The organism is Streptomyces sp. CA-142005 (assembly GCF_050942335.1).
GTDB lineage: Bacteria > Actinomycetota > Actinomycetes > Streptomycetales > Streptomycetaceae > Streptomyces.
Window position 1 is genome coordinate 6,781,128 of the sequence record NZ_CP192078.1, and the last position, 57,671, is coordinate 6,838,798.

The 57,671-nt window shown below is 71.4% G+C and carries 46 protein-coding genes and 1 pseudogene (2 of these 47 cut by a window edge); 38 read left to right on the forward strand and 9 right to left on the reverse strand.

All coding sequences use genetic code 11. The features are described from left to right. Together ligA and ACQPXS_RS31740 are read left to right on the forward strand one after the other, a co-directional pair. Window positions 1-900: the final stretch of an NAD-dependent DNA ligase LigA gene (gene ligA / locus ACQPXS_RS31735; RefSeq protein WP_351810300.1), read on the forward strand. Its footprint begins 1,293 nt before the window's first position; 900 of the gene's 2,193 nt are visible here — the last part of the coding sequence; its start codon lies beyond the left edge, outside the window; the stop codon is at window positions 898-900. Window positions 901-1,162: 262 nt separating this feature from the next. Beyond that, window positions 1,163-3,403 (forward strand): putative bifunctional diguanylate cyclase/phosphodiesterase, encoded by a 2,241-nt coding sequence (locus ACQPXS_RS31740; RefSeq protein WP_433452716.1) that lies wholly within the window; start codon window positions 1,163-1,165, stop codon window positions 3,401-3,403. Window positions 3,404-3,499: 96 nt separating this feature from the next. On the opposite strand, the gene ACQPXS_RS31745 is transcribed toward ACQPXS_RS31740, so the two are convergent. Then, the gene (locus tag ACQPXS_RS31745; protein WP_433452718.1) at window positions 3,500-4,078 is read right to left on the reverse strand and encodes a TetR/AcrR family transcriptional regulator; all 579 of its coding nucleotides are present in this window, start codon (window positions 4,076-4,078) and stop codon (window positions 3,500-3,502) included. Between the two features lie 88 nt (window positions 4,079-4,166). Between ACQPXS_RS31745 and ACQPXS_RS31750 the strand changes: the two genes are divergently transcribed. The 12 genes and pseudogenes from ACQPXS_RS31750 (at window position 4,167) to ACQPXS_RS31805 (ending at window position 16,419) form a co-directional block, all read left to right on the forward strand. Continuing rightward, complete coding sequence (locus ACQPXS_RS31750) at window positions 4,167-4,538, forward strand: DUF4267 domain-containing protein (RefSeq protein ID WP_351810291.1); 372 nt, start codon at window positions 4,167-4,169, stop codon at window positions 4,536-4,538. Window positions 4,539-4,564: 26 nt separating this feature from the next. Next, entirely contained in the window at window positions 4,565-5,059 is a 495-nt protein-coding gene (locus tag ACQPXS_RS31755) for a cupin domain-containing protein (RefSeq protein WP_433452720.1), read from the forward strand. 94 nt (window positions 5,060-5,153) lie between these two features. Beyond that, a complete protein-coding gene (gatC, locus tag ACQPXS_RS31760) occupies window positions 5,154-5,450 on the forward strand; it encodes an Asp-tRNA(Asn)/Glu-tRNA(Gln) amidotransferase subunit GatC (RefSeq protein WP_006130840.1) in 297 nt (98 codons plus the stop codon). A gap of 5 nt (window positions 5,451-5,455) precedes the next feature. Beyond that, window positions 5,456-6,955 carry an Asp-tRNA(Asn)/Glu-tRNA(Gln) amidotransferase subunit GatA gene (gene gatA / locus ACQPXS_RS31765; protein ID WP_433452721.1) on the forward strand — a complete coding sequence of 500 codons (1,500 nt, stop codon included), beginning with the start codon at window positions 5,456-5,458 and terminating at the stop codon, window positions 6,953-6,955. Next, the gene (locus tag ACQPXS_RS31770) at window positions 6,952-7,194 is read left to right on the forward strand and encodes a hypothetical protein (RefSeq protein ID WP_351810280.1); all 243 of its coding nucleotides are present in this window, start codon (window positions 6,952-6,954) and stop codon (window positions 7,192-7,194) included. Before gatA ends, ACQPXS_RS31770 begins: the two co-directional genes overlap by 4 nt. Before the next feature lie 16 nt (window positions 7,195-7,210). Further along, entirely contained in the window at window positions 7,211-8,725 is a 1,515-nt protein-coding gene (gene gatB, locus ACQPXS_RS31775) for an Asp-tRNA(Asn)/Glu-tRNA(Gln) amidotransferase subunit GatB (protein ID WP_433452723.1), read from the forward strand. A gap of 290 nt (window positions 8,726-9,015) precedes the next feature. Then, complete coding sequence (locus ACQPXS_RS31780) at window positions 9,016-11,247, forward strand: MMPL family transporter (protein ID WP_433452724.1); 2,232 nt, start codon at window positions 9,016-9,018, stop codon at window positions 11,245-11,247. Next, window positions 11,225-11,796 (forward strand): annotated as a pseudogene (locus ACQPXS_RS31785) (GNAT family N-acetyltransferase). Before ACQPXS_RS31780 ends, ACQPXS_RS31785 begins: the two are co-directional and overlap by 23 nt. Window positions 11,797-11,831: 35 nt before the next feature. Next, window positions 11,832-12,470 (forward strand): hypothetical protein, encoded by a 639-nt coding sequence (locus ACQPXS_RS31790; protein WP_433452725.1) that lies wholly within the window; start codon window positions 11,832-11,834, stop codon window positions 12,468-12,470. A 196-nt stretch (window positions 12,471-12,666) separates the two neighbouring features. Next, window positions 12,667-12,858 (forward strand): hypothetical protein, encoded by a 192-nt coding sequence (locus ACQPXS_RS31795; protein ID WP_433452726.1) that lies wholly within the window; start codon window positions 12,667-12,669, stop codon window positions 12,856-12,858. A gap of 203 nt (window positions 12,859-13,061) precedes the next feature. Further along, on the forward strand, window positions 13,062-16,142 hold the full coding sequence (locus ACQPXS_RS31800; RefSeq protein ID WP_433452729.1) for a helix-turn-helix transcriptional regulator: 3,081 nt from the start codon (window positions 13,062-13,064) through the stop codon (window positions 16,140-16,142). Window positions 16,143-16,191: 49 nt separating this feature from the next. Beyond that, a complete protein-coding gene (locus tag ACQPXS_RS31805) occupies window positions 16,192-16,419 on the forward strand; it encodes a DUF6191 domain-containing protein (RefSeq protein ID WP_433452731.1) in 228 nt (75 codons plus the stop codon). A gap of 15 nt (window positions 16,420-16,434) precedes the next feature. Here ACQPXS_RS31805 and ACQPXS_RS31810 read toward each other — a convergent pair whose 3' ends face one another. Beyond that, the gene (locus ACQPXS_RS31810) at window positions 16,435-17,604 is read right to left on the reverse strand and encodes a PQQ-dependent sugar dehydrogenase (RefSeq protein ID WP_433452733.1); all 1,170 of its coding nucleotides are present in this window, start codon (window positions 17,602-17,604) and stop codon (window positions 16,435-16,437) included. Window positions 17,605-17,690: 86 nt separating this feature from the next. Next, entirely contained in the window at window positions 17,691-18,689 is a 999-nt protein-coding gene (locus ACQPXS_RS31815; protein WP_433452734.1) for an aldo/keto reductase, read from the reverse strand. A gap of 76 nt (window positions 18,690-18,765) precedes the next feature. Here ACQPXS_RS31815 and ACQPXS_RS31820 point away from each other — a divergent pair, with 76 nt between their 5' ends. The 6 genes from ACQPXS_RS31820 (at window position 18,766) to serA (ending at window position 28,725) form a co-directional block, all read left to right on the forward strand. After that, entirely contained in the window at window positions 18,766-19,707 is a 942-nt protein-coding gene (locus ACQPXS_RS31820; RefSeq protein WP_433452736.1) for a 2-hydroxyacid dehydrogenase, read from the forward strand. 199 nt (window positions 19,708-19,906) lie between these two features. Next, window positions 19,907-23,122, forward strand: coding sequence for an EAL domain-containing protein (locus ACQPXS_RS31825; protein WP_433452737.1), 3,216 nt, complete (start codon window positions 19,907-19,909; stop codon window positions 23,120-23,122). 243 nt (window positions 23,123-23,365) lie between these two features. Beyond that, entirely contained in the window at window positions 23,366-25,213 is a 1,848-nt protein-coding gene (locus ACQPXS_RS31830; protein WP_433452739.1) for an acetolactate synthase large subunit, read from the forward strand. 22 nt (window positions 25,214-25,235) lie between these two features. Further along, entirely contained in the window at window positions 25,236-25,760 is a 525-nt protein-coding gene (gene ilvN / locus ACQPXS_RS31835; protein ID WP_055708145.1) for an acetolactate synthase small subunit, read from the forward strand. Between the two features lie 131 nt (window positions 25,761-25,891). Then, a complete protein-coding gene (gene ilvC / locus ACQPXS_RS31840) occupies window positions 25,892-26,890 on the forward strand; it encodes a ketol-acid reductoisomerase (protein WP_390683205.1) in 999 nt (332 codons plus the stop codon). Between the two features lie 245 nt (window positions 26,891-27,135). Then, window positions 27,136-28,725 (forward strand): phosphoglycerate dehydrogenase, encoded by a 1,590-nt coding sequence (gene serA, locus ACQPXS_RS31845; protein WP_433452742.1) that lies wholly within the window; start codon window positions 27,136-27,138, stop codon window positions 28,723-28,725. A gap of 59 nt (window positions 28,726-28,784) precedes the next feature. Here the strand turns inward: serA and ACQPXS_RS31850 are convergent, their stop codons facing one another. After that, the gene (locus ACQPXS_RS31850; protein ID WP_433452743.1) at window positions 28,785-30,338 is read right to left on the reverse strand and encodes an MFS transporter; all 1,554 of its coding nucleotides are present in this window, start codon (window positions 30,336-30,338) and stop codon (window positions 28,785-28,787) included. 97 nt (window positions 30,339-30,435) lie between these two features. Here ACQPXS_RS31850 and ACQPXS_RS31855 point away from each other — a divergent pair, with 97 nt between their 5' ends. Continuing rightward, window positions 30,436-31,029 carry a TetR/AcrR family transcriptional regulator gene (locus ACQPXS_RS31855; RefSeq protein ID WP_433452744.1) on the forward strand — a complete coding sequence of 198 codons (594 nt, stop codon included), beginning with the start codon at window positions 30,436-30,438 and terminating at the stop codon, window positions 31,027-31,029. Between the two features lie 23 nt (window positions 31,030-31,052). Here the strand turns inward: ACQPXS_RS31855 and ACQPXS_RS31860 are convergent, their stop codons facing one another. Continuing rightward, window positions 31,053-32,372 carry a PucR family transcriptional regulator gene (locus ACQPXS_RS31860; RefSeq protein WP_433452746.1) on the reverse strand — a complete coding sequence of 440 codons (1,320 nt, stop codon included), beginning with the start codon at window positions 32,370-32,372 and terminating at the stop codon, window positions 31,053-31,055. 164 nt (window positions 32,373-32,536) lie between these two features. Between ACQPXS_RS31860 and ACQPXS_RS31865 the strand changes: the two genes are divergently transcribed. The 3 genes from ACQPXS_RS31865 to ACQPXS_RS31875 all read left to right on the forward strand — a co-directional run bounded on the left by ACQPXS_RS31865 (window position 32,537) and on the right by ACQPXS_RS31875 (window position 35,786). Continuing rightward, complete coding sequence (locus ACQPXS_RS31865; protein WP_433452748.1) at window positions 32,537-33,463, forward strand: proline dehydrogenase family protein; 927 nt, start codon at window positions 32,537-32,539, stop codon at window positions 33,461-33,463. 39 nt (window positions 33,464-33,502) lie between these two features. Further along, on the forward strand, window positions 33,503-35,134 hold the full coding sequence (gene pruA / locus ACQPXS_RS31870) for an L-glutamate gamma-semialdehyde dehydrogenase (RefSeq protein ID WP_399175025.1): 1,632 nt from the start codon (window positions 33,503-33,505) through the stop codon (window positions 35,132-35,134). A 112-nt stretch (window positions 35,135-35,246) separates the two neighbouring features. Continuing rightward, complete coding sequence (locus tag ACQPXS_RS31875) at window positions 35,247-35,786, forward strand: GNAT family N-acetyltransferase (RefSeq protein WP_433452749.1); 540 nt, start codon at window positions 35,247-35,249, stop codon at window positions 35,784-35,786. Window positions 35,787-35,793: 7 nt separating this feature from the next. On the opposite strand, the gene ACQPXS_RS31880 is transcribed toward ACQPXS_RS31875, so the two are convergent. Then, window positions 35,794-36,786 carry a zinc-binding dehydrogenase gene (locus ACQPXS_RS31880; protein WP_433452750.1) on the reverse strand — a complete coding sequence of 331 codons (993 nt, stop codon included), beginning with the start codon at window positions 36,784-36,786 and terminating at the stop codon, window positions 35,794-35,796. A gap of 103 nt (window positions 36,787-36,889) precedes the next feature. Between ACQPXS_RS31880 and ACQPXS_RS31885 the strand changes: the two genes are divergently transcribed. The 6 genes from ACQPXS_RS31885 to ACQPXS_RS31910 all read left to right on the forward strand — a co-directional run bounded on the left by ACQPXS_RS31885 (window position 36,890) and on the right by ACQPXS_RS31910 (window position 43,194). Then, window positions 36,890-37,798 (forward strand): LysR family transcriptional regulator, encoded by a 909-nt coding sequence (locus ACQPXS_RS31885; RefSeq protein ID WP_433452752.1) that lies wholly within the window; start codon window positions 36,890-36,892, stop codon window positions 37,796-37,798. A 222-nt stretch (window positions 37,799-38,020) separates the two neighbouring features. Then, window positions 38,021-38,152 (forward strand): hypothetical protein, encoded by a 132-nt coding sequence (locus ACQPXS_RS31890; protein ID WP_107100810.1) that lies wholly within the window; start codon window positions 38,021-38,023, stop codon window positions 38,150-38,152. An 89-nt stretch (window positions 38,153-38,241) separates the two neighbouring features. Further along, a complete protein-coding gene (locus ACQPXS_RS31895; RefSeq protein ID WP_356317606.1) occupies window positions 38,242-39,285 on the forward strand; it encodes a 3-isopropylmalate dehydrogenase in 1,044 nt (347 codons plus the stop codon). Between the two features lie 246 nt (window positions 39,286-39,531). Then, the gene (locus tag ACQPXS_RS31900; protein WP_351812520.1) at window positions 39,532-40,620 is read left to right on the forward strand and encodes a branched-chain amino acid aminotransferase; all 1,089 of its coding nucleotides are present in this window, start codon (window positions 39,532-39,534) and stop codon (window positions 40,618-40,620) included. 150 nt (window positions 40,621-40,770) lie between these two features. Then, complete coding sequence (locus ACQPXS_RS31905; RefSeq protein WP_433452754.1) at window positions 40,771-41,841, forward strand: hypothetical protein; 1,071 nt, start codon at window positions 40,771-40,773, stop codon at window positions 41,839-41,841. 33 nt (window positions 41,842-41,874) lie between these two features. Further along, the gene (locus tag ACQPXS_RS31910; protein WP_433452756.1) at window positions 41,875-43,194 is read left to right on the forward strand and encodes a KamA family radical SAM protein; all 1,320 of its coding nucleotides are present in this window, start codon (window positions 41,875-41,877) and stop codon (window positions 43,192-43,194) included. Window positions 43,195-43,233: 39 nt separating this feature from the next. On the opposite strand, the gene ACQPXS_RS31915 is transcribed toward ACQPXS_RS31910, so the two are convergent. Next, window positions 43,234-44,670, reverse strand: coding sequence for a cytosine permease (locus ACQPXS_RS31915; RefSeq protein WP_433452758.1), 1,437 nt, complete (start codon window positions 44,668-44,670; stop codon window positions 43,234-43,236). A gap of 146 nt (window positions 44,671-44,816) precedes the next feature. Here ACQPXS_RS31915 and ureA point away from each other — a divergent pair, with 146 nt between their 5' ends. From ureA to cimA, 7 genes are all read left to right on the forward strand, one after another. Beyond that, a complete protein-coding gene (ureA, locus tag ACQPXS_RS31920) occupies window positions 44,817-45,527 on the forward strand; it encodes an urease subunit gamma (protein ID WP_433452759.1) in 711 nt (236 codons plus the stop codon). Further along, window positions 45,524-47,248 carry an urease subunit alpha gene (locus tag ACQPXS_RS31925; RefSeq protein ID WP_433452762.1) on the forward strand — a complete coding sequence of 575 codons (1,725 nt, stop codon included), beginning with the start codon at window positions 45,524-45,526 and terminating at the stop codon, window positions 47,246-47,248. Before ureA ends, ACQPXS_RS31925 begins: the two co-directional genes overlap by 4 nt. A 17-nt stretch (window positions 47,249-47,265) precedes the next feature. Beyond that, window positions 47,266-48,306, forward strand: coding sequence for an agmatine deiminase family protein (locus ACQPXS_RS31930; RefSeq protein ID WP_433452763.1), 1,041 nt, complete (start codon window positions 47,266-47,268; stop codon window positions 48,304-48,306). Between the two features lie 26 nt (window positions 48,307-48,332). Then, the gene (locus ACQPXS_RS31935) at window positions 48,333-48,722 is read left to right on the forward strand and encodes a hypothetical protein (protein ID WP_433452764.1); all 390 of its coding nucleotides are present in this window, start codon (window positions 48,333-48,335) and stop codon (window positions 48,720-48,722) included. Then, window positions 48,719-49,336 (forward strand): TetR/AcrR family transcriptional regulator, encoded by a 618-nt coding sequence (locus tag ACQPXS_RS31940; RefSeq protein ID WP_433452765.1) that lies wholly within the window; start codon window positions 48,719-48,721, stop codon window positions 49,334-49,336. The genes ACQPXS_RS31935 and ACQPXS_RS31940 overlap by 4 nt, the downstream gene beginning before the upstream one ends. 38 nt (window positions 49,337-49,374) lie before the next feature. Next, window positions 49,375-50,676: an MFS transporter gene (locus ACQPXS_RS31945; RefSeq protein ID WP_433452767.1), complete on the forward strand. Its 1,302-nt coding sequence runs from the start codon at window positions 49,375-49,377 to the stop codon at window positions 50,674-50,676. Window positions 50,677-50,961: 285 nt separating this feature from the next. Next, window positions 50,962-52,572 carry a citramalate synthase gene (gene cimA, locus ACQPXS_RS31950; protein WP_433452770.1) on the forward strand — a complete coding sequence of 537 codons (1,611 nt, stop codon included), beginning with the start codon at window positions 50,962-50,964 and terminating at the stop codon, window positions 52,570-52,572. 48 nt (window positions 52,573-52,620) lie between these two features. Here the strand turns inward: cimA and ACQPXS_RS31955 are convergent, their stop codons facing one another. Continuing rightward, window positions 52,621-53,220: a GOLPH3/VPS74 family protein gene (locus ACQPXS_RS31955; protein ID WP_433452772.1), complete on the reverse strand. Its 600-nt coding sequence runs from the start codon at window positions 53,218-53,220 to the stop codon at window positions 52,621-52,623. A 78-nt stretch (window positions 53,221-53,298) separates the two neighbouring features. Continuing rightward, a complete protein-coding gene (locus tag ACQPXS_RS31960) occupies window positions 53,299-55,164 on the reverse strand; it encodes a ricin-type beta-trefoil lectin domain protein (RefSeq protein ID WP_433452774.1) in 1,866 nt (621 codons plus the stop codon). Between the two features lie 139 nt (window positions 55,165-55,303). Here ACQPXS_RS31960 and ACQPXS_RS31965 point away from each other — a divergent pair, with 139 nt between their 5' ends. Further along, on the forward strand, window positions 55,304-57,671 hold the 5' portion of the coding sequence (locus tag ACQPXS_RS31965; protein WP_433452777.1) for a glycoside hydrolase family 3 protein. The gene runs 647 nt beyond the window's last position; only the first 2,368 of its 3,015 coding nucleotides appear in the window; its start codon is at window positions 55,304-55,306; its stop codon lies beyond the right edge, outside the window.

Sequence of the window (57,671 nt, forward strand, 5' to 3'; positions counted from 1 at the left end):
GGCGACATCGACCTCCGCTGCCCCAACGCCCGTACCTGCCCGGCCCAGTTGCGCGAGCGCGTCTCCTACCTCGCCGGCCGCGAGTGCCTGGACATCGAGCACTTCGGCGCGGTGGCCGCCGCCGCGCTCACCCGCCCGCTGGAGCCGGCCGACCCGCCGCTGGTGGACGAGGGCGACCTGTTCGACCTGACGGTGGAGAAGCTGCTGCCCATCAAGGCCTATGTCCTCGACCCCGACAGCGGTCTGCCCAAGCGGGACCCCAAGACGGGCGAGGAGAAGGTCGTCACGGTCTTCGCCAACCAGAAGGGCGAGCCGAAGAAGAACACCCTCGCCCTGCTGGAGAACATCGAGGCCGCCAAGGCCCGCCCGCTCGCGCGCTTCCTGAACGGACTGTCCATCCGGCACGTCGGACCGGTCGCCGCACAGGCCCTCGCCCGCGAGTTCCGCTCCATCGACCGCATCGAACAGGCCACCGAGGAAGAGCTCGCGACCACCGACGGCGTCGGCCCGATCATCGCCGCCGCGCTCAAGGAGTGGTTCGCCGAGGACTGGCACCGCGAGATCGTCCGCAAGTGGAAGGCCGCCGGAGTCCCGCTGGAGGACGCCTCGACCGGCGAGGACGAGGGCCCGCGCCCGCTGGAGGGGCTCACGGTCGTCGTCACCGGCACGCTGGAGAACTTCACGCGTGACGGCGCGAAGGAGGCACTGCAGAGCCGGGGCGCGAAGGTGACCGGATCGGTCTCGAAGAAGACCTCGTTCGTCGTTGTGGGCGACAACCCGGGATCAAAGTACGACAAAGCCATGCAATTGAAGGTTCCGGTCCTGAACGAGGACGGTTTCGGCGTCCTTTTGGAGCAGGGCCCCGAAGCGGCGGCCGAAGTCGCGCTTCCGGCCGAGTAGTAGCGGTTGAAGGCCACCCGTTCGGCGCATATCAGTTGCATACGGGTGGCTCGGGCGCATTCGGGCAACCGTCGACGACCGGTGCCCGTGGAAGCCTTCCGCGGCCTACTGTTGAGATGTGCACCTGCCGTGCCCAGCTGCGGTTGGGGCATCCCCGTGCGCTTCCGGCGTGCGAGGAAGGTTTCTTCAACGCGGAGCTGCTGATGGCTGTCGGACATCGGGCCGCGTGGCGTGGGCACCGCCGGCTGTGAGAGGGACGGGAATGGAACCGACCGAGAGCGTCGCCCCGGACTCACGGCTGCGGCTGCGCCGGCGCGTGTGCACCTGGCGGGCGACCCGCTGGACGGGGCGGGGCCACGGGCGCACGGGCGGCCGGGCCCGCGCGGCCGGACCGCGCACCGCCACCGACGCCCGCCCGCCGATACCCCTGGCCATCGAGCCCACCCCCGCACTGACCGGCGCCGAACCCGAACGGCACCTGTCCTGGCCCACCTTGCCCGCGGCCGTCGTGGCCGCCGCCGCGTTCGTCCTCGGCGCCGGCTTCTTCCGCGCCTTCTCCGGCCACCACGCCCTCTTCCCGAGCGGCACGGTCGGCTGGGCGCTGGCCCTGCTCACCGGTGTCATCGTCGGCCACCTCGTCATGCTGGGCCGCGCCCGCTGGTGGCGCGGAACCGGCTCCGGCGCCGCGCTCACCCTCGCCGTACTGCTGCTCTACGGCTGGGTGCCGGCCGGCATGGTCAGCCTCACCGTGGTCGTCCTGGTCGGCATCGCCCGGCGCCACCACTGGCAGCAGGGCGTGCTGCACGGCGCGGTGGACATCCTCGGCATCGGCGCCGGCGCACTGCTGCTCGGCCTGTTCGGCCGCGTCCCCAGCGTCGAGACGCCCTGGCGGCCGGACACCTGGAGCTTCGCCACCGCGCCCGAGGTGGTCCTCGCCGCCGTCGCCTACCTGGGCGTCAGCCGCGGCCTGCAGTGGTACCTGTACGCGCCGCGCGGCGGCGGAGTGCCCACCGTGGCCCGTACCGCCCTGGTGAGACAGGGCCTGGTCGCCGTCGCGCTGCTCGGCATCGCGCCGCTGCTGTGCGTCGTCGCCGAGGCCCAGCCGGTCCTGCTCCCGCTGTTCGCCATCCCGCTCATCGCGCTGGACTCCACCCTGTGGATGGCACGCGCGCGTGCCGAGGAGCAGCTGCGCGACCCGCTCACCGGGCTGCCCAACCGGCAGTGGCTGCTGGAGCGGATCTGGACGGCCCTCGACGACGCCGAACGCATCGGCGCCCGTTCCGCCCTCATGCTGATCGACCTCGACCGTTTCCGGTCGGTGAACGACACCCTGGGGCATCTCGCCGGTGACCGGCTGCTGCTCCAGATAGCCGACCGGCTGCGGCTCGCCCTGCCGCGCGGGGCGGAGGCCGCGCGGCTCGGCGGCGACGAGTTCGCCGTTTTACTGCCCGTCGCCGACTCCACGACCTCGGCCACCCGTGTCGCCCGCGGCCTCGTCGCGGCGCTCAGCTCCCCGCTGGACCTCGACGGGCTCACCCTCGTCCTGGAGGCCAGCGCCGGGGTGGCCGTCTTCCCCGACCACGCGCTGGACGCCGAAGGGCTGCTGCGGCGGGCCGATGTGGCGATGTACCAGGCGAAGAGGGACCGTACGGGCGTCGAGGTGTACGAGTCCAAGCGGGACTCCAACACCCCGGACCGGCTCGGTCTGCTGGGCGACCTGCGCCGGGCGCTGGACGCGCACGAGGTGCAGCTGCACTACCAGCCCAAGGTCCGCTTCGACGGACAGGTCGCCGGCCTGGAGGCGCTGGTGCGCTGGGTGCACCCCGAGCGCGGGAAGGTTCCGCCGGACGAGTTCATAGCGATCGCCGAGTCCTCCGGACTGATGCCCCATCTGACGGAGTACGTGCTGGAGACCGCGCTCGGGCAGGTCGCCGAGTGGCGTGCGCAGGGGCTGCGGGTGCCGGTCGCCGTCAACGTCTCCCCGCGCGACGTCCACACGCCCGGTTTCGCTGGGTCGGTCGCCGCGCGGCTGGCCCGGCACGGGGTCCCCGCGGGTGCCCTGCAGCTGGAGATCACCGAGCATGTGCTGCTGGAGGATCCGCAGCGGGCCGCGGACACCCTGGCGGCGCTCACCGGGCACGGCGTGAAGATGTCGCTGGACGACTTCGGCACCGGGTACTCGTCGCTGGTGCATCTGCGGCGGCTGCCGGTGAGCGAGCTGAAGATCGACCGGTCGTTCGTGGCGCGGCTGGCCGTTGACGCCGAGGACGCGGAGATCGTGCGGTGCACCGTGGATCTCGCGCATTCGCTGGGGTTGCTCGTCGTTGCCGAGGGCGTCGAGGACGACGAGACCTGGGAGCGGTTGCGGGATCTCGGGTGCGACGCCGTGCAGGGCTGGCTGGTCGCTACGGCGATGCCGCCCGAGGAGACGACGGCGTGGCTGCGGGCGCGGGGGTCCCGGGGGTGGCAGCGGCCGCGGGCGGCTCTGCCGGCCGCCGAGTAGGTCTCCTGCCCGCCCGCCCGTGCTGCCTGGCCGCAGGGCGGGCGTCTGCCGTCCTTTTCGGGGCGCCTCGCCGCATCCTCGGCTTCGCCAGGGCCGTCAGTTGCCCGTGAAGTGGGCGATCAGCAGGGCCAGCCGGCGGTCATGCGCCTCCTCCGGCAACCGCCCGCTCCTCATCAGCGTCGCCAAGCCGTGCAGCGCCGCCCAGAACGTCTCCGTCAGCAGGCCGGGGTCCTCTCCCTCGGCCGTGATCGGCTCGACGACGGCCAGCAGTTCGCCGAAGGCCTCCCGCAGCGGAGCCGGGGCCTCCGCCGTGGCGAACGGCAGGTCCACCAGGTGGGTGAACATCGCGTCGTAGAGGGCGGGCCGGCGCCGGGCGAAGGACGTGTACGTCCCCGCCACCGCCGCCGGCGCCTCCCGCATGCCCGGTGCCGCCGTCCGCGCCTGCCGCAGCTCGGCCGCCAGGTCGGCGCAGCCCTGCACCGCCACCGCCGCCATGATCGCGTCCTTGCCCTTGAAGTGGCTGTAGAGGACCGGCTGGCTGTACTCGATCTCGGCGGCCAGCCGGCGCGTGGTCACCGCGTCCCAGCCCTCCGCCTCGGCCAGTTCCCGCGCGGCCGTCACGATCAGCCGCTCACGCTCCGCTCGCTCGCGCTCCCGGCGCGCCTGGATCGCCATACCCGAAATTCTAGCAACGCTAGACAATCTGTCGCCGCTTTGCTAGCTTCGCTCTTGTCGCTAGCGCTGCTAGAAATCCGGAGGGGTCATGACCGTCACCGCGTACACCCTGGCTGTCCTGCTCGACCTGTTCTGCCTGTTCCTCGGCTACCGGTTCTGGTTCCAGCCGGGTCCCGCCGCCGCCGGTTACGGCGTTTCGGCCGATCCGCGCGGTGACGCCGGCGCCTACCTGTCGATCAAGGGCCTCAGGGACGGCGCCTTCGGGGTGCTGGGCCTGGTCCTGCTGGCCGCCGTCGGTGCCCGCGCCGAGGCGTGGTTCATGGCCTGCGTGGCACTCGTCCCGCTCGTCGACACCCTGATAGTCCTGCGACACGGCGGGGCGAAGGCGGTCGCGTTCGGGATCCACTTCGCCACCGCGATCGTTGTACTCATCAGTGCCGGACTGCTCTTCGCGGTCTGACCGATACTCTCAGGGGGAGAGCGACCATGTCGTTGTTCGTACCGAAGTTCGAAGATTCCGTGATCGTGCGCGGCGCCGAGGCCGAGGTGGTCGGGGGTGCGCCCGTCGGTGTCCAGCTGCTGGCCGACCAGAGTGCGACCGGAGGGGCGCTGTCCACCGTGCGCGTCACCCTGGCCGAGGGCGCCGACGGCGCGCGGCCCCACCTCCACCACAGCGGGGCGGAGATGTTCTACCTGCTCGACGGGTGTGCCGAGATCCTCTCCGGTGACGACATCGTGACCGCGGAGCGCGGTGACCTCGTCGTCGTCCCGCCGGAGAAACCGCATGCCTTCGCCGCCGCCCCGGAGACCACGGCGGACATCCTGATCGTCTTCACCCCGGGCATCGAGCGCTTCGAGTACTTCCGCCACCTGCAGCGCATCCGCCTCGGCGAGGCCACCCCGGAGAGCATCCTCGAGGTGCAGGACCGGTACGACAACCACTTCCTCAAGAGCGAGGTCTGGGAGGGCCGCCGGGGCTGACGCGCGGCGGGGCCGGCAAACCGTTTCACGGCCACCCGGCCCCGCCCCATAGGATTGAGCCCAAAACACACACACTCACCCAGAGGATCGCTGCATGCCTGGCATCACGCGCGAGGAGGTCGCCCACCTCGCCCGGCTGGCGCGTCTGGAGCTGAAGCCCGAAGAACTCGACCACTTCGCAGGCCAGCTGGACGACATCATCGGCGCGGTCGCCCGCGTCAGCGAGGTCGCCGACCAAGACGTACCGCCGACCTCGCACCCGCTCCCGCTGACGAACGTCATGCGCGCGGACGAGGTCCGTCCCTCGCTCACCCCCGAGCAGGCGCTCTCCGGCGCCCCGGCCCAGGAGCAGCAGCGTTTCAAGGTGCCGCAGATCCTGGGGGAGGAGTGACCGCCATGACGGACAGCAACATCATCAAGCTCACCGCCGCGCAGATCGCCGAGAAGATCGCCTCGGGCGAGCTCACGGCCGTCGAGGTCACCGAGGCCCACCTGGCCCGGATCGAGGCCGTCGACGAGAAGGTGCACGCCTTCCTGCACATCGACCGCGAGGGCGCCCTCGCCCAGGCCCGTGCCGTGGACGAGAAGCGGGCGCGAGGGGAGAAGCTCGGGTCCCTCGCCGGCGTTCCGCTCGCGCTCAAGGACATCTTCACCACCGAGGGCGTGCCCACGACCGTCGGCTCGAAGATCCTGGAAGGGTGGATTCCGCCGTACGACGCCACCGTCACCAAGAAGCTGAAGGCCGCTGACGTCGTCATCCTCGGCAAGACCAACATGGACGAGTTCGCCATGGGGTCCTCCACCGAGAACAGCGCGTACGGGCCGACCGGCAACCCCTGGGACCTCACCAGGATCCCCGGCGGTTCCGGCGGCGGCTCCTCCGCGGCCCTCGCCTCCTTCCAGGCGCCGCTGGCCATCGGCACCGACACCGGCGGCTCCATCCGCCAGCCGGCCGCCGTCACCGGCACGGTCGGAGTGAAGCCGACGTACGGCGCGGTGTCCCGCTACGGCATGGTGGCGTTCTCCAGCTCCCTCGACCAGGGCGGCCCCTGCGCCCGCACGGTCCTGGACGCGGCGCTGCTGCACGAGGTCATCGCCGGGCACGACCCGATGGACTCCACCTCCATCGACGCCCCGGTCCCGCCGGTGGTCGAGGCCGCGCGCAACGGCTCCGTGCGGGGCATGCGCGTCGGCGTGGTCAAGCAGTTCCGCGGCGAGGGCTACCAGGCCGGTGTCATCCAGCGCTTCGACGAGTCGGTCGAGATGCTGAAGGAGCTGGGTGCCGAGATCGTCGAGCTGGACTGCCCGTCCTTCGACCTCGCGCTGTCGGCGTACTACCTGATCGCGCCGTCCGAGTGCTCCTCCAACCTCGCCCGTTTCGACGGCCTGCGCTACGGCCTGCGGACCGGCGACGACGGCAGCCACTCGGCCGAGGAGGTCACCTCCCTCACCCGCGAGGCCGGCTTCGGGCCCGAGGTCAAGCGCCGCATCATGCTCGGCACGTACGCCCTGTCGAGCGGCTACTACGACGCGTACTACGGCTCCGCGCAGAAGGTCCGCACGCTCATCACGCGGGACTTCGAGAAGGCCTTCGAGCAGGTCGACGTCATCGTCTCGCCGACGACCCCGACCACCGCCTTCGCGATCGGCGAGCGCGCCGACGACCCGATGGCGATGTACCTCGCGGACCTGTGCACCATCCCGACCAACCTGGCGGGCAACGCGGCCATGTCCCTGCCCTGCGGCCTCGCCCCGGAGGACAACCTCCCGGTGGGCCTGCAGATCATCGCCCCCGCGATGAAGGACGACCGCCTGTACAAGGTGGGCGCCGCCGTCGAGGCCGCCTTCGTGGAAAAGTGGGGTCACCCGCTGCTGGAGGAGGCTCCGTCGCTGTGAGCAAGGCACTGTCCAAGGCCAAGGGCTTCAAGAAGTCCAAGTCCGGTACGTACCTGTCCATGGCCACCACCGCGTTCGGCGCGGTCGGTGTCGCCAAGCAGATCAAGAAGGCCCGTGCCGAGGGCGACACGCTGCGGCTGATCGACGCCACCGTGTCCGCCGTCGCGATCGTCACCGGCCTCGCGATCCTCTACCGCGAGCTGAAGCGGCTGGGCGACGACGACGTCCTGCTGGGCTGAGAGGGAAGTTTTCACCGTGACCATCACGACCGACCTGGTGTCGTACGAGGACGCGCTGGCGTCGTACGACCCCGTCATGGGCCTCGAGGTCCATGTCGAACTCGGCACCAAGACCAAGATGTTCTGCGGCTGTTCGACGGCGCTCGGCGCCGACCCGAACACCCAGACCTGCCCCGTCTGCCTCGGCCTGCCGGGCGCGCTTCCGGTCGTCAACGCGACCGGCGTCGAGTCCGCGATCAAGATCGGTCTCGCGCTGAACTGCGAGATCGCCGAGTGGTGCCGCTTCGCCCGGAAGAACTACTTCTATCCGGACATGCCGAAGAACTTCCAGACCTCCCAGTACGACGAGCCGATCGCCTTCAACGGCTACCTCGACGTCCAGCTGGAGGACGGCGAGACCTTCCGCGTGGAGATCGAGCGCGCCCACATGGAGGAGGACACCGGAAAGTCCACCCACGTGGGTGGCGCGACCGGTCGTATCCACGGCGCCTCGCACTCGCTCCTGGACTACAACCGCGCCGGCATCCCGCTCATCGAGATCGTCACCAAGCCGATCGTCGGCGCCGGCGAGCGCGCCCCCGAGGTCGCCAAGGCGTACGTCCGTGAGCTGCGCGAGGTCATCCGTGCCCTCGGCGTGTCCGAGGCCCGCATGGAGATGGGCCAGATGCGCTGCGACGTCAACCTGTCGCTGATGCCCAAGGGTGCCGACAAGTTCGGCACCCGCAGCGAGACCAAGAACGTCAACTCGCTGCGTTCGGTGGAGCGCGCGGTCCGCTTCGAGGTCATGCGCCATGCCGCCGTGCTGAACGACGGCGGCAAGGTCGTCCAGGAGACCCGCCACTTCCACGAGGACACCGGCTCCACCACCTCCGGCCGTACGAAGGAGGAGGCCGAGGACTACCGGTACTTCCCGGAGCCCGACCTCGTGCCCGTCGCGCCCACGCGCGAGTGGGTCGAGGAGATCCGTGCGGCGCTGCCCGAGCTGCCGCTGGTCCGCCGCACCCGGCTGCTCGCCGAGTGGGGCATCTCCGCCACCGACATGCAGGCGATCCTGAACGCCGGTGCGCTGGACCCGATCATCGCCACGATCGACGCCGGTGCCGACGCCGCCTCCGCCCGCAAGTGGTGGATGGGCGAACTGGCGCGCAGCGCCAACGAGTCCGGCAAGGCGCTGGACGAGCTGGCGATCACACCCGCGCAGGTCGCCCGGGTCACCGAGCTGGTCGCGAAGGGCGACCTGAACGACAAGCTGGCCCGCCAGGTCATCGAGGGCGTCCTCGCGGGCGAGGGCACCCCGGACGAGGTCGTCGACAAGCGCGGTCTGAAGGTCGTCTCCGACGAGGGCGCGCTGACCGCCGCCGTCGACGAGGCCATCGCCGGCAACCCGGGCGTCGCGGACAAGATCCGCGGCGGCAAGGTGGCCGCGGCCGGCGCCCTGGTCGGCGCCGTCATGAAGGCGACCCGGGGTCAGGCCGACGCGGCCCGCGTCAAGGAACTGATCCTTCAGAAGCTGGGCGTGAGCGAGGGCTGAGGCCCGGGCTCCATACCCGTACGGCCGTAAGGCCCCGTTAAGGCCCCGGAAGGCATGCCGCCCTCCGGGGCCTTACGTCTTGTGCGTGAAGTGCCGGTCAGGGCGACAGAGTTCACCGGAGTGTCCTGTGATTCCTCTCCCACTCCTGTGAATAACCCCACGATCATGGCAAACGATCATTTTTGCCTGCAAGAGTGTCTGCAATTGCTCATTCGTTCTTTGCGGGCTGTTCAGTTTATGGACGATCGTTCCCGGTCAAAGATCCACAAATTTCCTCTGGGAGCACGTCCGTGGCAGACCTCGCTCGTTGGTGTGTCCGGCATCGGCTGATGGCCGTGCTGCTGTGGCTCCTCGCCTTCGGCGGGGTCACCGCGGCCGGCGCCGTGGCCGGTTCGTCGTACTCGAACGCCTACGACGTCCCCGGCACCGAGGCCGGCCGCGCCGCGCAGCTGCTCAAGGAGGGCTTCCCGGGCCTGGGCGGGGACAGCGACACCGTCGTCTGGCACACCGGCACCGGCACCGTCCGCGCCGCCGACGTCGAGCAGACCATGACCCGCACCCTCGACCGGATCGCCTCGCTGCCCGGCGTGGCCTCCGTGACCGGCCCGTACGGCAGCCAGGGCGCGCACCGCATCAGCGACGACGGACACACCGCCTACGCCACCGTCACCTTCACGCAGGAGGCCGAGCACATCGGCAAGGCCGAGGCGCAGGCCGTGGTGAGCACCGCCAAGGCCGCCGAGAGCGACCGGCTCCAGGTGGAACTGGGCGGCAGCGCCATAGGGCTCACCGCGTCCCCGCGCGAGCACACCGCCGAGGTGGTCGGCGTGCTCGTCGCGGCCGTCGTGCTGTTCCTCGCCTTCGGCTCGCTCGCCGCCTCGGCTCTGCCCATCGCCACCGCCCTGGTCGGCGTCGGCACCGCCTACTCCGGCATCGGGCTGCTCGGACACGCCATGACGGTCGCGGACTTCGCGCCCATGCTCGGCATGCTCATAGGCCTGGGCGTCGGCATCGACTACGCGCTGTTCATCGTGACCAGACACCGGCGCGGACTGAAACAGGGCCTGAGCGTCACCGAGGCCGCCGTGAACGCCGTGGCCACCACAGGACGCGCGGTCGTCTTCGCGGGTGCGACGGTGTGCATCGCCCTGCTGGGGATGCTGATACTGCGGCTGAGCTTCCTCAACGGGGTCGCCGTGGCCGCCTCGTTGACGGTCCTGCTCACCGTCGCCGCCTCCATCACCCTGCTGCCCGCCCTGCTGTCCTACATCGGCCCCCGGGCCCTCAGCCGCCGCGAGCGGCGCCGGCTCGCCGAGCACGGGCCGAGCCCGGAACTGCCCACCGGTCTCGCCGCCCGCTGGTCGGCGTTCGTCGAACGCCACCCCAAGCTGCTCGGCTCGCTCGCCGTCGCCGTCATCGCCCTGCTCGCCCTGCCCACCCTCTCCCTCCACCTCGGCACCTCCGACCAGGGCAACGACCCGCGCACCTCCACCACCCGCCAGGCCTACGACCTGCTCGCCGACGGCTTCGGACCGGGCGTCAACGGGCCGCTCACCCTGGTGACGCGCGTGGACGGAGCCGCGGACAAGCTGGCCCTGGACAACCTCGACACCACCCTGCGCGCCACCAAGGGCGTCGCCTCCGTCACCCCGGCCACCTACGCCTCCGGCGGCTCCACCGCCTACCTCACCGTCGTCCCCGACTCCGCGCCGCAGTCCCAGGACACCAGCGACCTCGTGGAGCGGCTGCGCACGGAGGTGCTGCCGCGCGCGGAGGCCGGCACCGCCCTCGACATCCAGGTCGGCGGGGTCACCGCCGGCTACGACGACTTCGCGAGTGTGATCGTCGGCAAGCTGCCGCTGTTCGTCGGCGCGGTCATCGGGCTCGGCTGTCTGCTGCTGCTCGTCGCGTTCCGCTCGCTCGGCATCCCGCTGAAGGCCGCCGTGATGAACATCGCCGCCGTGGCCGCCGCGTTCGGCATCGTCGTCGCCGTCTTCCAGTGGGGCTGGGGCAGCGAACTCCTCGGCCTCGGCCGGGCCGGCCCCATCGAGCCCTTCCTCCCCGTGATCATGGTCTCCGTCCTCTTCGGACTCTCCATGGACTACCAGGTCTTCCTGGTCGGCCGGATGTACGAGGAGTGGCTGGAGACCGGCGACAACCGGCGCGCCGTCCGGGTCGGCCTCGCCGAGACCAGCCGGGTCATCAACTCCGCCGCGATCATCATGATCTCGGTCTTCCTCGCCTTCGTCCTCAGCGGCGATCGCGTGATCGCCATGTTCGGCATCGCGCTCGCCTCCGCCGTCGCCCTGGACGCCTTCGTCCTGCGCACCCTCCTCGTGCCCGCGCTGATGCATCTGCTCGGCGCCGCCAACTGGTGGCTGCCGGCCTGGCTGGAGCGCCGCCTGCCCCGCGTCAGCATCGAGCCGCCCGAGTGCCGCGCCGCGTATGAGAGGCTCGGCGGGGTCTCGGTGGAGGAACTGCGGAAGGAAGAGCAGCGCGATGTACGCGATATCCCTGGGTGACGACGGCGCCGAGCTGCGGCCCCTGGAGGTCTGGCACGCCGAGGAGCTCCTCGCCAACATCGACCGGGGTCGGGAGTTCATCGGCCGGCACATCGGGCTGGCGGAGGTGGTGTCCGACCTGGAGGGCGCGCGTTCCTGGCTGAGGTCGTACGCCGACAAGCGCGCCGCCGACGCCGGCGGCCTGCACGGCATCTGGCTGGACGGGAAGCTGGTCGGCGGCCTGCTGTTCAAGGTGTGGGACACCTCCAGCGGCGTGTGCGAGGCCGGCTGCTGGCTGGAGCCCGCGGCGGCCGGGCGCGGTCTGGTCACGCGGGGCATGCGGGTGCTGCTGGAGTGGGCCTTCGAGGAACGCGGCATGCACCGCGTCGAGTGGTACGCGTCCTGCGCCAACGAGCCCAGCATCAACGTGGCCCGGCGGCTCGGCATGACCCGCGCGTGCTCCGCGAGGACTACCCGCACCGGGGCGTGCGCGCCAGCACCGAGATCTGGTCGGTGCTCGCACCCGAATGGCCCGCGGCACGCGCGCGTACCACGCACAACGATCATTAAGGCGCCTCTCAGACAGGGTCCGTACGGTGCCCGGCATGGCTACGAAGACACAGGAAGGCGCCGAGGCCGGCACGACGGCCGGCACCGAGGCGCACAGCGACGACGAGACCAGGGAGGAGACCGGGACCGCCGGGGAGAGGCGGGCCGCCGAGTCCGAGGGGGCGCAGTCCGCGGACTCCCCGGAAGCCGAAGGTGCCGAAGCGGCCGACGGCACCGAGGAGGCCGAGCTCGCTGAGCAGGCCGAGGGCGCCGAAGGCGGCGACGCCGGCGGCAAGGTGCCCTCCGGAGTCGGTCAGGGCGCCGGTGCCGTCGTCTCTGCCGCGCTGGGCTTCGTCTCGCTCAGCGGTGGCTGGATCGGCACCGTCGCCGGCGCCCGTGAGCAGCTCGTCGGTCAGCTGCGGACCTCCTCCACCGCGAGCGTCGCCACCCAGATCAAGGCGGTCTACGGCAACGCCTGGCACAGCACCGCGCTGTGGGCCGGCCTGTTCGCGCTGGCCGCGCTGCTCACCGGCGTGGTCGTCCTCGCCCGCCCCGCCTTCGGCGTCCCCGGCCGCCCGCAGGCGCCCTGGATCAAGTCGGTCGCGTGGGCCGGCGTCTCGCTCGGCGTCATCGGCCTGCTGCTGGCCGTCCTGAAGTACTCCGACGCCCTGCTCGCCCTGCCCTCGACCGGCTGAGAACCCGCAGGTCCCAGGGGCCTTAGGGAATCCGAGAGCACCTTACGGACTCCCTAAGGCCCCTTACGCGCGCGTGCGGCCCGTACGCCGCCCGAAGATGCGGAACTCTCCCGATGTGGCGCACCCCCCTGGGAGACGAAGGTGGAGGCATCGCAGAAAGCGACGCACGACACCGGATCTCCTCGAAGGACACGTCATGATCGAGATCGAGTACCACAAGATGCGCTCGGCCCAGCTGATCCACGAGGCCGAGCAGGTGCGCCTGGCCCGCGAGGTCGCCCGGGGCCGCCGCGCGGCCCGCCGCGAGCGCACCGCCGGCCACGACGGCGCCGGCGCCGAGTCCCATACCGACCGGTCCCGCCGGCACCGCGTCCCGCGCACCGCGTGAACACCGGACCGGCGGACGGGGCCGGCACGGAGGGTGGCCGTACGGGGGTCGGCCGCCCTCCGGCCCTTCCGGACCAGGGTCGTACGACTGCCCACCCCAGTCGTACGACCCTTCCGTCCGTTGCTACGACCACCCAGCCCACCAGTACGACGATCGCACCAGACCTGTGGAAAACCGCTGCCGTGCCGTCCGGGCCTCGTGCGATGCTCGGGCCCGTGGAGACCAGGTCCGTCAGTCCCGTGTTCGTCGGCCGCACCGACGAGCTGGACACCTTGAACGACGCGCTCGCCCGCGCCCGCGCCGGCGAGCCCCAGGCACTGCTGCTCGGCGGCGAGGCCGGGGTCGGCAAGACCCGCCTCGTCGAGGAGTTCGCCACGGCCGCCGGCCGGCACGCGGTCGTCGCCGTCGGCGGCTGTGTGGAGATCGGCGCCGACGGGCTGCCGTTCGCGCCCTTCTCCACCGCGCTGCGCGCCCTGCGCGACGCCCTGCCCGAGGAGTTCGCCGCCGCCGCCCAGGGCCAGGAGGAGGAACTGGCCCGCCTCCTGCCCGACCTGGGCGAGGCCGGCGCCGGCCGCCACGACGAGCAGGGCATGGCCCGCCTGTTCGAACTCACCGCCCGGCTGCTGGAGCGGGTCGCCGCCGAGCGCCCGGTCGTGTTCGTCCTGGAGGACCTGCACTGGGCCGACGCCTCCACCCGCCACCTCCTCGCCTTCCTCTTCCGCACCCTGCGCGCGGGCAAGCTCCTCGTCCTCGCCAGCTATCGCTCCGACGACATCCACCGCCGCCATCCGCTGCGCCCCCTGCTCGCCGAACTCGACCGGCTGCGCACCGTCCGCCGCATCGAACTCGCCCGCTTCACCCGCGAGGAGGTGGGCCGCCAGATCGCCGGAATCCTCGCCGCCGAACCCGACCCCGCGCAGGTCGACGAGATCTTCGAACGCTCCGACGGCAACGCCTTCTTCGTCGAGGAACTCGCCGTCGCCGCCTGCGACGGCTGCTGCGCCGGCCTCACCGACTCCCTGCGCGACCTGCTCCTGGTCCGGGTCGAGGCGCTGCCCGAGAGCGCGCAGCGGGTCGCCCGGGTGGTCGCCGAGGGCGGCTCCACCGTGGAGTACCGGCTGATCGCCGCCGTCGCCCAGCTCGGCGAGGACGACCTCATCGAAGCGCTGCGGGCCGCCGTCGGCGCCAACATCCTCACCGTCACCCCGGACGGCGACGGCTACCGCTTCCGGCACTCCCTGGTCCGTGAGGCCGTCGCCGACGACCTGCTGCCCGGCGAACGCTCCCGGCTCAACCGCCGCTACGCCGAAGCCCTGGAGGCCGATCCCACGCTCGTCCCGGCCGACGCCCGCGTGATGCGGCTGGCCAGCTACTGGTACCACGCCCACGACGCCGCCAAGGCCCTGCCCGCCGTCCTGGACGCCTCCGTCGTGGCCCGCCGCCGGCACGCCTACACCGAGCAACTCAGGCTCCTGGAGCGGGCGATGGAGCTGTGGGACAACGTCCCGGAGGAAGTGCGCTCCGCCCTGCGCCCGGTCGACTACACCGAGGTCTACCCTCCGTGCGGCTGCGACCCGGCCACCGCACCGCTGCGCTATCTGGACCTGATGGCCGAGGCGGCGGTGGCGGGCCGCTTCGGCGGGGAACGCGAGCGCGCGCTGAAGATCACCAAGCGGGCGCTGCGCCTCCTGGAGGACGAGCCGGACCCCGCCCCTGGCTCTCAACACTGTTCGGGCAGGGGGGACCCCCTGCGCGCCGCCTGGTTCTGGATCCAGCGCTCCCGCCTCGTCCAGGCGCAGGCCCGCGGCGACGGCTGGCAGGAACTGGCCACCGCCCAGGACCTGGTGCGCGGCCTGCCGCCGTCCGAGGTGCACGCCGAGGTGCTGGCCCTCGCCGCCAACTGGTCCATGCTGCACCGGCCCGGCCCCGACGCCTTCGCCGCCGCCGAGCGTGCCGTGGAGTACGCGCGCATGGTCGGCGCCCGCGACATCGAACTCCACGCCCGCCTCACCCTCGGCTGCCTCAAGGTGGACGCGGGCGACACCGAGACCGGCTTGACGGAGATGCGGCAGGTGCTGCGGGACACCCTCGCGGAGGGCGTGCACCATGTCGCGGGCCGGGCCTATGTGAACCTGCCCTCCCAGCTGCAGGGCATCGGCCGCGACCGGGAGGCCGTCCCCCTCCTGCGCGAGGGCATCGCCTTCGCCCGCACCCACGGGCTGCTGGACTCCGAGTCCTGGATACGGGGCAACCTCTCCGAGGCGCTCTACTCGCTCGGCGACTGGGCGGAGGCCGCCGAGACCGCCACGCACGCCACCCGGGTCGGCCACAGCGCCAAGCCCCGTGGCCAGGGCGCCCTGCGCCTGGCACACCTGGCCCTCGCCCGCGGCGACCTCGCCGAGGCCGGGCGCCGACTCGCCGCGGCCCGCGCCCACTACGGCACCCACGACCCCATGCCCCAGCTCTCCCTGCCGCTGGCACGGGTCGCCCTCGGTGTCGCCGCCGAGGAGGGCCGTATCGCCGACGCCCGCGCCGAACTGCTCCGGGTCCTGGACGACGGCTTCCCACCCGGCACCCAGCGCTACGGCTGGCCGCTGCTGCGGGCCGCCGCCACCGTGGAGGCCGAGGCCCGCACCCTGCCCGCCGCCGAGCCGGGCCGCGCCGAGATCCTCGACCGCCTCGGCGAAGCCATGCGGAACCTCACCACCGGCGCCCCCCTCTGGCAGGCCTACGACCAGTGGACCCGCGCCGAACTGCGCCGCGCGAGGGGCACGGACACCGCCGACGACTGGTCACCGGTCGTCACCGCCTTCGAGTGCCTGGACCGTCCCTACGAGCTCGCCCGGGTCCGCCACCGCCTCGCCGCGGCACTCCTGGCCGACGGCGGCGACGACGAACGCGACCGCGCGGTGGAACTGCTCCGGCTGGCCGCCGCCGTCGCCGCCCACCTCGACGCCCGCTCTCTCGCCGACACCGTCGCCCGGCTTGCCCAGCGCGCCCGCCTCACCCTGACCCGCGCCCCCCGGCAGACCCTCGCCTCCGCCGATCCGGCCGCGGCCCTCGGCCTCACCAGCCGGGAGCGGGACGTCCTGCGCCTGGTCTCGGCCGGCCGCACCAACCGCCAGATCGCCGAGGAACTGTTCATCTCCCCGAAGACCGCGAGCGTCCACGTCTCCAACATCCTCAGCAAGCTCGGCGTCTCCGGCCGGGGCGAGGCGGCGGCGACGGCACACCGGCTGGGGCTTTTCCCGGCCGAGACGCTCACTGCCGGAACGGCGGGCTGAGACCTACGCTGAAGAAAAGCCGCAAGGGGGAGAAAGCGGGGGAGGGACCGTGTTCAACGCCTTCGAGGAACTGTTCGCACCCGGCCGCAAACACACCCGGGACGAACAGAACCGCCTGGAACTGACCCGCGAGGACGTGGGCGACAACGACCCCGGCCGGGGCCCGATAGACCTGGCCTCCGGGAAGGCGGTCATCCGCCTGCCGGACCCACCACCGCCGGCCGATGCGCAGACGGAGGCGGAGGCGAGCCTGGAAGAGGGCACCGCAGGGGCGTGAGCCGTTCGGCGGGCGCTACATCACCTCCAGTTCCAGCAGCCGGTCGTCCCCCTTCTCCGGTCGGCCCCGGCCGTCCGTGTTGCTCGTCAGCAGCCATACCTTGTCGCCGCCCGCCGCGACCACCGTGCGCAGCCGGCCGTACCGGCCGGTGAGGAGGGCCTGCGGTGGCGCCGAGGCCTGTGTGCCCCGCAGCGCGATGCGCCACAGGCGCTGGCCCTTCAGACCCGCCATCCAGATCACGCCCTCGACGTAGGCGATGCCGCTGGGGGAGGCGTCGTCCGTGTGCCACTGGGCTATCGGGTTCTGGAAGGCGGCGTCGGAGGACCTGCCCTCGGCCTGCGGCCAGCCGTAGTTCGCGCCCGGCTTGATCGCGTTCAGTTCGTCCCAGGTGTCCTGGCCGAACTCCGAGGCGAACAGGCGCTGTCGGTCGTCCCAGGCCAGGCCCTGGACGTTGCGGTGGCCGTAGGAATACACCGGGGAGCCGGGGAAGGGGTTGCCCGGGGCCGGTTCGCCCTCCGGGGTCAGGCGCAGGATCTTGCCGCCCAGGGACTTCTTGTCCTGGGCCAGACCCCGCGCGCCGCTCTCGCCGGTGCCCACGTAGAGCATGCCGTCCGGGCCGAACGCGATCCGGCCGCCGTTGTGGATGACGCCCTTGGGGATGCCCTTGAACACCGTGTCCGGAGCCCCCAGTTGCTCACCCGGCGGCTTCCGCTCGTCGTACAGCATGCGGACGATGCGGTTGTCGGAGGCCGAGGTGAAGTAGGCGTAGATCATGTGGTCCGAGGCGTAGCCGGGGGAGAGGGCGATGCCCAGCAGACCGCCCTCGCCGGCCGGGGAGACCCCGGAGACCGTGCCCAGCTCGGTCTTGCGGCCCGTCTTCTCGTCGATCCTGATGATCGTGCCGTCGTCGCGGGAGGAGACCAGCAGACCGCCGCCGGGCAGCGGGGCCAGCCCCCACGGTGTCCTCAGGCCGTCGGCCACGGTGCGCAGCACCTTCACCGAGCCCTTGGCCGGCGGAGCCGGCTCGGTGGCGTGGCCCGAGGGGGCCGTGCCCGGTGCCGTACCCGTGGCCGTCGCCCTCCCGGGGCCGCCAGGGGGCCCTCCTCCGTCCGAGGAGCAGCCGGCCGTCAGCAGGAGGGCGGCCGCGGCCAACACGGCCGACACAGCTCGTCGTTGCACGATCACGGTCCCTTCGAGGCGGTCATCCAGCGGCAGGTGCTACTTCTCATACACCGCCGGCCCGCCCCGGGTTCCCGTCCCGGCAGAACCGATCACTCCCAAGACCCCTGAGCCGCCGGCAGCAGCGACGCCTCCGCGAGGTCCTCGCCGGTCAGGCGCAGGTCGCCGGCCGCCGCGTTCTCCACGGCCCACCGCTCCTGCTTGGTGCCCGGCAGGGCGATCACATGGCGGCCCTGTGCCAGGACCCAGGCCAGGGCCACCTGGGCCGGGGTGACGTGCTCGCCGTGGCGGCGCGCGATGCGGCGCAGGCCCGCGACGATCGGCTGGTTGGCCGCCATCATCTCCGCCGTGAAACGGGGGTGGCGGGCCCGCAGGTCGTCCGGTTCGAAGCCCTCGCCGGGGGTCAGCGTGCCGGTCAGGAAGCCGTTGCCCAGCGGCATCGCCGCGAGGAAACCCACGCCCCGCGCCTGGCACCACGGCAGCAGCGCCCGGAGCGCCTCCGGCGACCACACCGACAGCTCCGCCTCCACCGCGGCGACCGGGAAGACCTGCTGCACCCGTTGCAACTGGCGCAACGTACCGTCGTACAGCCCCGCCCCGGAGCGCCGGCCGCCGCGCGCGCCCACCGCGCACAGGCCCAGCGCCCGCACCTTGCCGGCCCGCACCAGTTCGGCCATCGCGCCCCACGTCTCCTCCACGGGGACCTCGGGATCGGCCCGGTGAAGCTGGTAGAGGTCGATCACGTCCGTCTGGAGGCGGCGCAGGGAGGCGTCACAGGCCCGCTTCACATACCCGGGGCGGCCGTTGGCCACGATGTGCTGCTCGCCCACCAGCAGCCCCACCTTCGTGGAGACGAAGGCGTCCGCGCGCCGCTGCTTCAGCACCCGGCCCAGCAGCAGCTCATTGGTGAACGGGCCGTACATGTCCGCCGTGTCCAGGAGGGTCGAGCCCAGGTCCAGCGCCCGGTGCACGGCCCTGAGCGATTCGTCGCCCCGCTGCCGCGACCCGCTGTACGCCCAGCTCATCGGCATGCACCCGAGTCCGACGGCCCCCACCGCGAGCGCCCCCGCGCCGATCGTCCTGCGCTCCACCTGCCCGTGAACCTCCCTCTGCCCGGACCCCAACCTAACCTCTGTACGCGCGCGTGCCTGACATAGCCTCCATGGCATGAGTGCACAGGTGTGGCTTCCCATAGCGCCGGACGAGATCGAGGGGCTGCCCGAGGGGCCCCGGTACCTGTTCTGGGACGGGGGCGAGGAGTTCCCGGCCGACCCGGCCGACTGCTCCTTCTACGTCGTGCCCTACATGAAGCCCGCCGGGATCGGTGTGCGCCCGCTTCCTGAGATGTCCTCCGTAGAGGTCGTGCAGACGCTGTCGGCCGGGATCGACCATGTGCAGCCGGGTCTGCACCACCTGCGTCCCGGCGTGCGGCTGTGCAACGCGCGCGGGGTGCACGAGGCGAGCACCGCCGAGCTGACGCTGACCCTGGTCCTCGCCGCCCTGCGCGGCATCCCGGACTTCGTACGGGCCCAGGAGCGTGGCGAGTGGCTCGGCGGGTTCCGGTCGGCCCTCGCCGACAAGTCCGTCCTCATCGTCGGCTACGGCGCGATCGGCGCCGCCATCGAAGACCGGCTCGCGCCGTTTGAGGTCGCGCGGGTGGCGCGCGTCGCGCGCTCCCAGCGCACCACGGCGCGCGGTCCGGTGCATCCGCTCACCGAATTGCCTTCTTTGCTTCCACACGCGGATGTCGTGATCCTTTCCACGCCCTTGACGGAGGAGACGCGGGGGCTGGCCGACGCCGAGTTCCTGGCGCGGATGAAGGACGGTGCGCTGCTGGTGAACGTGGCGCGCGGCCCCGTCGTCGACACGAAGGCGCTGCTCGCGGAGGTGGAGAGCGGCCGTATCACCGCGGCCCTGGACGTCACCGACCCCGAGCCGCTGCCGCCCGGACACCCGCTCTGGCAGGCCCCTGGCGTGCTCATCACCCCGCACGTGGGCGGGCCCACCTCCGCCTTCCTGCCGCGCGCCAAGCAGCTGCTCGTCGACCAGTTGACCCGGTTCGTGAACCACGAGCCCCTGCGGAACGTGATCCTGACGACAGGCTCGTAATCCGTTTCCGGCACCCTCCGCAACCCTCCGGATGCGGTCCGTACCCACATCCTCGCTGGTCGTCACGGAGCGTAGAGAAGCTATGTCCCTGAGTGACGATCCTGGTGTATCGTCCCCGAAGGGGCTGCGCCGCCTACCGTTCGGCGCCGGGGATGGACATTTCAGATTTGTGAGGGGGGCGACGGGCGATGCACGGCCTATGGACGAGCGATCCGACGCGGCGGAGCCGCCGACGGCGACCCTGGCGCACGGCCGCGCGCAGACGCGGTCACCACACCAGCCATCACAGCCATCAGCAGCGCAGGCACAGCGGCCGCAGGAGGCATGCGCACCCAGCGCACCGGGACCGTCGGGATCCGGGAGCGGCGCTCACCGGGAGGCCCCGGTGAGCGCGCCGCCCTCGGCGACGACCGCCCTCGACGCGGCGGTGCGCGCCTCGCATCCGCAGCAGGCGCCGCCGCCCTGGCGCGCGCCCGCCGGTGGACGCACGCGCGCGATGGAGCAACTCGTTCTCGCCCTGGTCTGCGCGGCCTACGCCGTCGGGGCCGCGTTCGACTGGGGTGCGGACGAACTGGCCCTGATCATGGGCGACTTCGGGCTGAGCGCCGCGGCGGGCACCGCCGCGGTCTCGTGCTTCCTGTACGCCCGCAACCGCCGCGTCCGCTTCCGCTCGGCCTGGCTGCTGTTCGCCCTGTCCTCGGCGATGGCGGCCCTCGGCAACGCGGTCTGGGGCTGGTACGAGGTCGTCCTCGGCCGGCCGGTGCCCAGCCCCTCCTACGCGGACCTGTTCTTCCTGTGCTTCGCGCCGCCGGCCATCGTGGGCCTGCTGGTGCTCGCCAAGCGGCCGGTGACCAAGGCCGGCTGGATCTGCCTGGCGCTGGACGCCTGGCTGATCGGCGGCTCGCTGCTCACCCTGTCCTGGAGCCTGGCGCTCGCCCAGGCGGCCCGGTTCGACGGACCGAGCGTGGCGCACACCGCGCTGTCGCTGGCGTACCCCATGCTGGACATCGCGCTGGTCAGCATGGTGCTCGCGCTGCACTTCCGGCGCACCCCGGGCAACCGCACCGCGGTGAACACGGCGATCGGGGCGCTCGGGCTGACCGTGATGTGCGACGCCCTGTTCACCTCGCCGCTGCTGCACAGCAGCTACCGCTCCGGGCAGCTGCTGGACGCCGGCTGGTTCGCCGGTTCGCTGCTGCTCGCGTACGCCCCCTGGGCCGCGCCCCGCCGCAAGGCCGCACAGGAGGCGCACGTACCGGACGGGCACACGCGCGTGGTCCACGAGCACATGCCCGGACAGCGCGGCACCGGCCGCCATCACGTGTCCGTGCCCGCCCCGGGAGGTGATCACAGCCGGTATCCGGCCGGCCGGCCGCTCACCGGCTCCCTCGCCGCCCTCACCCCGTACCTCGCCGCCGCCGTGTGCACCCTGGGCATCCTGTACAACGTCCTCAACGGGCGCCGACCCGACCATGTCGTGCTGATCACCGCGGGCGCCGTCGTCCTCGCGCTGGTCATCCGGCAGGGAATCATGCTGCTGGACAACATCACCCTGACCCAGGAACTGGCGCAGAAGGAGAACCACTTCCGCTCCCTGGTGCAGGGCTCCAGCGACGTGATCATGATCGCCGCGCCCAACGGCGTCCTGCGGTACGTCTCCCCGGCCGCCGCCGGGGTCTACGGCCGCCCCGCCGAGGAACTGGTGGGGACGGAACTGGCCGGGCTCATCCACCCGGAGGACCTGGGCTGCGTGGTGCACGAGGTGCGCCGCTTCCTCGCCGCCAGCCCCCTGGAGGAGCCCACCACCCGCATCGAATGCCGCTTCCGGTCCGGCGACGGCGGCTGGCTCAACGTCGAGTCGACCGTCAACCGTCACCACGGCGGCCTGATCTTCAACAGCCGGGACGTCACCGAGCGCGTCCGCCTGCAGGCGCAGCTGCAGCACAACGCAGAGCACGACCCGCTGACCGACCTGCCCAACCGCGCGCTGTTCACCCGGCGCGTGCAGCAGGCCCTGTCCGGCCGCCGCGCCACCGACCGGGGCGCCGCCCTGCTGGGCACGGCCGTGCTCTTCATCGACCTGGACGGCTTCAAGGCCGTCAACGACACGATCGGGCACCAGGCCGGGGACGAGCTGCTCGTCCAGGCCGCCCGCAGACTCCAGGACGCGGTCCGGCAAGGGGACACCGCCTCCCGGCTGGGCGGCGACGAGTTCGCGGCCCTGATCGCCGGGGACGGCACCCGTGACCGTGCCGCCCGGGAGCGGAACATCCTGGAGCTCGCCGACCGCCTCAGGGTGACCCTCTCCCAGCCGTACGCCATCGACGGCAGCGACGTCAGGGTCAACGCCTCCATCGGCGTCGCCTTCGCCGAACAGGGACTCGGCGCGGGCGAGTTGCTGCGCAACGCCGACCTCGCGATGTACCGCGCGAAAGCGGCCGGGAAGGGCCGGGTCGAGCTGTACAGGCCGCAGATGCAGCAGGACGTCGTACGCAAGGCGGAGCTGGCCACCCGGCTGCGTGCCGCACTGCACGACGGCGAGTTCGCGCTGCTGCACCAGCCGGTGGTGTGCCTGGCGAGCGGCCGGATCACGGCGGTCTCGGCGCAGGCGCGCTGGCGCTCCTCGCAGGGCGTGCTGTTCACCCCGGCCGAGTTCCTGCGGGTGACCGAGGACGGCGACAAGACCGCCGAGCTGGACCGCTGGATCCTGCACGAGGCCGTCGAGCAGGCCGCCGAGCGGGTCGCGACCGGGACCGTCGTACCGGTGGCCGTCCGCACGAGCGCCCGGCGGCTGCTGGAGCGCTCGATGCCGGTGGGCTCCGTGGAGGCGCTGCTGACCCGGCACGGGCTGCCGCCCGGCGCGCTGCTCCTGGAGCTGTCCGACACCGATCCGCGGGTCTCCCTGGACGAGCTGGAGCGCCGGCTGACCGCGCTCCGCCGGCTCGGGGTGCGGATCGCGCTGGACGGCTTCGGCAGCGGCTACGCGGCCATCACGGCCCTCAGAAGGCTCCCGGTGGACATCCTGAAACTCGACCGCAGCCTGGTCGAGGGCGTCGTGGAGTCCGCGCGGCTGCACAAGATCACCGGTGGCCTGCTGCGGATCGCCGGCGATCTCGGGCTGCAGTCCGTGGCCGAGGGCGTGGACCTGCCGGAGCAGGTCGTCGCGTTGCGCGCGATGGGCTGCACGCACGGGCAGGGCATGGCGTTCGCCGGGCCGCTGGACGAGTACCGGCTGCGCCGGGCGCTCGGATCCGGCCACTACCCGGTGCCGCACGCGCCGGCCGAACCGGCGCTCGCGGGGAGTGTGAGCGAACCGAAGGGACGCCCAGGGGTGTACACAGGGGGTGTTACGGCTGTCTTCGGAGGCGGCAGTGCCCTTCGCTCACATTCTGAGACTCCCGTCCCACCCACTTGACACGTGGTGCGCGTCGGGGGGAGGGTCAGTGCCATGCGCACCCGAATTCTCGTACTTGGACAGCGCGTCGGCTGAGCTGGGACCCACCGGAGGACGATCCGGAAACCCCAGCGACCTCACCGGCGCGCTCCCCTCGCTTGCCTTGCGGCACGAGGGGTTTTTTGTTGCACGAGTGCCGTTCGTGCAGCGCGTGAACTCCGTACAAACCTCGCAAAAACCCTCAGCATCGAGAAGAGAATGCCGATGACCGAGCAGGCCACCGGGGCCCATCCGCAGCCGCGGCCCCGATCCGGAGGACAGCAGTCCGCCCCCGTCGAGCACGTCACGGGTGCGCAGTCCCTCATCCGCTCCCTCGAGGAGGTCGGCGCTGACGCGGTATTCGGCATTCCCGGCGGCGCGATCCTGCCGGCGTACGACCCCCTGATGGACTCGACGAGGGTCCGCCATGTGCTGGTCCGCCACGAGCAGGGCGCCGGCCACGCGGCCACCGGCTACGCGCAGGCCACCGGCAAGGTCGGCGTCTGCATGGCCACCTCCGGCCCGGGTGCCACCAACCTGGTCACGCCGATCGCCGACGCCCACATGGACTCCGTCCCGCTGGTCGCGATCACCGGCCAGGTGGCGTCCAAGGCGATCGGCACGGACGCCTTCCAGGAGGCGGACATCGTCGGCATCACCATGCCGATCACCAAGCACAACTTCCTCGTCACCAAGGCCGAGGACATCCCGCGGATCATCGCGCAGGCGTTCCACATCGCCGCCACCGGCCGCCCCGGCCCGGTCCTGGTCGACATCGCCAAGGACGCCCTCCAGGCGAAGACCACCTTCTCCTGGCCGCCCACCATGGACCTGCCCGGCTACCGCCCGGTGACCAAGCCGCACGCCAAGCAGATCCGCGAGGCCGCCAAGCTGATCACCTCCGCCAAGCGGCCCGTCCTCTACGTCGGCGGCGGCGTCATCAAGGCGCACGCCACCGCAGAGCTGAAGGTTCTCGCCGAGCTCACCGGAGCGCCCGTCACCACCACCCTGATGGCGCTCGGCGCGTTCCCCGACAGCCACCCGCTGCACGTGGGAATGCCGGGCATGCACGGTGCGGTCACCGCCGTCACCGCGCTGCAGAAGGCCGACCTGATCGTCGCCCTCGGAGCCCGCTTCGACGACCGCGTCACCGGCAAGCTGGACAGCTTCGCCCCGTACGCAAAGATCGTCCACGCCGACATCGACCCGGCCGAGATCGGCAAGAACCGCGCCGCGGACGTGCCGATCGTCGGTGACGCCCGCGAGGTCATCGCCGACCTGGTCCAGGCGGTGCAGAAGGAGCACAGCGAGGGCCACAAGGGCGACTACACCGCCTGGTGGAGCGACCTGAACCGCTGGCGCGACACCTACCCGCTCGGCTACGACCAGCCCGAGGACGGCTCGCTCTCCCCGCAGCAGGTCATCGAGCGCATCGGCCAACTCGCGCCCGAGGGCACGATCTTCGCCGCGGGCGTGGGCCAGCACCAGATGTGGGCCGCGCACTTCATCCAGTACGACAAGCCCGCCACCTGGCTGAACTCCGGCGGCGCCGGAACCATGGGCTACGCGGTCCCGGCCGCCATGGGCGCCAAGGCCGGACAGCCGGACCACACCGTCTGGGCGATCGACGGCGACGGCTGCTTCCAGATGACCAATCAGGAACTGACCACCTGCGCCCTGAACAACATCCCGATCAAGGTCGCCATCATCAACAACGGCGCCCTCGGGATGGTCCGCCAGTGGCAGACCCTCTTCTACAACCAGCGCTACTCCAACACCGTGCTGCACAGCGGCCCCGACGACATCAACCCGGAGGCCAAGGGCACGCGCGTGCCGGACTTCGTGAAGCTGTCCGAGGCGATGGGCTGCGTGGGCCTGCGCTGCGAGCGCCCGGAGGACCTGGACAAGGTCATCGAAGAGGCGAACTCCATCAACGACCGCCCCGTCGTCATCGACTTCATCGTCCACGAGGACGCGATGGTGTGGCCGATGGTCGCCGCCGGCACCTCCAACGACGAGATCATGGCCGCCCGGGACGTCCGCCCCGACTTCGGCGACAACGAAGACGACTGAGCGAGAGAGACGTAAAAAGACCATGTCCAAGCACACGCTCTCCGTCCTGGTGGAGAACACGCCGGGCATCCTCGCCCGAATCGCCGCGCTGTTCTCGCGTCGCGGCTTCAACATCGACTCGCTCGCGGTCGGTGTGACCGAGCACCCCGACATCTCCCGCATCACCATCGTGGTGGGCGTCGAGGACCTGCCGCTGGAGCAGGTGACCAAGCAGCTCAACAAGCTCGTCAACGTGCTGAAGATCGTCGAGCTGGAGCCCGGGCAGGCCGTGCAGCGCGAGCTCGTCCTGGTGAAGGTCCGCGCCGACAACGAGACCCGCTCCCAGATCGTCGAGATCGTCCAGCTGTTCCGCGCCAAGACCGTCGACGTCTCCCCGGAGGCGGTCACCATCGAGGCCACCGGATCCAGCGAGAAGCTGTCCGCCATGCTCAAGATGCTGGAGCCGTTCGGCATCAAGGAACTGGTGCAGTCCGGCACGATCGCGATCGGCCGCGGCGCCCGTTCCATCACCGACCGCTCGCTGCGCGCCCTCGACCGATCCGCGTAAAGCTGGAGTACGGCCGAAACCGGGCGGTCGGCGACACGCCGTCCGCCCGGATGCCGAGACCCCGAGACTTCCCTTCCCCTCACCGTCATACGGTGGGACGCACAATCTGCACACCAAGGAGAGAACCCAAAGTGGCCGAGCTGTTCTACGACGCTGACGCCGACCTGTCCATCATCCAGGGCCGCAAGGTCGCGGTCATCGGCTACGGCAGCCAGGGCCACGCCCACGCGCTGTCGCTGCGTGACTCCGGTGTCGACGTCCGCGTCGGTCTGCACGAGGGCTCCAAGTCCAAGGCCAAGGCCGAGGAGCAGGGCCTGCGTGTGGTGACGCCGGCGGAGGCCGCCGCCGAGGCCGACGTCATCATGATCCTGGTGCCGGACCCGATCCAGGCCCAGGTCTACGAGGAGTCCATCGCCCCGAACCTGAAGGACGGCGACGCGCTGTTCTTCGGCCACGGCTTCAACATCCGCTTCGGCTTCATCAAGCCCCCGGCCGGCGTGGACGTCTGCATGGTCGCCCCGAAGGGCCCGGGCCACCTGGTGCGCCGTCAGTACGAGGAGGGCCGCGGCGTTCCGTGCATCGCCGCCGTCGAGCAGGACGCCTCCGGAAACGCCTTCGCGCTCGCCCTGTCCTACGCCAAGGGCATCGGCGGCACCCGCGCCGGCGTCATCAAGACGACCTTCACCGAGGAGACCGAGACCGACCTGTTCGGCGAGCAGGCCGTCCTCTGCGGTGGTACGGCCGCGCTGGTCAAGGCGGGCTTCGAGACCCTGACCGAGGCCGGTTACCAGCCGGAGATCGCCTACTTCGAGTGCCTGCACGAGCTGAAGCTGATCGTGGACCTCATGTACGAGGGCGGCCTGGAGAAGATGCGCTGGTCGATCTCCGAGACCGCCGAGTGGGGCGACTACGTCACCGGCCCGCGGATCATCACCGACGCCACCAAGGCCGAGATGAAGAAGGTCCTCGCCGAGATCCAGGACGGCTCCTTCGCCCAGCAGTGGATGGACGAGTACCACGGCGGGCTGAAGAAGTACAACGAGTACAAGAAGCAGGACTCCGAGCACCTGCTGGAGACCACGGGCAAGCAGCTGCGCAAGCTGATGAGCTGGGTCAACGAGGAGGCGTAAGCCTCACGTCCGGGGGTCGGGGCGGGATGCTCCGGCCCCCGTCGTCCATCTGTTGTCCACCCCGTCCAGCCCCGGACGGGTGATCCTTCCGTGGAGGCGCAAGACGCCCTGCGCCACGCCACTACACTGCTGAACAAACACGCGTCAGGCCCACAGCGTCGTGCGTCTTCCGCGGCTAGCCCCCCTCCTCCGCCTGCGGCCGTCGGGACGGCCGTCCGCATGCTTTGGACTTGTGAGGACCTCACGTGAGCTCGAAACCCGTCGTACTCATCGCTGAAGAGCTGTCGCCCGCGACCGTGGACGCACTCGGCCCGGACTTCGAGATCCGGCACGCCAACGGAGCCGACCGAGCCGAACTGCTCCCCGCCATCGCCGACGTCGACGCGATCCTGATCCGCTCCGCCACCAAGGTCGACGCCGAGGCCATCGCCGCGGCGAAGAAGCTCAAGGTCGTCGCCCGCGCTGGCGTCGGCCTGGACAACGTCGACGTCTCCGCCGCCACCAAGGCCGGCGTGATGGTCGTCAACGCCCCGACCTCCAACATCGTGACCGCCGCCGAGCTGGCCTGCGGTCTGATCCTCGCCAGCGCCCGCAACATCCCGCAGGCCAACGCCGCGCTGAAGAACGGCGAGTGGAAGCGCAGCAAGTACACGGGCGTCGAGCTGGCCGAGAAGACCCTCGGTGTCGTCGGCCTCGGCCGCATCGGCGCCCTGGTCGCCCAGCGCATGTCCGCCTTCGGCATGAAGGTCGTCGCCTACGACCCCTACGTCCAGCCCGCCCGCGCCGCCCAGATGGGCGTCAAGGTCCTCTCCCTGGACGAGCTGCTGGAGGTCTCCGACTTCATCACCGTCCACCTGCCCAAGACGCCCGAGACCCTCGGCCTCATCGGCGACGAGGCGCTGCGCAAGGTCAAGCCGAGCGTGCGCATCGTCAACGCCGCGCGCGGCGGCATCGTGGACGAGGCGGCGCTGTACGCGGCGCTCAAGGAGGGCCGGGTCGCCGGCGCCGGCCTCGACGTGTACGCCAAGGAGCCGTGCACCGACTCGCCGCTGTTCGAGCTGGACCAGGTCGTGTGCACCCCGCACCTCGGCGCCTCCACCGACGAGGCGCAGGAGAAGGCGGGCATCGCGGTCGCCAAGTCCGTCCGCCTCGCCCTCGCCGGTGAACTGGTGCCGGACGCGGTCAACGTCCAGGGCGGTGTCATCGCCGAGGACGTCAAGCCCGGTCTGCCGCTCGCCGAGCGCCTCGGCCGCATCTTCACCGCGCTCGCCGGGGAGGTCGCACACCGCCTCGACGTCGAGGTCTACGGCGAGATCACCCAGCACGACGTGAAGGTGCTGGAACTGTCCGCCCTCAAGGGTGTCTTCGAGGACGTCGTCGACGAGACGGTGAGCTACGTCAACGCGCCGCTGTTCGCGCAGGAGCGGGGCGTCGAGGTCCGGCTGACCACCAGCTCCGAGTCGGCCGAGCACCGCAACGTCGTCACCGTGCGCGGCACGCTCGCGGACGGCGAGGAGGTGTCGGTGTCCGGCACGCTGGCCGGTCCGAAGCACGTCCAGAAGATCGTCGCGGTCGGCGACTACGACGTCGACCTGGCGCTCGCCGACCACATGGTCGTCCTGCGCTACGAGGACCGTCCCGGTGTCGTCGGCACCGTCGGCCGCATCCTCGGCGAGGCGGGCATCAACATCGCCGGCATGCAGGTCGCCCGCGCGGTCGCCGGCGGCGAGGCGCTGGCCGTGCTCACCGTCGACGACACGGTGTCCGCCGGCGTCCTGAGCGAGGTCGCCTCCGAGATCGGTGCGACGTCCGCCCGCTCGGTGAACCTCGTCTGACGCATCGACAACGCCGGACGGGCTGAGGAATCTCAGCCCGTCCGGCGTTTTTCCGTGCCCTACTTCCGCGTGCCCTGCTCGTCGTCCCGCATCTCGATGGTCCGCAGGGTCAGCGCCGCCCCCACCGCCGCCAGCACCAGCAGGGCCGCCCCGGCGATCGCCGCGCCCTGCATGCCCGTGGTGAAGGCCTCCCGGGCCGTGGCGAGCAGGGACTGACCGGCCGCGCCGGGCAGCCGGGCGGCCGTGGCGAGGGCGTCGCCCAGGGTCTCGCGGGCCGCGGCCGGGGCGGTGGCGGGCATCGCGTGGCGGTAGACCGCCGTACCGATCGAGCCGAGGACCGCCATGCCGAGCGCGCCGCCGAACTCGGAGCTGGTCTCCAGCAGGGAGGAGGCCGTGCCCGCCCGCTCCACCGGGGCGCCGCTCAGGGCCAGGTCGGTCAGCTGGGAGACGATCGCGACCATCCCGCAGGCGAGGACACCGGCCCCGGCCAGCGCCAGCCACAGCGAGTCGGTGCCGACGAGGGCGAGCATCGAGTAGCCGGCCGCCATGGCCGCGAAGCCGCCCGCGACGACGTACCCCCGGTTGACGCCCCGCTGGATGAGCTGTGCGGTGACCGGACCGGCGAACCCGATGAACACCGAGGGCAGCAGGCTCCACAGGGCCGCCGACAGCGGGCTCTTGCCGAGGACCGACTGCAGGTACTGCGTGGTGAAGATGGCCGAGCCCATCATGGCGAGGGCGGCGACGAGGTTGAGGACCAGTGCCGGGGCGAAGCCGTGGCCCTTCAGCAGGGCGGGCGGGATCAGCGGGGAGGCGCTGGTGCGCTGCCGGTGGACGAACAGGGCCGTGAAGAGCAGGCCGACGGTGACGGAGACGACGTACAGCGGGTGCCAGCCCTCGGAGGGGATCTCCTTCAGGCCGTAGATCACGGGGAGCACGGCGGCCATCGACAGCGGGACGCTCAGCCAGTCGAAGCGGCCGGGGCTCGGGTCCTTCGACTCCGGCAGCAGCACCGGGCCGAGGAGCAGGAGCAGGGCCATCGCGGGCAGGTTGACCAGGAAGACCGAGCCCCACCAGAAGTGCTCGACGAGGATGCCGCTCATCACCGAGCCGAGCGCGATGCCTCCGGTCATCACCCCGGACCACAGACCGATCGCCTTGGCCCGCTGGCCGGGGTCGGTGAACATCGTGCGCAGCAGCGCCATCGTCGACGGCATCAGCGTCGCCCCGCCGATGCCGAGGATCGCGCGGGCCGCGATCAGGGTCTCGGCGGTGTCGGCGTAGGCCGCGAGGAGCGAGGCGCCGCCGAAGGCCGCGGCGCCCGTCAGCAGGAGCTTGCGGCGGCCGATGCGGTCGCCGAGGGAGCCCATGGTCATCAGCAGGCCGGCCAGGACGAAGCCGTAGATGTCGAAGATCCACAGCTGCTGGGTGCCGCTCGGGTGCAGGTCCGCGGCGATCGCGGGGGTCGCGAAGTACAGGACCGAGACGTCCATCGAGACCAGCAGCAGCGGCAGCATCAGTACGCCGAGAGCGGTCCACTCGCGCCGCCCGGCGCGGACTGGGGCGGCGCTGTCGGCGCCGACGGAGGTGGTGGTGCTCGTCGAGTTCGTCATGGCAGGGACTGTACGGACGTCTTAAACGCTTGTCTAGAACGATTGTATAAGTCACGCGTCTAGGACGGCTGTATGGATCGGCGTTAGGCTGTGGGCCATGGGACACCGTGAGGATCTGCTCGAAGGCGCCAAGCGCTGCCTGCTGGAGAAGGGGTTCCTGCGCACGACCGCGCGGGACATCGTCAAGGCGTCGGGCACCAACCTGGCGTCCATCGGCTACCACTACGGGTCGAAGGCCGAGCTGCTGGTGCAGGCCTACATCTCGCTGATCGAGGGCGTGGGGGAGAGGTTCGAGCCGGGGCTCGGCGGGACGGTGACAGAGCCTCCGGGGTCGCTGGAGCGCTTCCAGGAGGTGTGGACGAGCGTCCTCCGCACGGTGCCCGAGTCACGGGCGATCTGGATGCTGAGCTTCGAGCTCATGTTCCAGGACGAGCGGCTGGAAGAGGTGCGCAAGCTGCTGGCCGAGGCTCAGGAGGGGGGCCGCTCGGGGCTGGTGGCGATGTTCAGCGGCATCCCGGAGTCCGATGTCGACAAGGAGACCGTCGACACCGAGGGCCGCTTCTACCAGACCCTCCTCAACGGCCTCATGGTCCAGTGGCTCTTCGACCCGGACTCGGCGACCACCGCCGAGCAACTCACCGAGGGCCTACGGCGGATCATCGCGGCGACGAGCACGGGCGGCACCCGGTGAGGCCCTGCGCCGAGAGGGCGGGGTTACAGCCGGGCCCGCTTCAGCGCCATGTGCAGCAGCAGTCGGTCCTCGCCGTCGTCCAGGTCCAGGCCCGTCAGCTGCTCCACCCGGGACAGGCGGTAGTACAGGGTCTGCCGGTGGATGCCCAGTTCGGCGGCCGTGCGGGCGGCCTGGCCCGCGCAGTCGAGGTAGACCTCGGCGGTGCGGGCGAGTTCCCGGTGAGCGGGGGAGAGGAGCGGGCCGACCACGGGATCGTGCGCGGCCCGCGGCGGCAGCGCGGTCAGCAGCCGGTACGGCCCGATGCGCGCCCACTCCGCGACCGGCCCGAACCGCGGCTCGGCCAGCGCGGCGCGCGTGGCGGCGGCGGCCTCCTGCCAGACCGCGCCCAGCTCGGCGAGGCCGATCCGGGCGTCGCCGACCCCGGCGGCGCATCCGGCACCCCCGCCGCCCCCGACCGCACCGGCGAATCCCGCCGCGGCCGTCCGAGCCCCGGCCCCGCGCGCCGCATTGCCCAGCGCCGGAACACCAGCGCCTGAGCCTGCCCCGCCTCGCCGCCCCCCGCGAGCCGCCTCCGCCTCCTTCAGCAACCGGCCGGCCGCCGCCAGCGCGGGCGCGGTCACCTCGGTGGCGCGGAGCCGTACCAGCAGCGCGAGGCTCTGTTCCGAGGCGCCCCAGGGCAGCGTGCACAGGGCGGTGGCGTGCGGGATCGTGCGGGCGGCGGGGGCGTCGTCCGGATCGGGTGACGGCCAGGGGGCCACGCAGACGAGGGTGAGCGGGCCGTCGGCGCGGGGGCCGAGGGCGGTGCGCAGTTCCGCCACCGCCATGTCCTGCTGCCAGCCGGGCTCGGCGGTGAGCACCGCCCGCAGCTCCCGGCTCAGCCCGGCCCCGGCCTCCGCCTCGTCCGCGAGCAGCGCGCCGATCCGGCCGGCCACCTCCATCGCGGCGGCCAGCTGGGCATCCGTCGGCCCGGGATCGCCGTCCAGCAGCCAGACGTAACCGAGGACGACACCTCGATGGCGTACGGGCAGACAGATCCGGCCGCGGTACACGCCCGCCTCCGGGCTCGGCGGGATCCGCACCGGGCCGGTCGCGCGGGTGATGCCGAAGCCCTCGAACCACGCCCGGACCGTGGCCGTGGAGCGCCGGGTCAGGATCGAGCGGGTGCGCACCGGGTCCAGCGCGGTGGGATCCAGCTCGCCCTCGCTGTCGTACGCCCCGAAGGCGATCAGCTCGAAGTCGCGGTTCTCCAGGGTCGCCGGGACCCCGAGCAGCTCCGAGATCTCGTCCACGAGCTCCTGGTAGTCACCCTTGAAATCCGCCGCCACTCGGGCATTCTCCCTCATTTTCCGGCCGCCTTCATACATCTGTCTGAGATCCGGTGCACGGATGCGTGACAGCTGTCGATGGCCCACGATCGGAGAGATCCTTAGGTTTCACGGTGGTTCTCCGTGCCGTACCCGAAGCGTTGGGTAATGGCCTATTTGATGCTTGTCTGTGGAGGTGCCCCGTGCTGGGTCCCGTGATTCTCGCCGCGTCGCGCAGCGACCGGATGCGACGCCTGATCTCGGCGGCCCCGGTGACCAAGCAGGTCGTCGACCGCTTCATCCCCGGTGAGACCGTCGACGACATCGTTCCGATCATCAAGGACCTGACGGCCAAGGGCCTGGAGCTGACGATGGACGTCGTCGGCGAGGACATCACCACCCCCGAGCAGGCCGCCGCGGCCCGGGACGCCTACCTGCTGCTGATCGACCACCTCAAGGAGCTGCAGCTCGGCGAGAAGGTCGAGATGTCGGTCAAGCTGTCCATGTTCGGCCAGGCGCTTCCCGGCGGCCACGAGCTCGCGCTCGCCAACGTCCGCCCGGTCGTCGAGGCCGCCGCCGCCATCGGTACGACCGTCACCCTCGACGCCGAGGACCACACCACCCTCGACTCGATGTTCGCCATCCACGAGGAGCTGCGGAAGGACTTCCCGCAGACCGGCTGCGTCATCCAGGCCTACCTCTTCCGCACCGAGGCCGACGCCCGCCGCCTCGCCGCCGCCGGCAGCCGCGTCCGCCTGGTGAAAGGTGCCTACAAGGAGCCCGCCGAGGTCGCCTACCAGCAGAAGCACGAGATCGACAAGGCGTACGTCCGCGTCCTGCGGATCCTGATGGAGGGCGAGGGGTACCCGATGATCGGGTCGCACGACCCGCGCCTGATCTCCATCGCCCAGGAGCTGGCCCACAAGGCCGGCCGCAAGCTGGACGAGTACGAGTTCCAGATGCTGTACGGCATCCGCGGTGACGAGCACCTGCGACTGGCCGCCGAGGGCCACCGCATGCGCGTCTACACCGCCTACGGCACCGACTGGTACGGCTACTTCATGCGCCGTCTGGCGGAGAAGCCGGCGAACCTGCGCTTCTTCCTCCGTTCGATGGTCAGCAAGGGCTGAGTCCGAACACCCGCTCACGTACAAGGAGTCAAGGAACCTATGGACGCTGTGACCCAGGTCCCCACCCCGGTCAACGAGCCGGTGCACGGCTACGCCCCCGGCTCGCCCGAACGCGCCCGGCTGGAGGCCAAGCTCAAGGAGCTGGCCGAGAACCCGATCGACCTGCCGATGACCATCGGCGGCGAGAAGCGGATGGGCGGCGGCGAGCCGTTCCAGGTCGTTCAGCCGCACAACCACAAGGCCGTCATCGGCACCCTGCGCAACGCCACGCAAGCGGATGCCAAGGACGCCATCGACGCGGCCCTGGCCGCCGCCCCGGCCTGGCGCGCGATGTCCTTCGACGACCGTGCCGCGATCATCCTGCGCGCCGCCGAGCTGCTGGCCGGCCCCTGGCGCGAGACGATCGCCGCCTCCACCATGCTCGGCCAGTCGAAGACCGCCCAGCAGGCCGAGATCGACACGCCGTGCGAGCTGGTCGACTTCTGGCGTTTCAACGTGCACTACGCCCGCCAGATCCTGGCCGAGCAGCCCCCGGCGAACTCCCCGGGCGTCTGGAACCGCCTGGACCACCGCCCGCTGGAGGGCTTCGTCTACGCGATCACGCCCTTCAACTTCAGCGCCATCGCCGGCAACCTGCCGACCGCGCCCGCGCTGATGGGCAACGTCGTCGTCTGGAAGCCGTCCCCGACGCAGACCCACGCGGCCGTGCTGCTGATGCAGCTGCTGGAGGAGGCCGGTCTGCCCAAGGGCGTCATCAACCTCGTCACCGGTGACGGCATCGAGGTCTCCAAGGTCGCCCTGGAGCACCGCGACCTGGCCGGTATCCACTTCACCGGTTCGACCAAGACCTTCCAGTACCTGTGGAAGACGGTCGGCACCAACATCGAGAAGTACCGCTCGTACCCGCGTCTGGTCGGCGAGACCGGCGGCAAGGACTTCCTGGTCGCCCACCCGAGCGCCGACCGCGCGGTGCTGAAGACCGCCCTGACCCGTGGTGCCTTCGAGTACCAGGGCCAGAAGTGCAGCGCCACCTCCCGCGCCTACATCCCGGCCTCCATCTGGAACTCTGGCTTCAAGGAGGAGTTCGCGGCCGAGGTCGACTACCTCACCATGGGTGACGTCACCGACCTGTCGAACTTCATCGGCGCCGTGATCGACGACCGTGCCTTCGCCAAGAACAAGGCCGCGATCGACCGCGCCAAGGAGGACCCGACCTGCGAGATCGTCGCGGGTGGCAGCTACGACGACTCGGTCGGCTACTTCGTCCGCCCGACGGTCATCGTCTCCACCGACCCGGAGAACGAGATCTTCCGCACCGAGTACTTCGGCCCGGTCCTCGGCGTCTACGTCTACGAGGACGACAAGTACGACGAGATGCTGGAGCAGATGGAGTCGGTGTCGGACTACGCCCTGACCGGTTCGGTCATCGCGAACGACCGCGCCGCCGCGGCCTACACGATGGAGAAGCTCCGCTACGCGGCCGGCAACTTCTACATCAACGACAAGTCGACCGGCGCCGTCGTCGGCCAGCAGCCCTTCGGCGGCGGCCGCGCCTCCGGCACCAACGACAAGGCCGGCGCCCCGCAGAACCTGCTGCGCTGGACCCTGACCCGCGCCATCAAGGAGACCCTGGTCCCGCCGACCGACTACTCCTACCCGCACATGGGCTGATCCTCGGCCCCCCGTGAACACGGGCCGGCAAGCCTGACCTCTGAGCAGGCTTGCCGGCCCGTTCCCATCCGCCGGCGGTTCTTCCTCGGCAGTCGGGTGGGACCATGACGCCATGACCGTCCGACTGCGTCTCGCCCACACCTGCGACCTCGACCCCGCCGAACTCGGCGCCGCCCGGGCCCTGTTGGACGAGGCGTTCGGCGGGGACCTCTCCGACGACGACTGGGATCACGGGCTCGGCGGGATGCACGCGCTCGTCCGGGACGGGCGTGGGCTCGCCGCGCACGGGTCCGTGGTGATGCGGCGCATCCGGCACCGGGGGCGCTGGCTGCGCACCGGGTATGTCGAGGCCGTCGCCGTACGGCCCGACGCCCGGCGCACCGGGCTCGGCGGACGGGTGATGGGGGAGCTGGAGCGGGTGATCGACCGGGCGTACGACCTCGGCGCGCTCTCCGCGAGCGAGGAGGGGGCCCTGTTGTACGCCGCCCGGGGCTGGCAGCAGTGGGGCGGGCAGGTGCACGTCCTGTCCCCGGACGGCATCGCGCGGCTCGAGGGGGAGGAAGGGGGCGTCTGGCTGCGGCCCGCGCTTGCCGGTCCCCTCGACCACGGCGGCGAGCTGGTCTTCGACTGGCGTGACGGCGACGTCACCTGAGGGCGCGTCAGGCCGCGCGGACCAGGATCTTGCCCGTGTTCCCGCCCCGCAGCATCAGCAGGAACGCCTCCACGATCCGCCCGAACCCCTCGACCACCGTCTCGTCCGCCGCCAGCGCCCCACTGCGCAGATGCGGTACGGCGAAGTCGTACAGCTCTTCCTGGGCGTCCCGGTGGTCCTTCACCAGGAAGCCCTCGATGCGCAGGCTCTTCTCGACCACATCGGCGTGGTCGAAGACGACGGGCGGGGCATCCGGGGTGTTGTACTGGCTGATCGTGCCGACCCGCACCACCCGGCCCCGCTCGCGCAGCGCGCCGATCGCCGCGCCGAGTTGCGCGCCGCCGACGTTGTCCACGAAGACGTCGATGCCGGAGGGTGCCGCCTCGGCCAGAAGGTCGGCGGCCGGGGCCGTGCGGTAGTCGAAGGCGGTGTCGTAACCGACCTGCTCCGTCAGGTACTTCACCTTCTCCTCGGTGCCCGCGCTGCCGATCACCCGGCCGGCGCCGAGCAGCCGCGCGAAACGGCCGGCCGCCGTGCCGACCCCGCCCGCCGCGCCGGAGACGAACACGTCCTCGCCCTCGCGCAGCCGGGCGATCCGGGTCAGGGCGACGTAGGCCGTCAGGCCCGTGCCGCCCAGCACGCTCAGATACGCCGGCAGCGGCACGCCCGGGTGGTGCGGGAGCCGGCGGACCTCCTCGGGGCGCACCACCGAATGCGTGCGCCAGCCCCGGCGGTGGAAGACGATCTCGCCCTCGGGCAGCTCCGGGGTGCGGGAGGCGGTGACCCGGCCCAGCGTGCGGCCCTCCAGCGGGGCGTTCAACGGGAAGTCCCCGTCCATCATTTCGCGGTGGTACGGGTCCACGGACCACAGCAGGTTCTCCACCAGGGCCGTGCCGGCCGCCGGTTCGGGCACCGGGGACTCGGCGAAGCGGAAGTGTCCGGCGGTGGGGAAGCCGGTGGGGCGGGCGGTCTGCTGCACGGTGAGCGCGGTCTCGGTCATGGCAGGGGACGGTAGGCAGGAATGCCGGACGCGGGCAGGGGGTTGGGCTCATGGAACGCGCCGATCCATGAAGCAGTCTCATAGACGCAGGTGGGAGCCCCGAATGACAGCGGTCGACCTTGCCCCGCAGGAGCTGAGGACCCTGGTCGCCGTGGCCGACGAGGCCTCCTTCTCCGCCGCTGCCGCCCGGCTCGGCACCACCCAGTCCGCCGTCTCCCACACCGTGCGCGGCATCGAACGGAAGCTGGGCGTCGTGCTCTTCGAGCGCGGCCGGTTCGGGGCCCGGCCGACGCCCGCCGGGGAGCGGGCGGCCGCCCATGCGCGACGGGTGCTGCGCATGCTGCAGGCGCTGGCCGCCGACGCCCGCGGGGCGGACACCGGCGAGCTCTCCGGGCCGCTGCGGATCGCCGCCTTCCGCAGCGCCGCCCTGCATCTGCTGCCGCCCGCCCTGGAACGGCTCGCAACACAGCACCCCGGCATCGAGGTGACCGTCACCGTCGTACGGGAACTGGGCGCCGGCGCCGCGGGCGAGGTCGCCGCCGGGCGGGCCGACCTCGGGATCGCCACCCTCAGCGGGCCGCCGCCGGCCGGACTGGTCGGCGGGGTGCTGCTGGAGGAGCCGTACTCCCTGGTGCATCCGGCCGGGCACCCCGATCCGCGCTCCCTGCCGCTCGTCGACTGGGCCGAGAACTGCGGCTCCTACACGCGTGCCTGGTGGGCCGCCCAGAACTGGATCCCGGCGGCGACCGTCAACGCCGAGGACGACGGGGCGGTGCTGTCGATGGTGGGCAGCGGGCTCGGCATGGCCGTCATGCCCGCGCTCTCCCTCACGGGGGCGCCGCCCGCCGTCGAGATCACCGACCTCGGGCCGGAACGGCCGTACCGCTCCGTCGGTTACGTCACCACCCCCGAGCTCGCCGCCACCAGCGCCGTACGGGTCCTGATCCGCACCCTGCGGTCCCTCGGAACGCCGTCACCCGAACACACGAAGGCCCAGCTCAGAGCGGTGTGACGGGGTCTACCGTCTCAGATAGTAGGAAGTCCGAGTAATTGTGCAGACAGAACCGGGTCGCTCCCTTAACTTTGTAGGAGCCGAACGTCTCGCTCGATCAAGCGAATGGCGGTCGTGAGCCGGGCCCGGTGCAGGCAACCCCTGCGGCCCTCGGCTCCCCGCCCCTTCCGGCGTCTCGTAACCCCTCATTGCCGCACTCCGTATGCGAAGGAGTCGATTCCCATGGCCGAGACGACCGTCCGCCGCCGAGTCCGCCACGTGTCCCGCGCGAGCGAGTCCGACCGCAAGAACGCAGCCGCCGCCCTCCAGCGCGCCCTCGACCGCCGCGACAACGGCGGCGAGACCGGCCACTGACACCTCGTCCGATGCCGTCCACGCCGCTCAGGTCGTCCATATGGCGGACGGGGCATGTCATTCCCTGGGACGAGGAGTAGGGTGCCCGCATGTCTCGCAGCATCAATCTCGCAGTGATCCCCGGGGACGGCATCGGACAGGAAGTCGTGTCCGAGGGTCTCAAGGTCCTCTCCGCCGTCCTGCCGCAGGATGTGAAGCTGGAGACCAAGGAGTACGACTTCGGCGCCAAGCGCTACCACGCCACCGGTGAGACCCTCACCGACGCCGATCTCGACGCACTGAAGCAGCACGACGCCATCCTGCTCGGTGCCATCGGCGACCCGTCGGTGCCGTCCGGCGTCCTGGAGCGCGGCTTCCTCCTCAAGCTCCGCTTCGCCTTCGACCACCACGTCAACCTGCGCCCGTCGAAGCTCCTCCCCGGTGTCGCCACCCCGCTCGCCGGCCAGCCGGAGATCGACTTCGTCGTGGTCCGCGAGGGCACCGAGGGCCCGTACACCGGCAACGGCGGCACCATCCGCAAGGGCACCGAGCACGAGGTCGCCACCGAGGTCTCCGTCAACACGGCCTTCGGCGTCGAGCGCGTGGTCCGCGACGCCTTCGCCCGCGCCCAGGCCCGCCCGCGCAAGAAGCTCACCCTCGTCCACAAGAACAACGTGCTGACCTTCGCGGGTCACCTGTGGACGAACATCTTCACCAAGGTGGCCAAGGAGTTCCCCGAGGTCACCACCGACTACGTCCACGTCGACGCGGCGACGATCTACCTCGTCACCGACCCGGCGCGGTTCGACGTCATCGTCACCGACAACCTCTTCGGCGACATCATCACCGACCTCGCCGCGGCCGTCTCCGGCGGCATCGGCGTCGCCGCGAGCGGGAACATCAACCCCTCTCGCGAGTTCCCCTCGATGTTCGAGCCGGTCCACGGTTCCGCGCCCGACATCGCCGGCCAGGGCAAGGCCGACCCCACCGCCACGGTCCTGTCCGTCGCCCTGCTGCTGCGCCACCTCGGCTACGACGGCGAGGCCGACCGCATCGACACGGCGGTCGCCGCGGACCTCACCGAGCGCGCCGCGCTGGGTGCCCGCAGCACCTCGCAGATCGGCGACGCGCTCGCCGCCCGAGTAGCCGGCTGACCCGGCGCACCACCCACCAAGCCGCCGGGTCGGACGACCGCCCGGCGGCTTTCCCATGTCCCCGCCGGGTGCCACCATCGACCCCTGGGCCGCTTTCACCCCCATTCCTTCCGCTGCGGGGCCCGCGCGATAATCGGACGCGGAGCCGCGGTATGAGGGAAAGCTCGGACGTCCTAACACTGACAGGTCGCAGTGACGGGGCGTGAGCGCGGCCCGTCACTACAACCGGTGAAGGACAAACCACTCATGACGACGCCCACGATCGAGCTCAAGCCCTCCGCCAGTCCCCTCGCCGCCGCCGAGCGCGAGGCGATCCTGGCCGACCCCGGGTTCGGCCGCCACTTCACCGACCACATGGTGACGATCAAGTGGACCGAGGGCCGCGGCTGGCACGACGCCCAGCTCGTCCCGTACGGCCCGATCTCCCTCGACCCCTCCACCCACGTCCTGCACTACGGCCAGGAGATCTTCGAGGGACTGAAGGCCTACCGCCAGCCCGACGGCTCGATCGCGCTGTTCCGCCCCGAGGCGAACGCCCGCCGCTTCCGCAACTCCGCCCGCCGCATGGCCATGGCCGAGCTGCCCGAGGAGCTGTTCATCGCCGCGCTGGACGCGCTGCTCACCCAGGACGCCGACTGGGTCCCGCCGCACGGCGGCGAACAGTCCCTGTACCTGCGGCCGTTCATGTTCGCCACGGAGGCCGCGCTCGGCGTGCACCCGGCGAACGAGTACCTGTTCATGCTCATCGCCTCGCCCTCCGGCGCGTACTTCGCCGGTGGCGTCAAGCCGGTCACCATCTGGGTCTCCGAGGACCACGTCCGTGCCGTCCCCGGCGGCACCGGCGACGCCAAGACCGGCGGCAACTACGCCGCGTCCCTGCTGCCGCAGGCCGAGGCCGCCGCGCACGGCTGCGACCAGGTCGTCTACCTCGACGCGGTCACCCGCACCAAGGTCGAGGAGAGCGGCAGCATGAACGTCGCCTTCGTCTACGGCGACCGGATCGTCACCCCGGAGCTGACCGGCTCGATCCTGGAGGGCATCACCCGCGACTCCCTCCTCCAGGTCGCCCGCGACCTCGGCTACACCGCCGAGGAAGGCGTGATCACCCTGGAGCAGTGGCGTGCGGACGCGGCCTCCGGCGCCCTCACCGAGGTCTTCGCCTGCGGCACCGCCGCCGTGGTCACGCCCATCGGCCACGTCAAGACCAAGACGGACGCCTGGACCCACGGCGACGGCACCCCCGGCGAGGTCACCCTCCGCCTGCGCGAGGCCCTGCTCGGCATCCAGCGCGGTGTGACGCAGGACAAGCACGGCTGGATGCACAAGATCGGCTGAGGTCCGCCGCTCCGGCCGCCCAACGGAAGCGAATGGCGCGCGCGTTCGAGGCGTACCCCCACTCCCGTCCGGGTATCCACCCCTTCCGCGGGGGCGCGTGCCCCCGCGGACACACGTCCGGGACGACACCCGGCACGGGGGGAGGGGCACGTGAACGCATGGTCGCCGGTGCCACGACTGCGCTGGCTGCTGCGCGCGTTACGCACCCCGCGCCGGCCGCAGAGCCTCACCGCGCTCGCGGCCCTCGCCGGCTGCGCGGCCCTGCTGCTGTGGACCGCTCACGGCATGGACGCCTACCAGCAGAACCTCGCCCTCAATCTCGGCACCGACCTCGTCGGCGTGGTCATCACCGTGTTCGTGATCGGCCCGCTGATCTCCCGTGCCCAGGAGGGCCGGGTCCGTGAGCACACCCGGCTCGACTACGAGTGGTTCGCCTCCCAGGTGCACGGCGCCACGGCCTGCGTGAAGGTGCTGGACACCTTCTCCAACCTGTTCGGGCCGCAGTTCTCCGAGCGTCTCTTCCGGGGGATAAGGGCGGCCACCGCGCACGGGGCGCGGGTGCAGATCCTGCTGCTGGACCCCGACTCGCTCGCCGTCATCCTGCGCGGCCGGGAACTGGGCGAGCAGAGCGCCGACATCCGCCGCGACATCATGCGCAACCTGCGCACCCTGGACCACTTCGCCCGCCGTCTGGACGACAGCTCCCGCGCCCTGCTCGAGGTCCGCCTGTGCCAGACGTCCCCCGGTGTGACGCTCTACCGCTGGGACGAGCGCTGTCTGGTCTCCTTCCTCACGGTGGGCCGGCTCTCCGGCGAGGGCGTCCAGCTGGAGGTCGCCGTCCGCTCGCCGCTCGGCACCTTCGTGGAGCAGCGCTTCGACGAGCTGTGGGGGCAGAGCAAGCCGATGGAGCACTTCACCCGGCTGCCGCTCACCCTGGTGGACGCCTCCGACGTCCGCCGGGAGTTCCGCTGCCCGTTCGTGTCCGTCGAGGACCGCCTGTACGTCGCCGCGCCCGACCTGGTGTCGTACCTGGCCCGGCACCGCCGCGGCCAACTCTCCGCCTACAGCGAGGCCTTGACCGCGCCGGGTGGGCACGAGCCGATCGTGGTCGACGACGAAAGTCCGCTGCACGCGCTCCTCATCCAGCACTACGCGGAGAAGTACGATGCGTCGGCGGCCGCCTTCGTGGAGTTGCGACCCCCGGTCATGGTCACGGAATAGCGGACCTGGCACAGAATAGAGGCCCTGGCACACATGAGTTCAGCGCACCACCCCGCTTTGCACGCCAAACCCCGCTACCGCGCCTTCACCCCCCGTGACCTGGACGGACTGCTGGACCGCGTGTCCCTGCCGTCTGCCGAACGGCTGGCCCTGCGGGCCGTGTCGGCGGTCCTGCCCTTCCGTACGAACTCCTACGTGGTGGACGAACTGATCGACTGGACAGCCGTCCCCGACGACCCCGTCTTCCGGCTGACCTTCCCGCAGAGCGGCATGCTGCCCGCGCACGAACTGCGCCGGATGGTGGACCTGCTCGCCCGGGACGCGCCCGCCACCGAGGTCCGGCGCGCCGCGCACGAGATCCGGATGCGGCTCAATCCGCACCCCTCCGGCCAGCTCGACGCCAACGTCCCCGTGCACGAGGGCCGCCGGCTGACGGGACTCCAGCACAAGTACCCCGAGACGGTGCTGGTCTTCCCACGGCAGGGCCAGACCTGCCACGCCTACTGCACCTACTGCTTCCGCTGGCCGCAGTTCGTCGGCGAGTCCGAGCTGCGCATCGCCACCGACGACATCGCCGCCACCAGCGCCTATCTGCGCGCCCACCCCGAGGTGAGCAGCACGCTCATCACCGGCGGCGACCCGCTGGTGATGGGCACCGAGGTGCTGCGCCGCTACGTGGAGCCGCTGCTCGCCATCGACACCGTCCGCTCGGTCCGGATCGGCACCAAGTCGCTCGCCTTCTGGCCGTACCGCTTCCTGACCGACCGGGACGCCGACGACCTGCTGCGGCTGTTCGAGAAGGTCGTCGCCAGCGGCCGCCACCTGGCGTTCATGGCCCACTTCACCCACCCGCGGGAACTGCGCCCGCCGGCGGTGCGGGAGGCGATGCGCCGGGTGCGGGACACCGGCGCCGTGATCCGCTGCCAGGGCCCGCTGGTCGCCGGGATCAACGACAGCGCCGAGGCGTGGGCGGAGCTGTGGGAGGAGACGACCGCGCTGGGGGCGGTGCCGTACTACCAGTTCGTGGAGCGGGACACCGGCCCGCAGGGCTACTTTGGGGTGCCGCTGGCCCGCGGCCACGCGATCTTCCGGGACGCCTACGCCCGGGTCTCCGGGCTCGCCCGCACGGTGCGCGGACCGGTGATGTCGGCGATGCCGGGCAAGGTCTGCGTGGACGGCATCGCGGAGGTGGCGGGGGAGAAGGTCTTCGTCCTCCACCTCATCCAGGCCCGCGATCCCGAGCTGGTGGACCGGCCGTTCTTCGCCGCGTACGACGAGGGCGCGACCTGGTTCACCGACCTGAAGCCGGCGTTCGGCGCCGAGCGGTTCCTGCCGGGGCTGGAGGCGGGGTGACCGCCTGACCGAACTGCACCGGACTCCGCCGGGACTCGCTCAGCCCCGGCTCTCCGCGCCGACCGGTTCCTGCGCGGCCTCGACGCGGGCCGATGGCTGCTGGCGCGGCGCCAGGATCAGGTGGATCAGCCCGCCGACCGCGCCGGACAGCAGGAAGCTGCAGTCCACGCCGCCGGTCAGGTGCAGCAGCGGGCCCTGGTACGACGGCAGGGACACGGCCAGCAGACCGACGCCCGCGCCCAGCGCCCAGGAGACGGTCGCCCGGATGTTCCAGCCGGCCCGGTACCAGTAGATCCCGCCCCGCGAACGGCGGTTGAAGACCTGGAGGGCGTCGGCGTCGTAGACACCGCGGCAGCGGGCGAAGCCGATGAGGGTGATCACGGCCCAGGGGGTGCCGATGGCGGTGAGGAGGAGGACGAAGGACGTCATCGCGGACTGCGCGTTCCAGGCGTAGTGGCCGACGAACACGCAGGCCGTGGCCACGATCGCGACCGTGTGGGTGGCGCGGGCCCGGGATGCCCTCGGCAGGATGGCGTCCAGGTCCAGGCCCATGGAGTACAGCATCAGACCGGCGTTGCCGACCGAGCCGGCCGAGGCGGCCAGCAGCAGCGGGACCAGGTACCAGGTGGGGGAGGCCGTCACCAGCGGACCTGCGTAGTCGAGCGCGGCGTGGGCGCCGTACGCCGTGAAGGTGCCGAACAGTTGCGGCACCAGCAGGCCCAGGATCAGGCCCGCCCACGTGGCCTTCAGAACGCGGCGGCCCGAGTGCCGGGCGGGGGAGATGTAGCGGGTGTAGTCCCCGAGCAGGGTGATGAAGGCGATGGGACCGGACAGGCCGGCGGCCACGGCCGACAGGAACCAGGTCGGCCAGAACGAGCCGAGCAGGTAGCCGCCGGTCTGCGGCAGCGCCGCGGTGGTGAAGTGCGGGGCGTAGGCGAACACGCCCAGCACCAGCAGGAGGGTCATGCCGATGGACAGGACCTTGGACATGGTCAGCAGCACCCGGTAGCCGTACACCGCGCCCGCGACCGTGGCACCGGCGAGCAGCGCGTAGACGACGGCGTACGACAGCCCGTCCGCGGGCAGCCCGACCATCCGGCCGAGGACGCCGATCACCACGTCGCCGCCGATCCACACCGTCAGCGCGGTGTACCCGAGGGCGAGCAGCAGGCCGACGACCGAGCCCACGAGCCGGCCCCGGACGCCGAACTGGGCGCCGGAGGAGGTGGAGAGGTTGGTCGCGGTGCGCAGGGAGATCAGGGCCAGCGGTGCCGTCACCGCCGTACCGACGATCGTGCCCGCGACGATCGAGCTGACCGACGCCCACCAGCCGAGTCCGAAGGACGGGGGCAGCCAGCCGAAGATGATCACCCCGAGGCAGAGGTTGGAGCCGAGCAGGATCGAGACGAGGTCGCGCGGACCACTGGTCCGCTCCTCGTCCGGGATGGTGTCGACTCCGCGCTGTTCTATCGGCATGGCTGGTCTCCCTCGACTACCGCCGGTTCGGTTTGAGCGACGTTCAATGTGACGTGGACCTGGGCCTCCGGTCAATGCTTCAGTTTCATGAATTCTGCGTTTAGAGTGATGTTCTAAAGTATGGAAAGACAAGGAGGTGCCGCGTCGTGAGACTGACTCCCACGGAGCGTGACCGGCTGCTGCTCTTCGGGGCCGCCGAGCTGGCCCGGGCCCGCCGGGCGCGCGGCCTGCGGCTGAACGTGCCGGAGGCGACCGCGCTGATCGCGGACACCGTGTGCGAGGCGGCGCGGGACGGCAGGCGGCTCGCCGAGGCCATCGAGGCGGCCCGGTCCGTGCTCGGCCCCGAGGACGTGCTGCCGGGCGTCGCCGACGTCGTCACCGAGGTGATGGTCGAGGCGGTCTTCGACGACGGCTCCCGGCTCGCGGTGGTCTCCGACCCCATCGGCGGCGGTCTGGGAAAGGACGCTCCGGGCGCGCTGCTGCCGGGGCCCGAGCACGCCGACCCCGAGGCGGTCGTGCGGCTCACGGTCACCAACACCGCGACCGTGCCGGTCTCCGTCACCTCCCACTTCCACTTCTTCGAGGCCAACCCGCGGCTGGACTTCGTACGGGAGAAGGCCTACGGGATGCGCCTCGCCGTCCCCGCGGGCTCCTCGATGCGCTTCGGCCCCGGCGAGAGCGAGGAGGTCGGTCTCGTGCCGATCGGCGGCCACCGGATCGCGATCGGCTTCGCCGGGCTGGTCGACGGGCCGCTGGACGCGCCCGGAGCGAAGGAGGAGGCCCTGCGCAGGGCCGCGGCCTGCGGATACCTGGGAACCGCACACGCCGTCACGCCGGAAGGAGGCGGGGAGCGATGAGCCGCTCGAAGGGACGAGAGGTGAGCCGGGCGGTCCACGTCGACCCGCACGCCTACGCGGCCACCCACGGCCCCCGCGCCGGCGACCGCATCCGCCTCGGCGACTCGGGGCTCACCGTCCGCGTGGAGTCCGACTCCCAGCGCTACGGCGACGAGTTCCTGGCCGGCTTCGGCAAGACCGCCCGCGACGGGCTGCACCTCAAGGCCGCCGCCGTCCGCGAGACCTGTGACGTCGTCATCAGCAACGTCGTCGTGATCGACCCGGTGCAGGGCATCCGCAAGGTGTCGATCGGCATCCGGGAGGGGCGCATTTGCGCCATCGGCCGCGCCGGCAACCCGGACACCCTCGACGGTGTGGACGTCGTCGTCGGCACCGGCACCTCCATCGTCTCCGGCGAGGGGCTGATCGCCACCGCAGGGGCCGTCGACACCCATGTCCACCTGCTGTCGCCGCGCATCATGGAGGCCTCCCTCGCCTCCGGCGTGACCACGATCATCGGCCAGGAGTTCGGTCCGGTGTGGGGCGTCGGCGTCAACTCGCCCTGGGCGCTGCGGCACGCCTTCAACGCCTTCGATGCCTGGCCGGTCAACATCGGCTTCCTCGGCCGGGGTTCGTCCTCCTCGGACGCCCCCCTGATCGAGGCGCTGGCCGAGGGCGGCGCGTCCGGTTTCAAGGTGCACGAGGACATGGGCGCCCACACCCGGGCCCTCGACACGGCCCTGCGGGTCGCCGAGGAGCACGACGTCCAGGTCGCCCTGCACAGCGACGGCCTGAACGAGTGCCTGTCGGTCGAGGACACGCTGAGGGTGCTGGAGGGGCGGACCATCCACGCCTTCCACATCGAGGGCTGCGGCGGCGGACACGTGCCCAACGTGCTCAAGATGGCCGGTGTGCCGAACGTCATCGGCTCCTCCACCAACCCCACGCTGCCCTTCGGCCGGGACGCGGTCGCCGAGCACTACGGCATGATCGTCTCCGTCCACGACCTCAAGCCCGACCTGCCCGGCGACGCCGCCATGGCCCGCGACCGCATCCGGGCCGGCACCATGGGCGCCGAGGACGTGCTGCACGATCTGGGCGCGATCGGCATCACCTCCTCCGACGCCCAGGGCATGGGCCGCGCCGGCGAGACGGTCCGCCGTACCTTCGCCATGGCCGGCAAGATGAAGGCCGAGCTGGGCCCGATGGAGGGCGACGGCGAGGGCGACGACAACGCACGCGTCCTGCGCTACATGGCCAAGCTGACCATCAACCCCGCCCTCGCGCACGGCCTCTCCCACGAGGTCGGCTCGATCGAGATCGGCAAGCTCGCCGACATCGTGCTGTGGCGCCCGGAGTACTTCGGCGCCAAGCCGCAGCTCGTCCTCAAGGCCGGCTTCCCGGCGTACGGCGTGGTCGGCGACCCCAACGCGGCCACGGACACCTGCGAACCCCTCGTGCTGGGGCCCCAGTTCGGCTCGTACGGCGCCACGGCCGCCGACCTCTCGGTCGCGTTCGTCGCCCGGGCGGCCGTGGACCAGGGCAACGACACGATGCCGACCCGGCGCAGAAGGGTCGCCGTGCGCGGCACCCGGGGCATCGGCCCGGCCGACCTGCGGCTGAACGCCCGCATCGGCGCGGTCGACGTCGACCAGCGCACCGGTCTGGTCACCCTCGACGGCGACCCGCTGCGCTCCGAACCGGCCGACTCCGTCTCCCTCAACCGCCTCTACTTCCTCTGATCCCGCTAAGGAACACCATGTCTGCTGCCGCCGACGGCTTCCGCATGCCCGCCGAGTGGACCCCGCACGAGCGCACCTGGATGGCGTGGCCGAGCCCCAACCCGACCTTCGACGACCCGGACGACCTTGCCGCCTCCCGCGCCGCCTGGGCCACGGTGGCCCGCGCGATCCGCCGCTTCGAGCCGGTGACCGTGGTCTGCGGGCCCGGCCAGTCCGCCGAGGCGCGGGCGCTGCTCGGCCCGGACGTCGACACCGTCGAACGGGACCTGGACGACGCCTGGATGCGGGACATCGGCCCCACCTTCCTCACCAACGGCAAGGGCGAACTGGCCGCCGTGGACTGGACGTTCAACGGCTGGGGCGCCCAGGACTGGGCGCGCTGGGAGAACGACTCCAAGATCGCCGCGTATGTCTCCGACCTCGCCGGCGCGAAGACGTACGCCTCGAAGCTGGTCAACGAGGGCGGCGCGATCCACGTCGACGGCGAGGGCACCGTGCTGCTCACCGAGACCGTGCAGCTCGGCCCCGAGCGCAACCCGCACTGGTCGAAGGAGGAGGTCGAGGCCGAGATCCACGCCCACCTCGGCACCAGCAAGGCGATCTGGCTGCCACGCGGCCTCACCGGCGACTACCCTCCCCACGGCTTCGGCACGCTGGGCCACGTGGACATCGTGGCCGCCTTCGCCCGGCCCGGCGTCGTGGTGGCGCACTCCCAGCCGGACCCGGCCCACCCCGACCACGAGGTCACCAAGGAGGTCATCGGCATCCTGCGCTCCCAGACCGACGCCCGGGGCCGGGCCCTGGAGGTCGTGGAGGTCCCCGCGCCGACCGTCCTGGAGGCCGACGGCCACTGGGCCGACTACTCCTACATCAACCACTACATCTGCAACGGCGGCGTGGTGCTGTGCGGCTTCGACGACCCGCGCGACGAGATCGCCGCCGGGATCTTCCGCCGCCTCTTCCCCGAGCGGACGGTCACGCTGGTGGACGCGCGCCAGATCTTCGCCGGTGGCGGCGGCATCCACTGCATCACCCAGCAGCAGCCGAAGGTCCGGTGACGGCCCGCTTCGGGTAGAACATACGGGTGAACGTCCTGGTGTGCGCGGCCTGCGGCCGCCGTCTCAGCCCGCCGCTGCGGCTGCTGCCCGAGCTGCCCGAACGCCCGCCGCGGGACGGGCGCAAGCTCCCCGACGGGTCCCGGCACGCACCGTCGACCGTGCCGCAGGGCGTGTACTCGGTGGATCCGGAGCCGTCCGGGGCGCCGTTCGTGCCGCATCCGGACCCGGATTGGATGGGAGCCGCCGTTCCCGGCACGGTCGTCCTCGACTTCGGGCGCTGTGGGCCACCCGGCAGGCAGGGCCCGAACTTCGTGTGCCCGGGGTGCGGGGCGGCGGTGGCGACGCTGTTCGCCGACTGCTCCGGGCCGTACGAGACCCATTTCCTGCCCGACGCCGCACGGACGGTCCCCGCATGAGCGAGAACCCGTCCCCCCGCCGCCGTACTCCCGCCCCGCCCCGTGAGGACGTCCTCGCCGCCGCCATGGACATGATCGCCGAGCGCGGTCTGGAGAAGCTCACCATGGCGGCGCTCGGCCGCGAGGTCGGCATGAGCAGCGGCCATCTCCTGTACTACTTCCGCTCCAAGGACGAACTGCTGCTGCGGACCCTGGAGTGGAGCGAGGGTCGGCTGGGCGCCGAGCGGGGCCGACTGCTCACCGGCCCCGGAACCGCCCGCGAACGCCTGTCGGCCTACGTCGACCTGTACGTCCCCGACGGGCACCGCGATCCGCACTGGACGCTGTGGCTGGAGGTCTGGAACCGCTCGCAGAACGCCGACGAGGACGCGCGCGCCCGGCAGGCCGCCATCGAGGGAGCCTGGCACCGCGACCTGGTCGCGCTGATCGCCGAGGGCGTCTCGCGCGGGGAGTTCCGGCGGGTGGACGCGGACCGTTTCGCGACGAGGCTGCGTGCGCTGCTCGACGGTTTCTCCATCCACGTCGCCATCGGCCTGCGCGGTACCGATCGCGACCAAGTACTTCAGCACGTGCGGGAGTTCATCGCCGACTCCCTCGTGCTGCCCGCCGGGTAAAGGAATCCTTTCCTCCGCCGCCGGGCATGTACCGGCGCATGGGACGACAACACTGGAAGAAGATCTGGGTCGGTTCGGCGGGGAACATGGTCGAGTGGTTCGACTGGTTCGTGTACGCGAGCTTCGCCACCTACTTCGCCGGCGCGTTCTTCCCGAGCGGGAATCCCACCGCCCAGCTCATGAACACCGCGGGCATCTTCGCCGTCGGGTTCTTCATGCGCCCGGTCGGCGGCTGGCTGCTGGGACGGGTCGGCGACCGCAAGGGCCGCAAGGCGGCGCTGACGCTGACCGTCACGCTGATGTCGGCCTCGGCGATCCTCATCGCCGTCGCCCCGACCTACGCGGTCGCCGGCTACGGCGGCGCCCTCGTGCTGCTCGTCGCCCGGCTGCTGCAGGGACTGTCGGTGGGCGGCGAGTACGCGGCCAGCGCCACCTATCTGACCGAGGCCTCGGACCCGAGGAGGCGCGGGTTCGCCTCCAGCTTCCAGTACGTCTCCATGACCGCCGGGCAGATCGTCGGCCTCGGGCTGCTGATCATCCTGCAGCGCACCATGTCCGACGGCGCGCTGCACGGCTACGGCTGGCGGATCCCGTTCGTCGTCGGCGCGCTCGGCGCGGCCGTCGTCTTCTATCTGCGGCGCAGCATGCTGGAGACCGAGGTCTACGAGGAGGACACCTCCCACGCCGAGGAGCGCGGCACCCTGCGCGCCCTGTGGCGGCACCGGCGGGAGGCGTTCCTGGTCGTCGCCCTCACCATGGGCGGCACGGTCGCGTACTACACGTACACCACCTATCTGACCAAGTACCTGTCCAACTCGGCCGGGCTGTCCAAGGAGACGGCGACGCTCGTGTCCTTCACCGCGCTGATCGTCTTCGCCTGCCTCCAGCCGCTCGCCGGTGCCCTCTCGGACCGGATCGGCCGCCGCCCGCTGCTCATCACCTTCGCGGTCGGCTCCACCGTCCTCACCGTGCCGATCATGACGCTGCTCAAGCACGCGGGCGGCTACTGGCCGGCGCTCGGTCTCGCCCTGCTCGCGCTGGTCGTCGTCACCGGCTACACCTCGATCAACGCCTGTGTGAAGGCCGAGCTGTTCCCGACCGGCGTCCGCGCCCTCGGCGTGGCCCTGCCGTACGCCGTCGCCAACGCCCTCTTCGGCGGCACCGCGGAATACGTCGCCCTGTGGTTCAAGAAGGCCGGGATCGAGTCCGGCTTCTACTGGTACGTGGCGGGCTGCGCCGCCGTATCGCTGGTGGTGTACGTCGCCATGCGGGAGACGAGGGACCTGGACCTCGCCCGGGTGAGGGACCGTACGGATTCCAGTCTGACGACCGCATCCTGAGACGGGCGGCGAGCCGGGGGCGGGTTTGTGCCAGACTGCCCCCGTGCTCTCGTTCGCCATGATTATTGGCAGCAGGCGCGCCGGTCCGCAGTGACCACCTCGTACGACCAGGTGCGGGTGGCCACCGTCGTCCTCGACCCGCGCGCAGACCTCTCGCACCCGCGAGGGGTTTTTTCGTTTTCCGGCCCACCTGCAGCCGGGAGCGGAGCGCGAGGGACCATTGGGGGGACGGTGGAGCCGGTCATTCCGGTAAGACCGAAGATCCACAACAGGAGCCTTGAGACCATGACCGAGACGGCAACCAGCGAGCTCGACGACTCGTTCCACGTCTTCGACACCACGCTGCGCGACGGCGCGCAGCGCGAGGGAATCAACCTCACCGTCGCGGACAAGCTCGCCATCGCACGGCACCTGGACGACTTCGGCGTCGGCTTCATCGAGGGCGGCTGGCCCGGCGCGAACCCCCGTGACACCGAGTTCTTCGCCCGCGCGCAGGCGGAGATCGTCTTCAGGCACGCCCAGCTGGTCGCCTTCGGCGCCACCCGGCGCGCCGGGGCGAAAGCCGCCGAGGACCCCCAGGTCAGGGCGCTGCTGGAGTCCGGCGCCCCGGTGATCACCCTGGTCGCCAAGTCGCACGACCGGCATGTGGAGCTCGCGCTGCGCACCACGCTCGACGAGAACCTGGAGATGGTCCGCGACACGGTGTCGTACCTGAAGGAGCAGGGCCGCCGGGTCTTCGTGGACTGCGAGCACTTCTTCGACGGCTACCGCGCCAACCCCGAGTACGCCAAGGCCGTGGTCCGTACGGCCGCCGAGGCCGGCGCCGACGTCGTCGTCCTGTGCGACACCAACGGCGGCATGCTCCCCGCCCAGATCCACGCCGTCGTCGCCACCGTCCTCGCCGACACCGGCGCCCGCCTCGGCATCCACGCCCAGGACGACACCGGCTGCGCGGTCGCGAACACCCTGGCCGCCGTGGACGCGGGCGCGACCCACGTCCAGTGCACCGCCAACGGCTACGGCGAGCGCGTCGGCAACGCCAACCTCTTTCCGGTCGTCGCCGCGCTGGAGCTGAAGTACGGCAAGAAGGTGCTGCCCGAGGGCAAGCTCCGTGAGACGACCCGCATCTCGCACGCCATCGCCGAGGTCGTCAACCTGACCCCCTCCACCCATCAGCCGTACGTGGGCGTGTCGGCCTTCGCGCACAAGGCCGGGCTGCACGCCTCCGCGATCAAGGTCGACCCGGACCTGTACCAGCACATCGACCCCGAGCTGGTCGGCAACACCATGCGCATGCTGGTCTCCGACATGGCGGGCCGCGCCTCCATCGAGCTCAAGGGCAAGGAGCTCGGCATCGACCTCGGCGGCGACCGCGAGCTGGTCGGCCGGGTCGTGGAGCGGGTCAAGGAACGCGAACTCAAGGGCTACACCTACGAGGCAGCCGACGCCTCCTTCGAACTCCTCCTGCGCGCCGAGGTCGAGGGCCGCCCGCTGAAGTACTTCGACGTGGAGTCCTGGCGGGCCATCGTCGAGGACCGCCCCGACGGCACCCACGCCAACGAGGCCACGGTGAAGCTGTGGGCCAAGAGCGAGCGGATCGTCGCCACGGCGGAGGGCAACGGCCCGGTCAACGCCCTGGACCGCGCCCTGCGCGTGGCCCTGGAGAAGATCTACCCGCAGCTCGCCAAGCTGGACCTGGTCGACTACAAGGTCCGCATCCTGGAGGGCAAGCACGGCACCCAGTCCACCACCCGCGTGCTGATCTCCACCTCGGACGGCGCCGGCGAGTGGTCCACGGTCGGCGTGGCGGACAACGTCATCGCCGCGTCCTGGCAGGCGCTGGAGGACGCGTACACGTACGGGCTGCTGCGGGCGGGGGTGGAACCGGCGGAGTAACCGCGGCAGCGGCACCTCCCGGCGGGCGGCGCCCCCGGCCGCGCCCGGTTACGGGGCGCGCCAGATGTTGTCGAAAGCGGCGTTCTCGATGCGGCGCCGCTCCCGCACGGCCCCCAGTTCCGTCACCGCGTCGCCGACCGCCACCACAACGGTGATCATCGCCTCCTCTCCGATCTCCTCCTCGGGCGGCCGCTCGCCCTGGATGCCCAGGGTGGCGGCGAGAGACGCGAGCACCGGCTCGTGGGACCACCAGCGGTCGGCGGCGTGCCGGCGGGCCGGGGTGTCGGCCGCCGCGGCCTTGTCCGCGCGGTGCGGCCAGCGGTGCCGCTTCCCGGAGAGCTGCCCGGAGGTGTCCAGGACGTCGCGGTAGGCCGTGGCCAGCCCCTCCCCCCGGCGCCACAGCCAGTCCTCGACCGTCTCGTACGGCTCCTCGCGCACGAGCGCGGCCCCGGCCTCGTCCAGCATCCGGTCACCCGTGGTCAGCACGGGACCGGGAACGATGCGCTCACCGTCCAGGGTGAGCGCCCGCGCCCCGAGGAGGTCGATCAGCTCGGCCCCCGCGAGCGCCAGCGACAGATCGCCCGGCTCGACGGGATGATCGCCGGGTACGTCGAGACTGACGAGGAACAGATCCTGCGGTGTGGTCATACCCCCACCATGTGCCGTGTGCAGCGGATCCGCCAGGCCGGGGGTCCAGGGGGCGGAGCCCCCTGGACCCCCGGTGCACTACTGCAGCTTCCACTTCTGGTTCGCGGCCCCGGTGCACGACCAGATCTGTGCCCGCGCCCCGTTCGCGGACGAGTTGTCCGTCACGTCGAGGCACTTGTCGGCCGCCAGGTTCACCACGTCACCGGTCGAGGAGTTGTACGACCACTGCTGGGCGCCGGTGCCGTTGCAGTCGTACAACTGCACCTTGGCGCCGTCCGCCGTCGAACCCGACGTCACGTCCAGGCACTTGCCGAGCGCCTGGATCGACCCGTCGGCCGCGACCGTCCACTGCTGGGCGGCGGTGCCGTTGCAGTCGTAGAGCTGTACGGCCGTGCCGTTGGCGCTCGAAGCGCCCGCCACGTCCAGGCACTTGCCGGCCAGGCCGACGAAGGAGCCGGTCCGGGTGCCGCCGCCGGACTGGGTGCCGGACCAGGTGAAGGTGGCCGAGGTCTTGGCGGGCAGCGAGTAGGTGGCGTGCTCGGAGCCCCAGCCGATGGTCACCGTCTGCGCCGAGGACGAGCCGTTGTACGCGATCAGCGCCTTGCTGCCGTCGGGGTTGCGCCAGGCCACGTTCGGCACGGTGGTGGACGCCGTGGAGGCGATCCGCTGGGCGCCCGGCCGGACGAACTTGGTCAGGTGGCCCATGTCGTAGTACTCGACGGTGTAGTCCACGGTGCCGCTCTCCCCGTCCCCGTCGTGCACGGTGACCAGCCCGGTGCAGGTGCCGCAACCGCCGTTGTGGGGACCGCCGTTCTGGTCCACGGCCAGCGACCACTTGGTCACCGACTTCGCCCAGTTGCGGGTGTAGTCGATGATGTTGGACATGTCCTCGCGCTGCTGGTCGGCGATCCAGGTGCCGCCCGAGTGCTCGGTGCCGAAGGCGTCCAGCGCGGGGTACTGGTTGTGCACGGTGGTCTGCTTGGCGACGTCACCGCCGTAGCCGTGCCAGGCGATCCCGCCGAAGTTGGGGTGGTTGCGGATCGCCGGGTCGTCGACGCTCTGGGCCGCGTAGGAGTCGTAGGTGTCCCAGTTCCAGTCGTGGGCCAGGACCTTTGTCGAAAGGCCCGCCGACTGCAGCTGCGGCAGCAGGTCGTTCTTGAGGAAGTACTGGATGCCGGACACGTTCCAGCTCATCGAGGGGTAGCCGGAACAGCAGGTCGGCTCGTTCTGCGGGGTGACGTACGAGACGTTGATCCCCTGGCCCTTGTACGCCTGGAGGTACTTCACGAAGTAGGAGGCGTACGCCGCGTAGTCCTCGGCCTTGAGCCAGCCGCCGTTGAGCGATCCGCTGTCCTTCATCCAGGCCGGGGCGGTCCACGGCGAGGCCATCACCGTCAGGGACGGGTTGAGCTGGAGCGCCTGCCGGGTGAGCGGCACGACGTCCGCGAGGTCGTGCGCGATGGAGAAGCTGTTCAGGTTCGGGTCCGTCTGGCCGGACGGCACGTCGTCGTACGTGTAGCCGTAGCGTGCGAGGTCCGAGGCGCCCATCGGGTTGCGCAGGAACGACAGTCCGATGCCGTCCGTCGGCGAGAACAGCTTGCGCATGGTCGCGTCCCGGGTGCTCTGGGACAGCGCCCCGCTGCTGTTCATCAGCCAGGCCGCGGTGTCCGTGAAGGACGCGCCGCCGCCGGTGAAGGTCTGGTAGCGGGTGTTCTCGTCGACGGTGATGTTCGTGCCACCGCCGCCCGTGCCGGACTGGAAGGCGAACGGGGCCTGGGCCTGCAGGCCGCGTACGACATGCCGGCCGGCGGAGTCGTCGGTGGTGGTGAGCCAGGCCGTGACCTGCTCGCCGGCCGCGTGCGCGGGGGGTACGGCGGCGGTGAAGCCGGCGGCGGAGAGCAGCCCGGCCAGCAGCAGCCGGACTGTGCGGGGGGTTCTCCTCATGGTGCGTCGCCCTTCCTCTCGGGTCGACAGAGCGGGGACCGGCACAACTGACGTGCGGTCTTGACGGGTTGAGGTGCCGTTAGTTAACTCACGGCGTGATCTAAGCCATGAGTGAACCATGAGAGTCGAGGGAAGGTCTATGCCGAGAACCGCCCTGCTCGTCTCCGGGGCCCTGCTCGCCGCCCTGTTGCCCCTGTCCGTCGCGGCGCACGCCGCCGACGACCCCGCGCCGGTCCCCGTCGACCGCTTCGAGGGCGAGGTCCCCTTCGCCGCCCAGCCCGCCGACGGCATCTTCACCTGGGGAAGCGACGCCGACGACCCGCCCACCCTGCACCTCACCGACCGCAGCGACGCCCCCGAGGGCGGCAAGGTCCTCACCGGCACCTACGACATCAGCGGCTACGGCGGCTTCACCCACGACTTCGCCGCCGCCGAGCCGGCCCACGACTGGTCCGCCCACCAGGGCATCCGCTTCTGGTGGGAAGGCCGTGACAACGGCCGGAAGATCGCCTTCGAGATCAAGGACGGCGGCGCGAACGGCGAGGCCTCCGAACTCTGGACGACCTCCTTCACCGACGACTTCACCGGCTGGAAGCAGATCCAGATCCCCTTCACCGACTTCGTCTACCGCACCGACTACCAGCCCGTCGGCGGCATCGACCACGTCCTCGGTCTCACCGGGATGTGGGGGTACGCCGTCACGCTCCCGGCCGGCACCAAGGGCGACTTCGCCATGGACGACGTCGAGCTGTACGGAAGGGCCGACCAGTCGCTGCGCGCCTCCGTCAGCACCGACGCGCCCGTGTACCCCGTCAAGGCGGGCGGCACCGCCGAGGTCAAGGTCACCCTGGCCACCACCGGCGACCGGCCCGTCGACGACCCGGTGACGGTCACGTACGCCACGGAGGACGGCACCGCCACCGCCGGCCGGGACTACACCCCGACCGCAGGCACCCTCACCTTCCCCGCCGGTACCGCCTCGGGTGCGACGCGGACCATCGAGGTGCCCACCCGGAAGACCAGGGGCGCCGCACCCGCCAGGACGATCCCGCTCAAGCTCACGGTCACCGGTGCCAAGGCTCCCGCCGAGACCCCGCAGGTCGTCGTCGACGCGCACGGACTGCCGTACCTGAACAGCAGGTTGCCCGTGAAGAAGCGCGTCGCGGATCTGCTGTCCCGCATGTCCCTGGCGGAGAAGGCCGGGCAGATGACCCAGGCCGAGCGCGGGGCCGTCGGGACCGGGGGCGACATCTCCACGTACGCCCTCGGCTCGGTGCTGTCCGGCGGCGGCTCCACGCCCACGCCCAACACCCCGGAGGCCTGGGCGAAGATGGTCGACGGCTTCCAGCTCCGCGCCCAGGCGACGCGGTTCCAGATCCCGCTGATCTACGGCGTCGACGCGGTCCACGGCCACAACAACCTGGCCGGCGCCACGATCATGCCGCACAACATCGGCATCGGCGCGAGCCGGGATCCCCGACTGGCCGAGAAGACGGGGGCGGTGACGGCCGCCGAGGTTCGCGCCACCGGCATCCCCTGGGACTTCGCGCCCTGCCTGTGCGTGAGCCGCGACGAACGCTGGGGCCGCTCCTACGAGTCCTTCGGCGAGGATCCCGCCCTCGTGCAGTCCATGGAGACCATCATCCAGGGCCTCCAAGGCCGGTCGGACGGCCGGGACCTGGGCCGTGACGACAAGGTGCTGGCCACCGCCAAGCACTTCGTCGGCGACGGCGGCACCGCGTACGGCTCCTCCACCACCGGCACCTACACCACCGACCAGGGCGTCACCACGGTCACCCGGCAACAGCTGGAGGACATCCACCTGGCGCCGTACCGGACCGCCGTCGAGCGGGGCATCGGCACGGTCATGCCGTCGTACTCCTCCCTCGACATCGTCGGCGACGGTCAGGGGGCGGTGAAGATGCACGCCCGCGGCGACATGATCAACGGCGTGCTCAAGGACCGGATGGGCTTTGCCGGCTTCGTCATCAGCGACTGGAACGCCATCGACCAGCTCCCCGGCGACTACGCCACGCACGTCCGCACTGCGGTGAACGCGGGCATCGACATGATGATGGTGCCGTACTCCTACAAGGACTTCAGCGGAACGCTCGCCGGCGAGGTGAAGGCGGGCCGGATCAGCGAGAAGCGGATCGACGACGCCGTCTCCCGCATCCTGACCCAGAAGTTCAGGCTGGGCCTCTTCGAGCACCCCTACGCCGACACCTCCGGCGCCGCCGCCATCGGCTCCCCGGCCCACCGGGCGGTCGCCCGCCAGGCCGCCGCCGAGTCGCAGGTGCTGCTGAAGAACAGCGGCGGGCTGCTGCCGCTCAAGAAGAGCGAGAAGGTGTACGTCGCAGGGTCCAACGCCGACGACCTCGGCAACCAGACCGGCGGCTGGACCCTCACCTGGCAGGGCGCGTCCGGCACCCACACCCAGGGCACGACCATCCTGCAGGGCATGCGCGCGGCCGGCGGGAACGTCACCTACTCCAAGGACGCCTCGG

Excerpts from the sequence above, each read along its gene's own strand:
- ACQPXS_RS31740 (WP_433452716.1), top strand. The coding sequence starts at position 1,163 with ATGGAACCGACCGAGAGCGTCGCCCCGGACTCACGGCTGCGGCTGCGC.
- ACQPXS_RS31745 (WP_433452718.1), bottom strand. The coding sequence starts at position 4,078 with ATGGCGATCCAGGCGCGCCGGGAGCGCGAGCGAGCGGAGCGTGAGCGG.
- ACQPXS_RS31750 (WP_351810291.1), top strand. The coding sequence starts at position 4,167 with ATGACCGTCACCGCGTACACCCTGGCTGTCCTGCTCGACCTGTTCTGC.
- ACQPXS_RS31755 (WP_433452720.1), top strand. The coding sequence starts at position 4,565 with ATGTCGTTGTTCGTACCGAAGTTCGAAGATTCCGTGATCGTGCGCGGC.
- gatC (WP_006130840.1), top strand. The coding sequence starts at position 5,154 with ATGCCTGGCATCACGCGCGAGGAGGTCGCCCACCTCGCCCGGCTGGCG.
- gatA (WP_433452721.1), top strand. The coding sequence starts at position 5,456 with ATGACGGACAGCAACATCATCAAGCTCACCGCCGCGCAGATCGCCGAG.
- ACQPXS_RS31790 (WP_433452725.1), top strand. The coding sequence starts at position 11,832 with ATGGCTACGAAGACACAGGAAGGCGCCGAGGCCGGCACGACGGCCGGC.
- ACQPXS_RS31795 (WP_433452726.1), top strand. The coding sequence starts at position 12,667 with ATGATCGAGATCGAGTACCACAAGATGCGCTCGGCCCAGCTGATCCAC.
- ACQPXS_RS31800 (WP_433452729.1), top strand. The coding sequence starts at position 13,062 with ATGCTCGGGCCCGTGGAGACCAGGTCCGTCAGTCCCGTGTTCGTCGGC.
- ACQPXS_RS31820 (WP_433452736.1), top strand. The coding sequence starts at position 18,766 with ATGAGTGCACAGGTGTGGCTTCCCATAGCGCCGGACGAGATCGAGGGG.
- ACQPXS_RS31825 (WP_433452737.1), top strand. The coding sequence starts at position 19,907 with ATGGACGAGCGATCCGACGCGGCGGAGCCGCCGACGGCGACCCTGGCG.
- ACQPXS_RS31830 (WP_433452739.1), top strand. The coding sequence starts at position 23,366 with ATGACCGAGCAGGCCACCGGGGCCCATCCGCAGCCGCGGCCCCGATCC.
- ilvN (WP_055708145.1), top strand. The coding sequence starts at position 25,236 with ATGTCCAAGCACACGCTCTCCGTCCTGGTGGAGAACACGCCGGGCATC.
- ACQPXS_RS31850 (WP_433452743.1), bottom strand. The coding sequence starts at position 30,338 with ATGACGAACTCGACGAGCACCACCACCTCCGTCGGCGCCGACAGCGCC.
- ACQPXS_RS31855 (WP_433452744.1), top strand. The coding sequence starts at position 30,436 with ATGGGACACCGTGAGGATCTGCTCGAAGGCGCCAAGCGCTGCCTGCTG.
- ACQPXS_RS31860 (WP_433452746.1), bottom strand. The coding sequence starts at position 32,372 with ATGAGGGAGAATGCCCGAGTGGCGGCGGATTTCAAGGGTGACTACCAG.
- pruA (WP_399175025.1), top strand. The coding sequence starts at position 33,503 with ATGGACGCTGTGACCCAGGTCCCCACCCCGGTCAACGAGCCGGTGCAC.
- ACQPXS_RS31875 (WP_433452749.1), top strand. The coding sequence starts at position 35,247 with ATGACCGTCCGACTGCGTCTCGCCCACACCTGCGACCTCGACCCCGCC.
- ACQPXS_RS31880 (WP_433452750.1), bottom strand. The coding sequence starts at position 36,786 with ATGACCGAGACCGCGCTCACCGTGCAGCAGACCGCCCGCCCCACCGGC.
- ACQPXS_RS31885 (WP_433452752.1), top strand. The coding sequence starts at position 36,890 with ATGACAGCGGTCGACCTTGCCCCGCAGGAGCTGAGGACCCTGGTCGCC.
- ACQPXS_RS31890 (WP_107100810.1), top strand. The coding sequence starts at position 38,021 with ATGGCCGAGACGACCGTCCGCCGCCGAGTCCGCCACGTGTCCCGCGCG.
- ACQPXS_RS31895 (WP_356317606.1), top strand. The coding sequence starts at position 38,242 with ATGTCTCGCAGCATCAATCTCGCAGTGATCCCCGGGGACGGCATCGGA.
- ACQPXS_RS31900 (WP_351812520.1), top strand. The coding sequence starts at position 39,532 with ATGACGACGCCCACGATCGAGCTCAAGCCCTCCGCCAGTCCCCTCGCC.
- ACQPXS_RS31910 (WP_433452756.1), top strand. The coding sequence starts at position 41,875 with ATGAGTTCAGCGCACCACCCCGCTTTGCACGCCAAACCCCGCTACCGC.
- ACQPXS_RS31915 (WP_433452758.1), bottom strand. The coding sequence starts at position 44,670 with ATGCCGATAGAACAGCGCGGAGTCGACACCATCCCGGACGAGGAGCGG.
- ACQPXS_RS31925 (WP_433452762.1), top strand. The coding sequence starts at position 45,524 with ATGAGCCGCTCGAAGGGACGAGAGGTGAGCCGGGCGGTCCACGTCGAC.
- ACQPXS_RS31930 (WP_433452763.1), top strand. The coding sequence starts at position 47,266 with ATGTCTGCTGCCGCCGACGGCTTCCGCATGCCCGCCGAGTGGACCCCG.
- ACQPXS_RS31940 (WP_433452765.1), top strand. The coding sequence starts at position 48,719 with ATGAGCGAGAACCCGTCCCCCCGCCGCCGTACTCCCGCCCCGCCCCGT.
- ACQPXS_RS31945 (WP_433452767.1), top strand. The coding sequence starts at position 49,375 with ATGGGACGACAACACTGGAAGAAGATCTGGGTCGGTTCGGCGGGGAAC.
- cimA (WP_433452770.1), top strand. The coding sequence starts at position 50,962 with ATGACCGAGACGGCAACCAGCGAGCTCGACGACTCGTTCCACGTCTTC.
- ACQPXS_RS31955 (WP_433452772.1), bottom strand. The coding sequence starts at position 53,220 with ATGACCACACCGCAGGATCTGTTCCTCGTCAGTCTCGACGTACCCGGC.
- ACQPXS_RS31960 (WP_433452774.1), bottom strand. The coding sequence starts at position 55,164 with ATGAGGAGAACCCCCCGCACAGTCCGGCTGCTGCTGGCCGGGCTGCTC.